Source organism: Thauera mechernichensis (assembly GCF_029588855.1).
Classification (GTDB): Bacteria; Pseudomonadota; Gammaproteobacteria; order Burkholderiales; family Rhodocyclaceae; genus Thauera; species Thauera mechernichensis.
Genome location: NZ_JARQZE010000015.1, coordinates 1 through 57,671 on the forward strand (window position 1 = coordinate 1; position 57,671 = coordinate 57,671).

At 66.7% G+C, this 57,671-nt stretch carries 41 protein-coding genes and 1 CRISPR repeat array (1 of these 42 running past the window's edge); of the genes, 17 read left to right on the forward strand and 24 right to left on the reverse strand.

Annotated features, from left to right (window positions below; all coding sequences use genetic code 11):
* Positions 1-169 precede the first annotated feature (169 nt).
* Positions 170-6,731: direct repeats of the CRISPR family, unit length 29 nt; unit sequence CGGTTCATCCCCACGCCCGTGGGGAACGC.
* A gap of 87 nt (positions 6,732-6,818) precedes the next feature.
* From cas2e to P7F68_RS15940, 15 genes are all read right to left on the reverse strand, one after another.
* Positions 6,819-7,115: a type I-E CRISPR-associated endoribonuclease Cas2e gene (cas2e, locus tag P7F68_RS15870; protein WP_270068210.1), complete on the reverse strand. Its 297-nt coding sequence runs from the start codon at positions 7,113-7,115 to the stop codon at positions 6,819-6,821.
* Entirely contained in the window at positions 7,096-8,022 is a 927-nt protein-coding gene (cas1e, locus tag P7F68_RS15875; protein WP_277834588.1) for a type I-E CRISPR-associated endonuclease Cas1e, read from the reverse strand. The genes cas2e and cas1e overlap by 20 nt, the downstream gene beginning before the upstream one ends.
* A 9-nt stretch (positions 8,023-8,031) precedes the next feature.
* Complete coding sequence (locus P7F68_RS15880; protein ID WP_277834590.1) at positions 8,032-8,532, reverse strand: PIN domain-containing protein; 501 nt, start codon at positions 8,530-8,532, stop codon at positions 8,032-8,034.
* Entirely contained in the window at positions 8,516-8,839 is a 324-nt protein-coding gene (locus P7F68_RS15885) for a type II toxin-antitoxin system prevent-host-death family antitoxin (protein ID WP_277834592.1), read from the reverse strand. The genes P7F68_RS15880 and P7F68_RS15885 overlap by 17 nt, the downstream gene beginning before the upstream one ends.
* A 43-nt stretch (positions 8,840-8,882) precedes the next feature.
* Entirely contained in the window at positions 8,883-9,596 is a 714-nt protein-coding gene (cas6e, locus tag P7F68_RS15890) for a type I-E CRISPR-associated protein Cas6/Cse3/CasE (RefSeq protein ID WP_277834594.1), read from the reverse strand.
* Between the two features lie 2 nt (positions 9,597-9,598).
* Positions 9,599-10,357, reverse strand: a complete 759-nt coding sequence (cas5e, locus tag P7F68_RS15895; protein ID WP_277834596.1) for a type I-E CRISPR-associated protein Cas5/CasD — start codon at positions 10,355-10,357, stop codon at positions 9,599-9,601.
* Positions 10,358-10,361: 4 nt separating this feature from the next.
* Complete coding sequence (gene cas7e, locus P7F68_RS15900; protein ID WP_277834598.1) at positions 10,362-11,426, reverse strand: type I-E CRISPR-associated protein Cas7/Cse4/CasC; 1,065 nt, start codon at positions 11,424-11,426, stop codon at positions 10,362-10,364.
* A gap of 54 nt (positions 11,427-11,480) precedes the next feature.
* Positions 11,481-11,990 carry a type I-E CRISPR-associated protein Cse2/CasB gene (gene casB / locus P7F68_RS15905; protein ID WP_277834599.1) on the reverse strand — a complete coding sequence of 170 codons (510 nt, stop codon included), beginning with the start codon at positions 11,988-11,990 and terminating at the stop codon, positions 11,481-11,483.
* A 9-nt stretch (positions 11,991-11,999) separates the two neighbouring features.
* A complete protein-coding gene (casA, locus tag P7F68_RS15910) occupies positions 12,000-13,625 on the reverse strand; it encodes a type I-E CRISPR-associated protein Cse1/CasA (RefSeq protein ID WP_277834601.1) in 1,626 nt (541 codons plus the stop codon).
* 296 nt (positions 13,626-13,921) lie between these two features.
* Positions 13,922-16,681 carry a CRISPR-associated helicase Cas3' gene (gene cas3, locus P7F68_RS15915; RefSeq protein ID WP_277834603.1) on the reverse strand — a complete coding sequence of 920 codons (2,760 nt, stop codon included), beginning with the start codon at positions 16,679-16,681 and terminating at the stop codon, positions 13,922-13,924.
* Positions 16,681-17,730, reverse strand: coding sequence for a helix-turn-helix transcriptional regulator (locus P7F68_RS15920; protein WP_277834605.1), 1,050 nt, complete (start codon positions 17,728-17,730; stop codon positions 16,681-16,683). The genes cas3 and P7F68_RS15920 overlap by 1 nt, the downstream gene beginning before the upstream one ends.
* Positions 17,731-17,992: 262 nt before the next feature.
* On the reverse strand, positions 17,993-21,220 hold the full coding sequence (locus P7F68_RS15925; protein WP_277834607.1) for an efflux RND transporter permease subunit: 3,228 nt from the start codon (positions 21,218-21,220) through the stop codon (positions 17,993-17,995).
* Complete coding sequence (locus tag P7F68_RS15930) at positions 21,207-22,529, reverse strand: efflux RND transporter periplasmic adaptor subunit (RefSeq protein WP_386039872.1); 1,323 nt, start codon at positions 22,527-22,529, stop codon at positions 21,207-21,209. Before P7F68_RS15930 ends, P7F68_RS15925 begins: the two co-directional genes overlap by 14 nt.
* Positions 22,530-22,798: 269 nt before the next feature.
* Complete coding sequence (locus P7F68_RS15935; protein WP_277834609.1) at positions 22,799-24,061, reverse strand: TolC family protein; 1,263 nt, start codon at positions 24,059-24,061, stop codon at positions 22,799-22,801.
* Between the two features lie 22 nt (positions 24,062-24,083).
* Positions 24,084-24,491, reverse strand: coding sequence for a copper-binding protein (locus P7F68_RS15940; RefSeq protein ID WP_277834611.1), 408 nt, complete (start codon positions 24,489-24,491; stop codon positions 24,084-24,086).
* 160 nt (positions 24,492-24,651) lie between these two features.
* Between P7F68_RS15940 and P7F68_RS15945 the strand changes: the two genes are divergently transcribed.
* The 3 genes from P7F68_RS15945 to P7F68_RS15955 are packed head-to-tail and all read left to right on the forward strand — an operon-like array spanning position 24,652 to position 27,289.
* Entirely contained in the window at positions 24,652-25,332 is a 681-nt protein-coding gene (locus tag P7F68_RS15945; RefSeq protein WP_277834613.1) for a heavy metal response regulator transcription factor, read from the forward strand.
* On the forward strand, positions 25,329-26,816 hold the full coding sequence (locus tag P7F68_RS15950; protein ID WP_277834615.1) for a heavy metal sensor histidine kinase: 1,488 nt from the start codon (positions 25,329-25,331) through the stop codon (positions 26,814-26,816). The genes P7F68_RS15945 and P7F68_RS15950 overlap by 4 nt, the downstream gene beginning before the upstream one ends.
* Positions 26,813-27,289, forward strand: a complete 477-nt coding sequence (locus P7F68_RS15955) for a DUF411 domain-containing protein (protein ID WP_277834617.1) — start codon at positions 26,813-26,815, stop codon at positions 27,287-27,289. The genes P7F68_RS15950 and P7F68_RS15955 overlap by 4 nt, the downstream gene beginning before the upstream one ends.
* A 254-nt stretch (positions 27,290-27,543) precedes the next feature.
* Here the strand turns inward: P7F68_RS15955 and P7F68_RS15960 are convergent, their stop codons facing one another.
* Positions 27,544-28,593: an RNA methyltransferase gene (locus tag P7F68_RS15960; protein WP_277834619.1), complete on the reverse strand. Its 1,050-nt coding sequence runs from the start codon at positions 28,591-28,593 to the stop codon at positions 27,544-27,546.
* A 115-nt stretch (positions 28,594-28,708) separates the two neighbouring features.
* Here P7F68_RS15960 and P7F68_RS15965 point away from each other — a divergent pair, with 115 nt between their 5' ends.
* Genes P7F68_RS15965 through P7F68_RS15975 form a run of 3 tightly spaced genes read left to right on the forward strand, consistent with a single transcriptional unit; the run spans position 28,709 to position 32,144 of the window.
* A complete protein-coding gene (locus P7F68_RS15965) occupies positions 28,709-29,560 on the forward strand; it encodes an AAA family ATPase (protein ID WP_002941945.1) in 852 nt (283 codons plus the stop codon).
* An 11-nt stretch (positions 29,561-29,571) separates the two neighbouring features.
* A complete protein-coding gene (locus P7F68_RS15970) occupies positions 29,572-30,942 on the forward strand; it encodes an EAL and HDOD domain-containing protein (protein ID WP_277834621.1) in 1,371 nt (456 codons plus the stop codon).
* Between the two features lie 23 nt (positions 30,943-30,965).
* Positions 30,966-32,144, forward strand: a complete 1,179-nt coding sequence (locus P7F68_RS15975) for a vWA domain-containing protein (protein WP_277834623.1) — start codon at positions 30,966-30,968, stop codon at positions 32,142-32,144.
* A gap of 157 nt (positions 32,145-32,301) precedes the next feature.
* Here the strand turns inward: P7F68_RS15975 and P7F68_RS15980 are convergent, their stop codons facing one another.
* Entirely contained in the window at positions 32,302-32,763 is a 462-nt protein-coding gene (locus P7F68_RS15980) for a MarR family winged helix-turn-helix transcriptional regulator (protein WP_002941926.1), read from the reverse strand.
* Positions 32,764-32,964: 201 nt separating this feature from the next.
* On the opposite strand from P7F68_RS15980, the gene P7F68_RS15985 reads away from it, so the two are divergent.
* Positions 32,965-34,515 carry a chloride channel protein gene (locus P7F68_RS15985; RefSeq protein ID WP_002941920.1) on the forward strand — a complete coding sequence of 517 codons (1,551 nt, stop codon included), beginning with the start codon at positions 32,965-32,967 and terminating at the stop codon, positions 34,513-34,515.
* A 58-nt stretch (positions 34,516-34,573) separates the two neighbouring features.
* On the opposite strand, the gene htpG is transcribed toward P7F68_RS15985, so the two are convergent.
* The 3 genes from htpG to greB all read right to left on the reverse strand — a co-directional run bounded on the left by htpG (position 34,574) and on the right by greB (position 38,973).
* Entirely contained in the window at positions 34,574-36,517 is a 1,944-nt protein-coding gene (htpG, locus tag P7F68_RS15990; RefSeq protein WP_002941918.1) for a molecular chaperone HtpG, read from the reverse strand.
* Positions 36,518-36,612: 95 nt separating this feature from the next.
* Positions 36,613-38,244 (reverse strand): methyl-accepting chemotaxis protein, encoded by a 1,632-nt coding sequence (locus P7F68_RS15995; protein ID WP_277834626.1) that lies wholly within the window; start codon positions 38,242-38,244, stop codon positions 36,613-36,615.
* Positions 38,245-38,415: 171 nt separating this feature from the next.
* Positions 38,416-38,973, reverse strand: a complete 558-nt coding sequence (greB, locus tag P7F68_RS16000; protein WP_277834628.1) for a transcription elongation factor GreB — start codon at positions 38,971-38,973, stop codon at positions 38,416-38,418.
* Positions 38,974-39,139: 166 nt separating this feature from the next.
* Between greB and P7F68_RS16005 the strand changes: the two genes are divergently transcribed.
* From P7F68_RS16005 to P7F68_RS16030, 6 genes are all read left to right on the forward strand, one after another.
* Positions 39,140-41,161, forward strand: a complete 2,022-nt coding sequence (locus P7F68_RS16005; RefSeq protein WP_002941906.1) for a methyl-accepting chemotaxis protein — start codon at positions 39,140-39,142, stop codon at positions 41,159-41,161.
* Positions 41,162-41,474: 313 nt separating this feature from the next.
* Complete coding sequence (locus P7F68_RS16010; RefSeq protein WP_277834630.1) at positions 41,475-42,194, forward strand: hypothetical protein; 720 nt, start codon at positions 41,475-41,477, stop codon at positions 42,192-42,194.
* Position 42,195: 1 nt separating this feature from the next.
* Positions 42,196-43,197, forward strand: coding sequence for a DUF6976 family protein (locus tag P7F68_RS16015; protein ID WP_277834632.1), 1,002 nt, complete (start codon positions 42,196-42,198; stop codon positions 43,195-43,197).
* Between the two features lie 140 nt (positions 43,198-43,337).
* Positions 43,338-44,972, forward strand: a complete 1,635-nt coding sequence (locus P7F68_RS16020; protein ID WP_002941903.1) for a methyl-accepting chemotaxis protein — start codon at positions 43,338-43,340, stop codon at positions 44,970-44,972.
* 149 nt (positions 44,973-45,121) lie between these two features.
* Positions 45,122-45,337, forward strand: a complete 216-nt coding sequence (locus P7F68_RS16025) for a YdcH family protein (RefSeq protein WP_002930158.1) — start codon at positions 45,122-45,124, stop codon at positions 45,335-45,337.
* 125 nt (positions 45,338-45,462) lie between these two features.
* Positions 45,463-46,245, forward strand: a complete 783-nt coding sequence (locus tag P7F68_RS16030) for an alpha/beta fold hydrolase (RefSeq protein WP_277834634.1) — start codon at positions 45,463-45,465, stop codon at positions 46,243-46,245.
* Here P7F68_RS16030 and P7F68_RS16035 read toward each other — a convergent pair.
* Complete coding sequence (locus P7F68_RS16035) at positions 46,224-47,108, reverse strand: endonuclease/exonuclease/phosphatase family protein (RefSeq protein ID WP_002941901.1); 885 nt, start codon at positions 47,106-47,108, stop codon at positions 46,224-46,226. The genes P7F68_RS16030 and P7F68_RS16035 overlap by 22 nt on opposite strands.
* 125 nt (positions 47,109-47,233) lie before the next feature.
* Here P7F68_RS16035 and P7F68_RS16040 point away from each other — a divergent pair, with 125 nt between their 5' ends.
* Entirely contained in the window at positions 47,234-48,997 is a 1,764-nt protein-coding gene (locus P7F68_RS16040; protein WP_002930163.1) for a sensor histidine kinase, read from the forward strand.
* Positions 48,994-49,623: a response regulator transcription factor gene (locus P7F68_RS16045; RefSeq protein ID WP_002941897.1), complete on the forward strand. Its 630-nt coding sequence runs from the start codon at positions 48,994-48,996 to the stop codon at positions 49,621-49,623. Before P7F68_RS16040 ends, P7F68_RS16045 begins: the two co-directional genes overlap by 4 nt.
* A gap of 106 nt (positions 49,624-49,729) precedes the next feature.
* Here P7F68_RS16045 and P7F68_RS16050 read toward each other — a convergent pair whose 3' ends face one another.
* From P7F68_RS16050 to dsrO, 3 genes are read right to left on the reverse strand one after another with little or no spacing between them, the layout of a single operon-like run.
* Positions 49,730-52,825 (reverse strand): molybdopterin dinucleotide binding domain-containing protein, encoded by a 3,096-nt coding sequence (locus P7F68_RS16050; RefSeq protein WP_277834638.1) that lies wholly within the window; start codon positions 52,823-52,825, stop codon positions 49,730-49,732.
* A gap of 25 nt (positions 52,826-52,850) precedes the next feature.
* Positions 52,851-53,948 (reverse strand): NrfD/PsrC family molybdoenzyme membrane anchor subunit, encoded by a 1,098-nt coding sequence (nrfD, locus tag P7F68_RS16055; RefSeq protein ID WP_277834640.1) that lies wholly within the window; start codon positions 53,946-53,948, stop codon positions 52,851-52,853.
* A gap of 22 nt (positions 53,949-53,970) precedes the next feature.
* Positions 53,971-54,729, reverse strand: a complete 759-nt coding sequence (gene dsrO, locus P7F68_RS16060; protein ID WP_002941889.1) for a sulfate reduction electron transfer complex DsrMKJOP subunit DsrO — start codon at positions 54,727-54,729, stop codon at positions 53,971-53,973.
* Positions 54,730-55,227: 498 nt separating this feature from the next.
* Here dsrO and P7F68_RS16065 point away from each other — a divergent pair, with 498 nt between their 5' ends.
* Both P7F68_RS16065 and P7F68_RS16070 read left to right on the forward strand, forming a co-directional pair.
* On the forward strand, positions 55,228-56,079 hold the full coding sequence (locus P7F68_RS16065; RefSeq protein WP_002930170.1) for an HDOD domain-containing protein: 852 nt from the start codon (positions 55,228-55,230) through the stop codon (positions 56,077-56,079).
* Between the two features lie 215 nt (positions 56,080-56,294).
* On the forward strand, positions 56,295-57,671 hold the 5' end (the start) of the coding sequence (locus P7F68_RS16070) for an adenosylcobalamin-dependent ribonucleoside-diphosphate reductase (RefSeq protein ID WP_002930173.1). Its footprint extends 1,509 nt past the window's final position; the window shows 1,377 of its 2,886 coding nt (coding positions 1-1,377); it begins with the start codon at positions 56,295-56,297; its stop codon lies beyond the right edge, outside the window.

The window sequence follows — 57,671 nt, forward strand, 5'->3', positions numbered from 1 at the left end:
GAAAAACGCCCTTGCCAGCACCCCGAAAAACATCGATTCTTGACCCCCCAACGACGTCCGTCAGAGCCCGGTTCGAGTGGCTTCTATATGCCGATCATCGGTGGCTCTATTGTGGCGGTCAGTGACATGGGGAACGCTCGATGTCGCGCAGCGCGGGCTCGAGCTCGGTCGGTTCATCCCCACGCCCGTGGGGAACGCATGTGTCGGGCGTCGTGCGCATGCCTGCCGACCGGTTCATCCCCACGCCCGTGGGGAACGCCATCGGGCAGGTGCGCGGGGTGTCCGAGTTCGCGGTTCATCCCCACGCCCGTGGGGAACGCCGTTGTGCGAGTACGTCACGCATGCTTGCCCTCTGGTTCATCCCCACGCCCGTGGGGAACGCCCCTGCCGCAGGACGATGCGCTCGGCTACACACGGTTCATCCCCACGCCCGTGGGGAACGCGAGGCGGACGCCTTCTCCATCCCCCCCTCGATCGGTTCATCCCCACGCCCGTGGGGAACGCGATGGGGGCGTGCATGACGCCCTGCTCGCTATCGGTTCATCCCCACGCCCGTGGGGAACGCAGTGGCGGAGATGTTTTCCCAACTCGAAATTGCGGTTCATCCCCACGCCCGTGGGGAACGCCGGATGGCCTGCTCGGCGCCGAAGGCCTCGAACGGTTCATCCCCACGCCCGTGGGGAACGCAGAAGTCCAACGCATGGCGGGTTTGTCGGTTACGGTTCATCCCCACGCCCGTGGGGAACGCGGGCAGCAGCCGGCGAACTGTCACGCGGCACCACGGTTCATCCCCACGCCCGTGGGGAACGCTAGCCAACCCGGACACCCTGGCGCGACGCCCACGGTTCATCCCCACGCCCGTGGGGAACGCTCGAACCCCAGGTCGCCGAGGACACGCGCCCACGGTTCATCCCCACGCCCGTGGGGAACGCTCGAGGCCGGCCGCAAGGCTGAGAACGCCGCTCGGTTCATCCCCACGCCCGTGGGGAACGCGTCGTCGAGCATTTCCCGAATGATGCGCAGTTCGGTTCATCCCCACGCCCGTGGGGAACGCGAAAGAGAGCCAAAATGAGGCGATAGCCCCCCCGGTTCATCCCCACGCCCGTGGGGAACGCGGCGATTTCGGCTTCGCTAAGCCGTTGTTGAGCGGTTCATCCCCACGCCCGTGGGGAACGCAGCCATGTTTCTACGACGCGCCAGCCAGCACGCGGTTCATCCCCACGCCCGTGGGGAACGCTGGCTCGACGCCATAGCCCGCTGTGCGTAGCTCGGTTCATCCCCACGCCCGTGGGGAACGCTGCCGTGAGTTCGAAAGGGAAACGCATGATGTCGGTTCATCCCCACGCCCGTGGGGAACGCGCGCGGAAGTCTGCGTCTGCCATGTTGTCGTTCGGTTCATCCCCACGCCCGTGGGGAACGCGCCGCTGGCTACTGATCCGACGACGTGGCCGACGGTTCATCCCCACGCCCGTGGGGAACGCGACCGCGCCCGCCCAGCAGATAACCACCCTCGCGGTTCATCCCCACGCCCGTGGGGAACGCGGCGGCAGTGGCCCGAAGTACCTGTTCAGCGGCGGTTCATCCCCACGCCCGTGGGGAACGCGGGGAATGTGCGCTTCGCTTTCTTTCCCCGGGCGGTTCATCCCCACGCCCGTGGGGAACGCATAAGGGACAAGCCCCGCGCCGCTTCGCGGCGCGGTTCATCCCCACGCCCGTGGGGAACGCTCGGCCCTGACCTGCGCAAGCGCGCACTCCGTCGGTTCATCCCCACGCCCGTGGGGAACGCGCCGTGCTCGACCCGGGCGACCTCGACACCGGCGGTTCATCCCCACGCCCGTGGGGAACGCTCCGCCACGATGCCGACGACCACAGGAACGAACGGGTCATCCCCACGCCCGTGGGGAACGCTTCCGAACATTGGTGAGAAACAATGCAATGTGCGGTTCATCCCCACGCCCGTGGGGAACGCAGCCTCTTCCCTGGTACGAGTGCTTTCTATCTCGGTTCATCCCCACGCCCGTGGGGAACGCAAGACGACGCCATCGCGGATGCAGACCGTCTGCGGTTCATCCCCACGCCCGTGGGGAACGCGACCGCCGCGCGCAGCTGGTCATCACGGATGCCGGTTCATCCCCACGCCCGTGGGGAACGCAGCGACGCAAACTCACGGGTTTTGCGGCGACTCGGTTCATCCCCACGCCCGTGGGGAACGCCCAGCCGATTGGGCGCAAGTCGAGATCGACATCGGTTCATCCCCACGCCCGTGGGGAACGCCAGCTCGCGCAGATCGTGCCGGCCGCCGTGCGCGGTTCATCCCCACGCCCGTGGGGAACGCTTCGACTTGACCTGCTCTGCAGGGATCAGCGTCGGTTCATCCCCACGCCCGTGGGGAACGCCAGGTTAAGGGAATCAGGAATCAGCCCGGCTGCGGTTCATCCCCACGCCCGTGGGGAACGCCAACTGAACCCCTGGACGAAGGAAATTTACGCCGATTCATCCCCACGCCCGTGGGGAACGCTCGGCCCGTGGCAGTCGCACCCGCGCCGAATGCGGTTCATCCCCACGCCCGTGGGGAACGCCAGGAACATAAGACGCGCCTCCGGGATGCCGTCGGTTCATCCCCACGCCCGTGGGGAACGCGCGCTGGGGCGGCTCGTCGGCGAGCCGCCGGGCGGTTCATCCCCACGCCCGTGGGGAACGCCGCGGGGCGATGTGCCCACGCAGTCGGCGCGAGACGGTTCATCCCCACGCCCGTGGGGAACGCCGCGCGCCTGCGACGTCGAGCACGAGAGAGGCCGGTTCATCCCCACGCCCGTGGGGAACGCTTACCGCTGGCCTCGGCGCCCACCAGTCGCCCCGGTTCATCCCCACGCCCGTGGGGAACGCATTCGGTGCGATGGCGGGAAGGCTCACGCGGACGGTTCATCCCCACGCCCGTGGGGAACGCAATTGCGGTTCGACGGTAACGCCGGGGGCGGGCGGTTCATCCCCACGCCCGTGGGGAACGCCTGCGTTGTGAAAAGCCGCGGGCCCATAAGCCCGGTTCATCCCCACGCCCGTGGGGAACGCGGTCGGCGCCCACGTCGCATCGATATCAAGTTCGGTTCATCCCCACGCCCGTGGGGAACGCTCCTCTTTTTTAACGTCCGTGGTTTCGCCGGTCGGTTCATCCCCACGCCCGTGGGGAACGCATCAAATAATACTCACGCTCTCGGAGCGCCGACGGTTCATCCCCACGCCCGTGGGGAACGCAACCCATCTTGAGAAACATCATGTCGAATCTCCGGTTCATCCCCACGCCCGTGGGGAACGCCAGAACAAGGCGAGGATCGGCCCGGCGATCATCGGTTCATCCCCACGCCCGTGGGGAACGCTGCCGGGAGGCACTCAGCGCGTAGCGCTCTGACGGTTCATCCCCACGCCCGTGGGGAACGCTCGGGATGCTGTTCGGCATCGATGAGACGAACCGGTTCATCCCCACGCCCGTGGGGAACGCGGCCGGAACTGGCCTCAAACCCCGCGCCAGTGCGGTTCATCCCCACGCCCGTGGGGAACGCCCCTGCGCCCGGTCGAGATGGCCGTCACCCGGCGGTTCATCCCCACGCCCGTGGGGAACGCAACCGGGCCAGCCCGAGGGCCGTGAACCGGGCCGGTTCATCCCCACGCCCGTGGGGAACGCGCGCGATGAGAGCCGCGCCCCGTTCGTGGGTCCGGTTCATCCCCACGCCCGTGGGGAACGCGACGGTGGAAAACCTCGAGGCGATCGCGCGGGCGGTTCATCCCCACGCCCGTGGGGAACGCACAGTGATGGCGCGTGGGCATATACGGAGTGTCGGTTCATCCCCACGCCCGTGGGGAACGCGTAGAGCTGGCCGCCGGCGAAGTCCTTGAACTCGGTTCATCCCCACGCCCGTGGGGAACGCCGCAACAGTGCCTATGACCGCGCTATCGATACCGGTTCATCCCCACGCCCGTGGGGAACGCGCTCCGACCTTGCGATGCTCGGTCGCCAGATGCGGTTCATCCCCACGCCCGTGGGGAACGCCGCGCCGAGCTACTGAAGCGCATGGATGATGACGGTTCATCCCCACGCCCGTGGGGAACGCTCGAAGGCTGCCTTGAATGCATCGGGCGTGGCCGGTTCATCCCCACGCCCGTGGGGAACGCCGAGCCGTCGGCTGCAGCCCGGCCAGCCGCCTCGGTTCATCCCCACGCCCGTGGGGAACGCCCGATCTGGTTGTCGGCGATGATGTACGCGCGCGGTTCATCCCCACGCCCGTGGGGAACGCCCACCGTCGGGCTGAACGGCGACCTCACTGACCGGTTCATCCCCACGCCCGTGGGGAACGCCGCAGGCGGTCAAGGACTACGTGCGCAAGTCGCGGTTCATCCCCACGCCCGTGGGGAACGCGAATTGAACTGCTAACAGGGGTTCAAGGCGCGCGGTTCATCCCCACGCCCGTGGGGAACGCGACGACGCGCCCAAGTCCGCCGAGGTCTATATCGGTTCATCCCCACGCCCGTGGGGAACGCTCGATGTAGTCGCCAGCCACGTTGCGCACGGTCGGTTCATCCCCACGCCCGTGGGGAACGCCTGGCGTTGATGCGGTCGAGCGCCGCCATGGCCGGTTCATCCCCACGCCCGTGGGGAACGCGAGCGCGCATCTAAATAAATACACACAAAACGCGGTTCATCCCCACGCCCGTGGGGAACGCAGCAACCCACCCCTCTGGGATGCCTTCGTGGCCGGTTCATCCCCACGCCCGTGGGGAACGCGTCTCGTCGAGCGTCTGCTGGCTGCGGACCGCCGGTTCATCCCCACGCCCGTGGGGAACGCTTTTTGATCTCGCCGGAGACGGAGACCCGGTGCGGTTCATCCCCACGCCCGTGGGGAACGCTTCTGCTCGGCGGTCATCTCGACGCGCTGCAGCGGTTCATCCCCACGCCCGTGGGGAACGCCCGGTTGATGAGCGCGGTGATCATAGGCGCCTCGGTTCATCCCCACGCCCGTGGGGAACGCGCGGGGGCTGCTGCGGCTTGGTCGGCCTTGGGCGGTTCATCCCCACGCCCGTGGGGAACGCGGCGGAACCGGCGGTGTTGTTGGCCAGATCGACGGTTCATCCCCACGCCCGTGGGGAACGCAGGCAAACGTCATCGCCCGCCCCATGCGCAATCGGTTCATCCCCACGCCCGTGGGGAACGCCTCTCCGAAGAAGAGACCGCCATCCCTGGCGCCGGTTCATCCCCACGCCCGTGGGGAACGCTTGCTCAAGTGCAGCGAGTGCGGCGGGGCGTACGGTTCATCCCCACGCCCGTGGGGAACGCGAACAGGTACTTCGGGCCACTGCCGCCTGGGCCGGTTCATCCCCACGCCCGTGGGGAACGCGTGGCGCGATGTCGTTTGGGCGCCCGCGTTGGGCGGTTCATCCCCACGCCCGTGGGGAACGCCGTGCGCGAGGGGGCGTGATGACCCACTACCCCGGTTCATCCCCACGCCCGTGGGGAACGCAAGGTCACCACTCTGCCAACCGGCTCCTGATTCGGTTCATCCCCACACCCGTGGGGAACGCTACCGCCTGGTGGCAGCGTGAACGGGATCTATCGGTTCATCCCCACGCCCGTGGGGAACGCAGCACAACCGCCCCGGCCGCCCGGTGCTCGCCCGGTTCATCCCCACGCCCGTGGGGAACGCTCGCCGGCTGCAACGTATAACGCCGGCACGCACGGTTCATCCCCACGCCCGTGGGGAACGCGCCGGCTTCTACCTCAACGAGCTCATGTCGACCGGTTCATCCCCACGCCCGTGGGGAACGCGCGGCGCAGGACGCGGACAGGGCCGCAAGGCCCGGTTCATCCCCACGCCCGTGGGGAACGCGCGCGCGCCTTCGGGCTGCACGCATGGCAGATGCGGTTCATCCCCACGCCCGTGGGGAACGCCAACCGCCGCGCCGGCAACCCGGCGCGCAACCCGGTTCATCCCCACGCCCGTGGGGAACGCCCAGCAAACCGCTGCGTGCGGCGTCACTCCGTCGGTTCATCCCCACGCCCGTGGGGAACGCACGACGGGGACTGAAATGGCTGTGGTAATAGACGGTTCATCCCCACGCCCGTGGGGAACGCGTTCTCGTCGGTCATTGCGCGCAGCGCGTAGTCGGTTCATCCCCACGCCCGTGGGGAACGCTCGAGCGCCTGGCCCATCAGGCCGCGGTGGGTCGGTTCATCCCCACGCCCGTGGGGAACGCAACATCAAGGACGTGACGCGCGGCCTCGGCGATGGTTCATCCCCACGCCCGTGGGGAACGCGCGGAAGGTTTGGCCCATCGCGCTGATGTCGACGGTTCATCCCCACGCCCGTGGGGAACGCCACGTCGAGGCGATGCTTATAGCCGTTCCAACCGGTTCATCCCCACGCCCGTGGGGAACGCACAAGGCCGATACCATCCACGTCGAGGCGATGCGGTTCATCCCCACGCCCGTGGGGAACGCGTGGTATTCAAAGCCCCGTGCCCACCACATTTCGGTTCATCCCCACGCCCGTGGGGAACGCTCCATATAAGGATTGTCGGCGCCAGCCAGACCCGGTTCATCCCCAGGCCCGTGGGGAACGCGACGGGCCCGGGTTTATGCGAGAGTTAGAACGCGGTTCATCCCCACGCCCGTGGGGAACGCGTTTCGCGCAGTTGCGTGCACCAAGGCGGCGGCGGTTCATCCCCACGCCCGTGGGGAACGCACTTCCTCTATCCCCATGAAAAATCATGGAAATTCAAGCCCACCAAATTCTACCGACCAAAACCAATGCCAAGAGAATTTCAGATTATTAAAGATCTTCCGAGCGCGCCTCAGGGTGGAAGCTCACCAGACGCACGCCGTCCCAATCCGCAGGAAGACGCCTGTTTGCTCCGAGCGTCTCGAACTCGAAGCCAGCCTCGTTGTTCATCTGCCACGCGATAACCGCATTCCCATCCTCGATCCCCTCCTGCACCTGTGCCCATATATGCTCGCGAACGCGGCGGGAATACTGGCCAACATACACGCCAGCACGAACCTCCAGCAGCCACACCGCGAGTCGTCCCCGCAGCCTCGGCGGCGCATTCTCAAGAACGATGACCAGCATCGCCAAGATGTTCCCCATCGGAAAAGGCGGGTCCCACCGAATCGGCAGGAGCCTCAGGTCGAGCGATCTCCCCTGCGGCGAGGACGTCCTCTATATCGGGGATGATGCGCTCCAGAAGGCGTGTTTGCCGGAACATGTCTCGACAAGCAAGTCGAACAGCACGTTCGGGATTCGGCGGGCTGCTCGCCGCGATCTTGAAAGCAGCCGGGACCACGGTCTCAAACTTGTAGATGTCTGCGACATCGTAGACAAACGAAAGCGGCTTGCCGGTGTGGATGAATCCGACCGCCGGCGCATAGCCCGCAGCGAGGACAGCGGCCTCGGTAACGCCGTAGAGCGCGGCCGTTGCGGCGGACAGACAGCGATTGGGCAAGTCGGATACATCCCAGGCTTCGGGGTTGTAATTGCGCCCCGACCATGTCACACCGAACTTCTGTGCAAGCAGTTGATAGGTCTTCCGAACCCGTACGCCCTCGATGCCACGCAACTGCTCGACACTTCGGGGCGCAGGAGGCTCCTCGCCGAAGCGCATCGCGTACATCTTCCGCACCACCTTGAGCCGCAGGCCTTCATCGAGTGCCAGCCGAGCCTGATAAAGCAATCGGTCGGCGCGAGCCCCGCCCGGTTGACCGGCCGAGTACAGGCGAACACCCGCCTCGCCCACCCACACCAGCAAGGTACCCACGCGCGCTGCGAGCGCCGCCGCCATGTGGGATACCCGCGTCCCGGGCTCCAGCATGATGCACGCGACACCGCCGACGGGGATGTGGGTGAGCACCGGCCGCACCCGGAAACCCTGCTGATCGACCACTACAAAGGCCCCGTCGACGACATCGATCTCGCCTTTCTCGACGAAGACGATGGACATGCGCTCCTTGATCGGGATGGGTTTCAGGGGTGGAAGCATGTGAGTACGTCAGACCTCGTCGGCAGCACTCAACGCCGCATGCACAGCCGCATCGCTCAGGTAATGTCCGGTGCTGCGCATCTGCGCTATCAAAGGACGGATCTCCCGCAACTGCCCTCTGCGCTTGGCAAGGACGAGCACGCCGAGCGTGCCAATGACCTTGAGTCCAAGCGCACGCGCGTGCGTCACCGCTGCCCGATCGTCCATCAGTAAGCCGGCGCCGATCTCCCGCGCCCGGGCAATCGCACTCGACTCACCCGGATCCAGCGGGCCGTCATCCGCAGCCGCGGCGTCCGGGCAGCGCCGGATGAAGCCGGACGAAAGTGCATCCGCTATCCTCTGGGCGTCCGGGAGGTCCGGGTGGGCAAGGCATTCATCCAGCACCGTCGCAGTAACCTGAACGTTGGCAAACAGAAACGGCAGTAGATCCAGACGATGCAAACGCCCCAGCGCAATCAGCGGCCCGGCATCGGCAACGACCACCGACAAACGTTCAGCCGAAATCTGCAAGCTCCTTCTCCAGTTCGTCCGCTGTCGTCCGGATGACCGGGATGCCGTACCGGCCGAGCAGGTCCACCATCTCGCTCACCGAGCGGCCTGCCATGCGAGCCGCTCGGCTCAGCGAGATACGCTCTTCGTCAAACAAGTGGATGGCCAGCGCGACGCCCACGCCTTCCTTCAGCAAGGCGTCGTCGAAGGGCACGGCAACGAAGACCGGCGTGCCGTGCTTGGTGACGACCGACAGCTTGCCGGCCTCCGCGCCCCGGATCAGCTCACCGGTGCGCTCGCGAAGGTCTCGTACGGTAAAGGTTTCCATGGCGGTGCTCGGGTTGATTTGTGCTATCAAATGATAGAACAAATCACATCACAGGACGAACGAGCAACAAGCCACAACCAAACGCCTTGGCGCGCCCGATGCCGTTTGCAAGCGCGCTTGCGAACCGCTCCGCGTCGGTCACGGCCAGCTCGCCCGACAGGTCGACCGTGCTGAAACGCAGCTGGCCACGCTTGCCGCCATGTTGCTCATAGGCTGCGACCGAGACGCTCGATTCGTCGAGTGCGAACCCGTATTGTTCGGCGCGGCTAGTGAGCCATTCGGTGCATGCGGCGTGAGTCAGTTCGCAGAGCGACGGAGGCGGGTCTGGCTGTCCATCGGCTGTTGTCCGGTCCGAGCTCCACGCCTTCCAGTTGGGCAGGTCACGAGCCGCGAGCAGGCGCTTCTTCGCATCCATGACTACATCGTGACGCTTCAGGCCTTTCTCGCCTGTACGCGAAACAACCGGGTTGGCACGTAACTCGAACCTCAGCCGTGTGCCGCTTGGTACTTGCGGCCGGTACTCGCGGCACTGAATCTGCCAGGCGTCTGAATCGGGCTCGGGCTTGCGTCGCGATACGACGTAGAAACGGGGCAAGCCGTCGGCATCCCGCCGACGAAACAGGAAGTCCCGTTCCGCCCCCGCCGGCGCGGGGAAGAAGCGCCACAGCCATTGGTGTTCGCCATAGGCGCCACCCAACCATTCGTGCGCGGCGCGGCGCTCGAATCCGGGGCGAGGGGTGATCAAGCTGAAGTACACGTTCAGGCCTCCTTGCGGATCAGTGCGACATGCTCGCTGCGGTCGCCGAACTGCCACCCCTTGCGACGAAGCGGGCGATCCTTGCGGGTCACAGTAAGGTCGGGCGAAAGGTCGACGGTAATGCCTTCTCCCCAGGCGATGCGCTCGACCGGGGGCGGCAGTTCGAGTGTTCCGCTGCGAGCGTTGCCATTTAGCTTGGTGATTGCATCGGTCAGGCGCCCCCGGTAGATGTCGAAAGCCTGGTCAGCGCTGTCCGCCTCGATGATCTGCGGATGCAGCGGGGCGCCGGGTGGGCATGCCTTGCGCCCGAGGTAAAGGACAAAGCGTGGCGTGCGCAGTGCGTCGGCGAGCGTTTCCAGCGGATAGGGGCTAGCCTCGGTTGCCTGAATGGCGACCAGAAAGCCAGCATCCTGCCGATAGTCGCGGGTCGACAGAATTGTGTTGAGGTCGTGCCGGGGAATGGCCAGTTCATCCCGCCGCGATGCATGCGGCCGCTTCTTAAGGCTGGCCTGACTGGGCACCTGGGCGGTGTGATAGTCGCGCAGCAGCTTGCCCGAAGATTGCACCCCTACCGCGTAGCCGTAGGCATCCCGCAGCGTGACGTGGGCGGCCTCATCCTCGCGCCGCAGGCCGAGCGCAGCGCCCAGCAAGCCGACCAGGGCGGAGATGCCGGGGTAATCGTGGCTCGGCCGGTACTCTCCAACCGCGGTGTCACCCCACGCCGATAGCGGCGCCTGGAGTTGAAAGACGAGTAGTGGCATGGCTTCACTCCTGGGTGAAGCGGATCAGCTCATCTAGACTACCCTCGCCGGTTTCCGCGTTGATCGCGTAGCGTACATCCGCGCAGGCACCGTACACCTTGTCGAAGTTGGCGCGACGCGTCTCGATGGCTTTCACCGCCTTCTCCAGCATCTCCTCGCCCTCGAAGGGTTTGACCGGCTTGAGAAAGGCCTGGGCGAGCGAGCGCGGTTGCTGGTCGCCCTTCTCGGCGAGCACGTAGCTGGCGTAGGCGCGCGACGCGTGGCTGTTCTGCATGCCGGTGGGGCTGACCTTGGTGACGGCATGGACGAAGGCCTGGAGCGCTTTGTCCGCCAGCGTCTTGTCGCCGCCGAGGTTGTCCACGAGCAAGGCGCGGTCGATGCAGATGTAGAGATAGAACAGACCGGCACCGTAGCTGCGCTCGCCAATGTGTGCGGCACCCTTGTCGGTGAGACCATTGTTGAGATCGTCGACCGCGCTGAAGTAATCGTCTTCGACCGCACTCTTGTGCACGGTGATGGCGTGTGCGACCTGAATGGCCGCTTCCATGTTGAAGGCCGGGCTGTCAGCGAGCATGCGACCGAACATGGCAATGTCTGCCGCTTTGCGGGGGGTACGCAGCAGCTTGAGTTCTTCCTCGGTCGGCCCGGCGTTACGGGTCGCGCAAGTCTGCGCCAGCTGCTCGACGGCCTCGACTTCTTCGGGGCTGAAGTGAGCGAGTTGTTCGATTTGCAGGTCTTCGTCCTTTTCCGTCTTCTTGTCGGACTTCAGCTTGCCGAACTTGCCGACGATCTGGCGCGCCCACTCACGGGCGTTCTTATCGGACACGCCCGCCGCGATCAGCACATCGTGCACGCGCTTGCCCATATCCTTGGTGCGCGTACCGATATGGCCGGCCAAGGCGGTTTCGAAGATGTCCGACGTCCGCCATGCGCGCTTCTGGCTTTGCGAGGAGATCCGCAGCCGCAGCGCGTCACCCATCAAGGCCGTCTTGGGGCGGCCAGTGTCATCGCGGTTGAGGTTGGAGGGCGGGTAGCTGGTCAGCACGTGCAGTTGAACGAAGCGGGACATGGGGTGTTCTCCTTGGGCGGAAAGGGTGAGGGAGTCGTGACGGAATCGGGGGAGTCAGTCGGCGCTGCGAGCGGGCCAGTCATAGGCGTAGGCCCACCGCTTCTTGCGGTCGTCGCCCCAGAACAGGATGTCGTCGGCCAGTGCAATCACGTCCACGCGGTGCTCCATGATCGGCAGCACGCGCCGCAAACCCGCGAACAGGCTGTCGACATCGGGTGACTCCAGCAGACGCGTAAAGCGCAACTCGCTGACCAGCGGCCTGTCCTCGCCGGGCGCCTTGTGGCTCATTGCCTTGGCGGGTGACCCCGGTTGATCCTGGGTGACATGCGCGAGCAGGCCGACAATGGCGGCGAGGCGGTCGTCGTGCGCGGAGACGCTGTTCGCGTTCCATCCGGCTGCCTGAAAGCGACGGTACAGGCGCTGATAAGGCGCACTCAGGGCGACGGCGGTAACGGTGGATGCGCGGCGCAGGATTGCGCGGCTAGCGCGGTCGTCTTCGAGCTTCTGCCACCAGTTGAGCAGAATCGTGCCGTAGGCGTTGTCGCGTGAGAATCGGTCGGACATGGGATCTCCTCAGACGTCTGCCGTCGCGGGTTTGCCGCGGCTGGCTGCGGGTTTGTCGGCGGCAGGCAGGCGCAGCACTTCGCGCATCTTCTTGCCGTTCAGGCTGTTCACCAGTTGCCGGTGGGCTTCGGCCACGCGCCGTGGCTTCTGTCGCTCGATGGGGCCAGCGCCGACGAAGGTGGTGTCGAACAAGTCCAGGGCGGCGCTGCGCAGGGCGTGGTGCCAGGCTTGCCGGCTTTCCAGCATATCGGGGTCGGCACTTTCGTTCTGCCGGACTGTCTCGATGCACTGCCGGAGTTGTGTGTAGAACGCCGTTTCCGTTCGCTGCCAGAATTCGGCGTCGATGGCGCTGAAGTCACCGCGCGCATCGCCGCCGAACCACGCGGCCTTGACCGCACTGCGCAGATAGAACACTGCCTGCTGCGCACCCGCGAGCCACGTTTCCACGGTGGCTGACACGGACTTCAACGCTTCCTTGCCGGCGCATTCGCCCAATCCGTACAGGGGCAGACTAGATTCATACCAGCAACGCGCCTTCATGTTGTCCATGTCGTAGCCAAAGGCCCACAGACGCAATGCGCCGCCGAGTTGGCGGCGGCGCCACTCCAGCGCGTGGGTGACAATGCGGGCCGGCCGTTGCTTGCTCTTGGCGTCCGCCTGGCCCAGCACCCACGCAAGCCAGTGTCGGTATCCCATCCCACCTGGTTGCGGGTGCAGCGGCAGCCACTCGCCCTTGACCTCGTAGTAGGGAGAAAGCGGGTGATCCCAGGCGCCCTTGTAATTGAGGCCGTAGTTCTTGGCGGTGAACTGACGAATCAACCTGTCGGACTCACTTCCGCACAGATCGCAGGCGCCGTGCGCAACGTTGTCGAAGTCGAGGCGAATCCGGCGCGGTGTCGCCCAAAAGATGTGGTCCGGGTGCACCTGCGCCGGGGCGAGTTCGCCGCCCGGTTGCAGGCTCGCGACATCGGTCAGCCAAGGAAAACGGAACTGCACGCCATTTCGATTCGCGTCGCCGCAACGTTCGAGATGCTGGGGGCGTTCGGTCACGTTGAGCCACACGTCTTGCCACAGGCTGGCGGGGGACTGGTGCAGCAGCAGGGTCGTCAGCGGCCCGCCGCCACGCAGCCCGGTGCGGTAGCCAACGCCGCCAGCGGGCGCATTGGTCTGCAGGGTAAAGAGCGCGGTGGCGGCGCAGCCCGGGCATATGCCATCGAGCCTTCCCCGCTTCACGAAGTGGTCGCTGTTGTTGCGTAGCGCGTTCTCGCCCGGCGATTCGATCAATAGCGCAGAAACCGGGTTGATCGCCGACGCTTCCGAGGCCAAAGTCGCGTCCTGCATGAAGCGCGGACCGTCACCGTCCAGTTCGAACGCTTCGGCAACGGGGGCAAACCAGTCGCGCAAAGTCTGTGTATCGGGTGGTGCGGTGAGAAACCGCTTCCAATCAGTTCGGCTCTCGATCGGCGCCGTCGTCTGCAGCAGGCCGATGGCGAACTGCATCAGCGCACCGTTGAAATCCGCGCGGTCGGCGTCGAATGCGACGATGCCGGGGTCCGAAAGCTGCGTTGGTGCAATCCAGTCGCGGCGGCCATTCCTGCGGCGAGCGGGAATCCAAGAGTCTTCAAGCAGATGCATGCTGTCTCCCAGTGAGTAGGTGACGGGGCGATTTTGGAGGTCGCCCATGCTTTCAAGTGGCGTCAATCCCGCTTGTTGGACGAACGAGATTCGGCTCCGAAGCCTTCGTCACAGAGCGGATCGTAGGGCGGCCTCTGGGGCTTGTCAATAAATTGAAGTATTCTGCTTCACATATGACACTGCGCCTGGTTTCTGTTCGTGCGAGAATCTTGACCGTTCTCCGTAGCAACGGAGATCAACCGTATTCGGCTTCCCGAGAAGCATTGGAATGCGTATGTTCCTCGCCCACGCGGGGCTCAAGGCTGAGTACCACTTTCGGCCATAGACAAACCACGTCGCTTGTCGTAAAGCCAGCGCCGCCTCTCGCCGGGTCTTCCGTCGGCAGGTGGCGCCTCGGCTTCACCCATCCACTCCCCGTCAACGTTGTGCAGCGCCAGCACGACCGACCATTTCCCCTTGTCCGGCAGCAGCGCTTCTGCGTCCTTTACCAACTGCTCTTTGGCGCCATCTGCTTCCGGCACGCGCTGCGCAATCAGCCGTTCGGCCACTTTCACACTGCTGTAGGCCCAGGCGTGGCGCGGGTTCTCATGTTCAGCCCAGGGCCGCACCCGGGCGCCATCCCAGCGGGCCAGCAAGACGGTCATGCTCGCCTCGCCGAGGCGGGTGGGTGTCTTGGCTTCACTCCACCAGTCGATGCCGCCGCGTATGTATCCATCAGCGCGCTTGATGGTGTTCTGCTGCGCGACGCTGAGGTCGCTGAAGTAGGCGCCGTCTGCTTGGTTCGCGTTGGCCTGCAGGCCGGGCGGCAGTTCGACGTCTTCGCCAAACACGCCTTCGATGAGCGCGCGGGCATCCTGTGGCATGGCGATTCGGCCTTGCTGAAGTGCTCGGGCGGTCAGCCACAGGTGACCGTGATGGGGATAGACAGCTGCGGCCTTGGGGAAGGCTTGCTTGTACCAGTTTGCGGCGGGGGATTCGCTCCAGGCCGGGCCAAGTACCCACAGGCAGGGCTGGCCGCGCTGGTCGGCTGCCTGTGGGTCGGTAAGCCGGGCGCCATCTGTGCGGCGCGGGTGGCGTTGCAATCGGCCAGCGCGTTGGATGAGGCGATCGATGGGAGCGAGATCGGAGATCACCATGTCCCAATCCGCATCCAGCGATTGTTCGGCGACTTGCGACGCAATCACCAGCCGGCCGGCACGCTGGGCGGGTGTGCTCGATTTTCCGAAGTGCGTGAGAATTCGCTCCTCGGTGTCGAGCCGGTCCTGCAGGACGAAGCGCGCGTGGAACACGATGAGGTGATCCGCGTCGAGTTCGTTCTCAAAGTGCGCGTGGGCTGCGAGGACGTCGGAGACCGTGTTGCGCATCCAGCACACGCATTTGCCTTGGGCGAGCGCCTGGCGGATGGCGCTCAGCACTTCGTGCTCGTCGGCGACGTAGCGAACCGCGACATCCCTGCAAACCGCCTCGCGCGCAACGATGGGCCTGAGTACGGTATTCTCTTGCCCCTCGTGCCAGGACGTCACCAACGGAAAGTCTGGCGAAGAGGCTCGGGGCAAAGGGTCGGCGGCGCGCCCGCGCGCAAAGGCATCGAACAAGCCCTGCTTCATGTGCTCAGGCAGAGTTGCCGACAGGAGAATGACGCTGCCACCGGCCATGGCGTGGAAGGTCAGTACGGCTTCGAGCACGCGCTGCATGTAGGCATCGCAGGCGTGCACCTCGTCGACGACCAGCACCTTGCGGAACAGGCCCAGCAGACGCAGGGACTGGTGCTTGCTGTAAAGGGTGGCGAGCAAGACTTGATCGATGGTGCCGACGCCGGCCGGTGCAAGCAGCGCACGCTTGGCATGATCGGCAAGCCAGGCGTTACAGCGTGCGGTGGCCGTGTCGTCCTGCTGTGCCGCGTCGCGTTCGTCCTGCCCGACAGGCAGGACGGAATCGGCGAAGGCCTCGACCAGTGCGCGTTGCCCGTGTGCCAGCACAAGGCTGGGATTGCCTTCGAACAGTTTGCTATAGACCTCCGCGATACGCCCGTACATCGCGTTTGCCGTAGCCATGGTCGGCAGCGCGATGAAGAAGCCGTCGGCGCAACCGCTAGTCATCAGCCTGTGCGCAAGCACGACGGCCGCTTCGGTTTTGCCGGCACCGGTAACATCCTCCAGCAGATGGATCTGTGGTGCGGATGTGAGGGGCGTGTCGATCGCCCACGCCTGCAGGGGAGAAGGCCGAGCGATCTCGGCGAACAGCTCAGCGAAGCTGCGCTCGCGACATGGCACCGGCAACACGCCGACGGCTTCGAGTGCGGTTTCCGCCTGCTCTTGCGCTCCCTGCCAGTATTCCCGGAGTGGAATCGCCTCCGCACGGTAGGGGAAGAACAAGGTGTTCGAACCAATCCAGTCCGCGAGCACGGTGACTCCCGCGAACCACCACGCAAGATCGCGACTCCGCGCTTCAAACCCTTCAGTCCCGAGTGCTGCATGCGCGCTCTTGATTCCATCCAGCGGGAAGAGAGTGCGAAGCTCCTCCAGGAAGTCCTCGACTGATGAGGTGTCCTCCGGGCAAAAATGGTGTCGCCAGTATCCCCGAGAGTCAGGGGGTAAACCATGGTGCCCTGTGCTGGCCCGCACCCACCAACCGATACCGTCAAGCACATCTTCGCTATCGGGCCCAAACCAACATTGATCGATCGCGCGGTCTTTGAGGTGCTGATCCCAGATCAGCCAGCCCAGCGCGTCATGGCGGACGCCATACGGCTTGCCGGGGTCCGCCTCGCGCGACCGTAGAGACTTGACCAGATCAGCGCGCTGCCCCTGAAACGATTCAGCGAACTTGCCAAGGTCGTGCATGGCGAGAATGAATGCGAACCACGAGTAAAGCGGTTGATCCGCAGCCAAGCCGACCGCCCTGGCGAAGAGGGCGCGCAACGCAGGCGAGCGTTTTAGAAACGCGATGCCCACGGCAGCCACATCGAGACAGTGATAGGGCAAAAGGTGATACCCGTCACTGTCCGTTCCCGACGGCTGCGCTTTGCCCCAATAGCCGAAATGTCGAGCTGACATCAAATCTCATCCTGACTGTTTGCTTCACGCATTCTGGATGAGCCAAGGCTCACAGGATGAGCCTGCACTGCAAGCTCCGAAAAACTCCTCACCATGCAGACAACCTCCTCCGCCACCCGCTGCCGCAACCCCTCGGGCCCCAGCACCTCGCAATGCCGTCCATGCTTGAGCACGTCCATCATCAGCTCCCGGTGATCCGAGAACGGGACCTCGAGTATGTAGCTGCCGTCGGGCTCGAACGCGCCGCGCTGGTCCGGGTGCCAATGCTCACTGGCGACCCAGCGCGCACGCTCTGGGGAGAAGCGCAGCCTTGCGGTTTGCACCGCACCGCCTGCAAAGATGCCGTAGCCCGGGCCGAGGACGCTGTCGAGCGTCTTGTTGGGCACATCCTTTGCGGCGCGTTCCAGCAATTCGACACGACGTACGCTATCCACTGCAAAGTTGCGCAGGCCACCGCGCAGGTGGCACCAGGCGTCCAGGTACCAGTTCTCGCGGTAGTGAACCAGCCGCTGCGGGGATATCTCGCGCTCGCTCTCCTCGTCCCTGCCACGAGCGTAGTAGCGGATACGCAGGCGTTTGCGGCCGAGCAAGGCAGCGCCGATGTTTTCGAAGTGGGTGAGCTTCATCGCACGCTTGCCGATCCCGACGATGAGCACGCGGCGGCGGATCTCGTCTGCTGGGTTGTCGGCTGCGCCAAGGAGCTTGTTGAGCCGCTGGATCAAAGGTTCGACATGCGGCGCGAGCAATCCGCCTGGGTCGAGGTTTGCGAGGAGGTGCTGCATGGTGAGCAGCGCGTGAATCTCTTTGTCGGAGAACCACATACCGGGCAGTTCGATCTGGGCCCCCGTCGTTTGCGACGGGTCGATGCGATAGCCCGCCGCATCCCGATCCCAGACGATCGGGGTATTCATGCTGTCGCGCAGGAAGGCAAGATCCCTCTTGAGCGTCGCGGGCGAGACGCCCAGCTCATCGAGCAACGTGAAGCGCGAAACGATCTTCGAACGGGAGAAGAGGCTTCGAATCCTTACAAGGCGATCAGCGGGACCCATGGGCGACTCCACGAAGCATGACACGGCATATTCCGTTGGAGTCTATCGGCTATTGATGAAGCATGCACTTGGCAGGAATCGCCGAGGCCTTTGGCATGAAAGGCTCGCGGCTGGCGCCGCTTCTACGGCGGGTGACGCGCGTGGTGGTTTTCGGTAGGAGCGGCGCCAGCCGCGAGCTTTTCAGGGCATGCGACGAGCCCCATCGCCTTCAAACCCTCGCGGCTGGCGCCGCTGCTACGGCGGGTGATACGCTCGCCGCGAATCAGGCCGTCGTACCTTGTTCCCGCCGCAGCTCCCACTGCTTGACCAGCGCATACAGCACCGGGATCACGGCCAGCGTCAGCACCGTGGAGGACACCATACCGCCGACCATCGGCGCGGCGATGCGGCTCATGACCTCGCTGCCGGTGCCGGTGCCGAGCATGACCGGCAGCAGGCCGAGGATGATGGTGATCACGGTCATCATCTTGGGGCGCACGCGCTCGACGGCGCCTTCCATGACTGCGGCGTAGAGGTCGGCGATGCTGGGTATTTCACCGCGCGCGGCACGCTCGGCGCGGATGCGCTGCCAGGCGTGGTCGAGGTAGATGAGCATGATCACGCCGGTCTCGGCGGCGACGCCGGCAAGCGCGATGAAGCCCACCGCCACCGCCACGCTCATCTGGTAGCCCAGCCACCACATCAGCCACACGCCGCCGATGAGCGCGAAGGGCACCGACAGCATGACGATGAAGGTCTCGGCCAGGCGGCGGAAGTTGAGGTAGAGCAGCACGAAGATCAGCGCCAGCGTGAGCGGAACCACAACGGTGAGCTTTTCCTTGGCGCGTTCCATGTACTCGAACTGGCCGCTCCAGGCGGCGTAGTAGCCGGGCGGGAAGCGCACCTCGGCGGCCACGGCCTGCTGCGCGCGCTGGACGAAACGGCCGAGGTCGGCTTCGCGGGTGTCCACATATACATAGGCGACCAGCGCGGCGTTCTCGGTGCGGATGGCGGGCGCGCCGCGGCTCAGCTTGACCTCGGCGAGTTGGCCGAGGGGGACCGGGCCGCTGGCAGTGGGCACCAGCACCTGGGCGGCGATGCGCGCCGGGTCCTCGCGCAACGCGCGCGGGTAGCGCACGCTGACGTTGTAGCGCTCCAGGCCTTCGACGGTGGTGGTCACCGTCTCGCCCCCGAGCGCGGTCGCCACCGCCATCTGCACCGTGTCGATGGTGAGCCCGTAACGCGCGAGCTGGTCGCGGCGCGGCTCGATGTCGACGTAGTAGCCGCCGGCGACGCGCTCGGCATAGGCGCTGGCGGTGCCGGGCACGGCACGCACCACGGCCTCGACCTCCTTCGCCAGCCGCTCCAGGGTATCCAGGTCCTGACCGAACACCTTGACCCCCACCGGCGTGCGGATGCCGGTGCTGAGCATGTCGATGCGCGCCTTGATCGGCATGGTCCAGGAGTTGGCCAGGCCAGGGAATTTCACCGCCGCATCCATCTCTGCGATCAGCGCATCCACCGTCATGCCCGGCCGCCACGCCGAGCGCGGCTTGAGGTTGATGACGGTCTCGAACATCTCCAGCGGCGCCGGGTCGGTGGCGGTGTTGGCGCGGCCAGCCTTGCCATACACCGACTCGACCTCGGGGAAGCTCTTGAGGATGCGGTTGGTGGTGGCGAGCAAGCGCCCGGCCTCGGTCACCGACATGCCGGGCAGGCCCGCCGGCATGTAGAAGATCGCGCCTTCGTCGAGCGTGGGCATGAACTCGCTGCCGATCTGGCGCGCCGGGATCAGCGTCACCGCCATCGCCACCAGGGCGAGCAGCAGGGTGGTGAGCTTGAAGCGCATCGCCAGCGCGATCACCGGGCGGTACAGCCACACCAGCAGGCGGTTGATCGGGTTGCGCTGCTCGGGGACGATCTTGCCGCGCACGAAGAACAGCATCAGCACCGGCACCAGGGTCACCGACAGGAAGGCAGCGCCCGCCATGGCCAGCGTCTTGGTCCATGCCAGCGGCGAGAACAGCCGCCCCTCCTGGCCTTCGAGCGCAAACACCGGCAGGAAGGACACGGTGATGATCAGTAGCGAGAAGAACAGCGCAGGCCCCACCTCGCGGCAGGCGCCGATCAGCACCTCGGCGCGCTCGGCGGCGGTGGCCTCGGCGCGCAGGGTCTCGAGCCGCTTGTGCGCGTTCTCGATCATCACGATCGAGGCATCGACCATGGCGCCGATGGCGATGGCGATGCCGCCCAGGCTCATGATGTTGGAGCCGATGCCCAGCGCCTGCATGCCGATGAAGGCGACCAGGATACCCAGCGGCAAGGTCACGATCGCCACCAGCGCGCTGCGCACATGGAGCAGGAAGACGATGCACACCGCGGCGACGATCAGGCTCTCCGCCAGCAGGGTCGACTTGAGGTTGTCGATCGCGCGCTCGATCAGCGTCGAGCGGTCATACACCGGCACGATCTCGGCGCCTGCGGGCAGGCCGGGCGCGATCTCGGCCAGCTTCTCGCGCACGTTCCTGATCACCTCGAGCGCGTTCTCGCCGAAGCGCGCCATGACGATGCCCGAGGCCACCTCGCCCTCGCCGTTGAGTTCGGCAATGCCGCGGCGTTCGGCCGGCACCAGTTCGACGCGGCCGATGTCGGCCACCCGCACCGGCGTGCCGCGGCCCGCACCATCGACCTTGAGCACGATGTCCTCGATGTCGGCCACGCTGCGCAGGTAGCCGCGGCCGCGCACCATGAACTCGCGCTCGGCCAGCTCGATGACGCGGCCGCCGACGTCGCGATTGGATTCGCGGATCGCGCGCCCCACCTCGTCCAGGCCGATGCCGAAGCCGGCCAGGCGATAGGGGTCGACGGTGACCTGGTACTCGCGTACGAAGCCGCCCACGCTGGCCACCTCGGCCACGCCGCGGGCCTGGGTAAGCGGATAGCGCACGTACCAGTCCTGCAGGCTGCGCGTCTCGGCCAGCGACAGGTCCTTGCCGGTGATCGCGTACTGGTACACCCAGCCCACGCCTGTGGCGTCCGGCCCGATCTGCGGTGCCACGCCGGCGGGCAGGCGGGCGGCGGCGGTGCTCAGGTACTCGAGCACCCGCGAGCGCGCCCAGTAGATGTCGGTGCCGTCCTCGAAGATCACATACACATAGGACGCACCGAACATCGAGAAGCCGCGCACCACCCGCGCCTGCGGCACGGCCAGCATCGCCGTGGTGAGCGGATAGGTGACCTGGTCCTCCACCACCTGCGGCGCCTGGCCGGGGTAGTCGGTGTAGATGATGACCTGCACGTCCGACAGGTCGGGCAGCGCATCGAGCGGCGTGTGCTTGACGGCGTAAAGGCCGGCGCCGATGAGGAGTACGGTGCCGAGCAGCACCAGGAAGACGTTGCGTGCCGACCACTCGATCAGGCGACTGAGCCAGCCACCCGCAGGCGCCACGTCAATATCCCGCTCCCCCTGCGCTGGCGCGCGCTGCGCATCCGTCATGTCAATGTCCGGCATGCTCGCCTTCCACCCGCTCGATGCGAGTCACCACGTACTCGCCCGGGCCACGATCCTCGAAGCTGAAGCGGATCGGCGTCCCTGGCGCCAGACCCTCGACCAGCGCCGGCTCGGCCAGACTGAAGTCCATCGTCATCTCCGGCCAGCCCAGCGCCGGGATGGCGTCGTGGCTGAGGCTGACGCCGCCGTCGAAAGCCTCCTCGAACACGCCGCGGGTGTCGTGGCTCGGGTAGTCCTGTGGTGGCGCATCGCCCATGCCGGCGAGCGCGGCGCGCAGCTGGCTCTCCGAGTCGATCAGGAAGTTGGCCGAGACGACGACGCGATCGCCCTCGGCGATGCCGTCGAGCACCTCGACCTGCTCGCGGCCGCGCTCGCCGATGCGCACCGGCTGCGGCTGGAAGCGGCCTTCGCCGAGCGCGCGCAAAACCACCTGGCGCTCGCCATCCTCGATCAGCGCCGAAGCCGGCAGCAGCAGGCGCTCGCGCGCGGCGCCGGGCGCGAAGTCCACGGTGGCAAACATGCCCGGGCGCAGCTGGCCCGCGCGGTTGTCGAGTTCGATGCGCACCGGCGTGCTGCGGGTGCCGGCATCCAGGGTCGGATAAACGTAGCCGATCCGGCCCTCCAGGCGCTGGCCGGGCAGCGCATCCACGCTCACTGCCACCCGGTCACCCACCTGCACGCGGCCGAGGTCACGCTCGAACACATCCGCGATCACCCACACCCGCGACAGGTCGGCGATGCGGAACAGCGCCTCGCCCGCCATGAAGCGCGCGCCCTGGGTCGCCATGCGCTCGAGCACGATGCCGTCGGCCGGCGCATGCAGGGTCTGGCGCGGTGCCGCCTGGCCGGCAACCTGCAGGCTGGCCAGGCGCGCACGGGCGGCCTCGGCCAGGCGCGCGGCGGCGGCGCGGGCCTCGGGGTCGGCAGCGCTGGCGGTCACCAGGCGCTCGGCGATGCGGACCTCCTCGCCCGCCGACTGCAGCGCGGGGCTCCAGGCCGTGAGCAGCGGCTGGCCGCGGCGCACGACGTCACCCACCGCGCTCACATGCAGGCGCTCGATCCAGCCCTCGAAGCGCGGCGCCACCACCACCTGCGCGCGCTCGTCGATCTCCACCCGGCCGCTGGCACGCAGCACCGCATCGAGCGTGCCGCGCGCCACCGTTGCCGTGCGCACGCCCAGGGTCTGCATGCGCGCCGGGCTCACCCGCACGGTGCCGGCGTCGTCGCTGGCCTCGTCGGCATAAACCGGGATGTAGTCCATGCCCATGGAGTCCTTCTTGGGTACCGGCGAGGTGTCGGGCAGGCCCATCGGGTTGCGGTAGTAGAGGATCTGGCGCTCGCCGCTGGCAGGGGCGCCGGTATTCGTCGCCGCAGCGACTGCGCCGCGGCCCGCTTCCGTCCCGACCTGCGCAGCGCTGCCATGGACCGGACCCGCAGCGCGGCTGCCCGCCCAGTAGCCGGCGGCCCCCACTGCCGCCACCAGCGCCAACAGGGCGAGTACGCGCAGCGCGCCACGCCCTGCCTTGGCCTCGCCTGCCTCCGCCGCAGATTGCCCTGCAGCGGGTTTCATGTGATCAGTCACTCAAGCTCTCCGGACAGTCGCTGCAGCTCGATCAGCGCCATGCGCGCCTCGACCTCCGTCTGCAGCAGGGCCAGCCGGGTGTCGAGCACCTGGGCTTCGGCCATCAATACCTCGCCAATACCGACCTGGCTGCCGGCCAGGCCCGCGCGCGCTGCGTCGCGCCCGGCCTCTGCCTGGGGCAGCAAGGTGGAGCGCAGCAGCTGCAGGCTGTCACTGGCTGCCCGCCACGACGCCCACGCCGCACCCAACTCACCGGCGATGCGCGTCTCGGCCGCGCGCCGGCGGGCCTCCGCGGCCAGGCCGAGCGCCGCGGTCTCGCGCTGACGCGCGTCGCGCACCCCCTGCTGCAGCGGGATCATCATCTCGAACATCAGGTCCCAGGACTCGCGGCCCTCGCGCGGGCGGTTGTAGGTGACACCGACCGCGTAGTCGGGCTGGCGCTCGCGGCGCGCGCGTTCGCGCTCGATGCGCGCAGCGTCTACGCCGATGGCCTCGGCGCGCACTTCGGGGTGGGCCGTGCGTGCGCGCTCGACCAGGGTGGCGAACGCGAGCCCGGCGGGTAGCGGCGCGGGCGGCTGTGGCGCGGCGAGCGGCGCATCGGGCGCACGCCCGAGCAGGGCATTGAGCGCGGCGACCGCGGCCTGGCGGCGCTGCTCGATGGCGAGCACGCCCAGGCGCTGGGCGCTCGCCTCGCGCTGGGCCTGCAGCACATCCTGCTGGCTGCCCTCGCCGCTGCGGTAGCGCGCGAGCGCCGCCGCCTCGATGCCGCTCAGCAAGCCCTGCTGCTCACGGCTGAACTGCAGTTCGCGCTCGGCCTGGTAGTAGCGCAGCCAGGCCGAGCGCACGGCGGCTTCCAGCGTGCGCCAGGCGCCATCGCGTGCAGCTTCGGCCTGCGCGGCGCTGGCCACGGCGGCCTCGGTCTCGAGCGCGCGCTTGCCCCACCCCGGCAGGGGCTGGACGATGCGGTAGCGGGTCTCGCCGACCTGGCCCGGCAGCACCGAAGTCGAGCCCCCGCTCATGGTGTTGGTGACGTCCATCAGCTCGAGCGTGAAGCGCGGGTCGGGCAGCGCCCCCGCCGCGCCCACCCGCTCGCGCGCCGCATCGGTCTCGAAACCCTCGGCGGCAAAGGCCGGGTTGTCCTGGCGGGCGAGCGCGAGCAGGCTGTCGACGTCCGCACCCGGCGCAATCGACTGGGCAAGCGCGACGCCGCTGGTGGCGAGGCAGGCAAATACGCTCGCCAGGCGCATGAAGACGCTCATTGGATCTTCCTGTGCCGTGTGCTTACTGCACGACCTCGACGTCGCGCGCGGTGTAGCGGCGCCCTTCCTTGCCAGCGATGAAGCGGATGCGATCGCCGACCTTGAGCGCATCGACCACCGCAGCGTCCTCGACCTCGAAGGCCATGGTCATCGGCGGCATGCCGAGGTTCTCGAGCGGGCCATGGGCGATCGTCACTCTTTTGCCGGCCTTGTCGAGGCGCTTGACCTCGCCTTCGGAGGGCGCGAACTGGGCTGCATCCGCATCTTTCGCCGCTGCCGGGGCGCCGTGGCCATGGTGGGCGTCATGCCCTTGCTGGGCCTGTACCGGTGCTGACGCGAGCCACAGCGCAATGATGGCGCCCGCAGCCAGGGTCGCGATGGAGGTTCGGGTGAGTGTTGTGGTGTGAATCGTTGCCGGCTTGGTCTGCATCGTCGCTCTCCTTGTCGTGTCGTACCGGCACACGCCGGCGCGCCCGCCACTGCGGGGCTTCGGTGCAGTATGGGTAGCGCCAGCCGACACCAGGCTGACGGGAGCATTACATTCCTGTCAGCTTTCCCCTGTCGCGATCGCGCGAGGCACAATGCCCGCCATGAAGATCCTCATCGTCGAAGACGAACCGAAGACCGGCGACTACCTGCGCCAGGGCCTGGCCGAGGCCGGCTTCGTCGTCGATCTCGCCCGCGACGGGCTGGACGGCCTGCACCTGGGGCTGAATGGCGACTACGACCTGGTCGTGCTCGACGTCATGCTGCCCACGCTGGACGGCTGGGGCGTGCTGCAGACCCTGCGCCGCAGCGGGCGCGAGATGCCGGTGCTGTTCCTGACCGCACGCGACCAGGTGGAAGACCGCGTGCGCGGGCTCGAACTCGGCGCCGACGACTACCTGGTGAAGCCTTTCGCGTTCTCCGAGCTGCTCGCGCGTGTGCGCACCCTGCTGCGCCGCAGCCGCAACAAGGAGCCCGAGTTGCTGCGCGCCGCCGACCTCGAGCTCGACCTGCTGCGTCGCCGCGTCAGCCGGGCCGGCCAGCGCATCGAGCTCACCGCCAAGGAGTTCGCCCTGCTCGAGCTGCTGCTGCGCCGCCAGGGCGAGGTGCTGCCGCGCTCGCTGATCGCCTCCCAGGTGTGGGACATGAACTTCGACAGCGACACCAACGTCATCGAGGTCGCGGTACGCCGGCTGCGTGCCAAGGTGGACGAGCCCTTCGAGCCCAAGCTCATCCGCACCGTGCGCGGTATGGGTTACGTGCTGGAGGCGGCGGAGGAAGCATGAGGCTGCCACCCGGCCTGTCGCTGACCGCCCGCCTCGCGCTGCTGTTCGCGGCGCTGACGGCGTGCCTGCTGATCACGGTCGGTGTCGTCATCGGCCGTGCGGTAGAGCACCACTTTCAGGAACTGGACGACCATGAGCTGGTGGGAAAGCTCACCCTGGTCGCCAACCTGCTGCAGGGCGCAGATGCCCTGCTACCGCTGGCCGAACGCCTGTCGCGCCTTGACGACGCCTTCGCCGGACACGACATGGTGGCGGTGCTGTTGCTCGACGCGGAGGGTCGCGTATTGCATGCAATCCAGCCAGACTTCTTCACGCCCGCCCAGCTTGCCGGCAAGGACTTGCCTGCCGGCAGTGTCCCGTGGACACAAGGGGCCCACCAGGTCATCGGCCGCGCCGAACGCATCACGCTGCAGGCGGGCCTGGAAGGACACGCCGGCAGCAGCGACGGTGCTGCGGACATGACGGCGCTGGTGGCACTCGACGTCTCGCACCACATCCACTTCCTCGACGAATTGCGCCGCGGCCTGTGGCTGGGCATCTCGCTCGCCGCCATCACCGCCGCCCTGCTCGGCTGGCTTGCAGCTCACCGCGGCCTGGCGCCGCTGCGCCGAGTCAGCGCCACCGCCCGCCAGCTGTCGGCCCAGCGTCTAGACGAGCGCCTGATCGAGGAGGACGCCCCCGCCGAAGTGCGCGAGCTGGTCGAAGCCTTCAACGGCATGCTGGCGCGCCTGGAAGCGTCCTTCCGCCGCCTGTCGGACTTCTCCGCCGACATCGCCCACGAGCTGCGCACGCCGGTGTCGAACCTGATGACGCAGACCCAGGTCGCGCTGACACGCAGCCGCAGCACAGACGAATACCGCGAGGTGCTGGCCTCCAACATGGAAGAGTTCGAGCGCATCGCACGCATGGTCGCCGACATGCTCTTCCTCGCTCAGGCCGAGGATGGCCGCCTGCCAGGTGCAAGCGAAGCCGTCGCACTCGCCGACGAGGCCACGGCGCTGATCGAGTTCTACGACGCACTCGCCGAGGCACAGGGGGTGCGCATCGTAGTCGAGGGTACGGCGAGCGTGCGCGGCGACCGCCTGATGCTGCGCCGGGCGCTCTCCAACCTGCTGTCGAACGCGCTGCGCCATACGCCGGCGGGCGGCACCATCCGCATCGGACTGCGGCACGACGGCGGCGAGGCGGAGGTCCGCATCGACAACGACGGCGAACCGATCCCCCCCGAACAGATCGAGCGCATCTTCGACCGCTTCCACCGCGGCAGCGCCGACCGCCGCAGCCATGGCGAAGGCGCCGGTCTCGGCCTCGCGATCACGCGTTCGATCGTGCACGCGCACGGCGGCCGCATCTGGGCGGGCAGCGCAATGGCAGCAGGCACGGCGCGCGGCACCACCACCTTCACCCTGCGCCTGCCGGCCGACCTCAGCACAGCGCGGCATACCGCCGCGCCCCATGGATCCACACTGGAGTCTGCACCATGAAACCATCCACCCCATCGACCCCATCGCACGTACCGGGCCTGCGCAGCCTCATCGCCGCCGGCCTGCTCAGCCTCGCCACTGTCGTCCCGGCCTTCGCAGCCGGGGACGAAGTCGTCATGTTCAAGGACCCCAACTGCGGCTGCTGCGGCAAGTGGGCCGAGCACATGCGCGAGCACGGCTTCAGGGTCAAGGAAGTGGCCACCAGCCAGATGGGCCAGATCAAGCACGAGGCCGGCGTGCCGCAGGCGCTGGGTTCCTGCCACACGGCCACGGTGGGCGGCTATGTGGTCGAGGGCCACGTGCCTGCAGCCGACGTGCGCCGCATGCTCACCGACAAGCCTGCCATCGCCGGCCTCTCGGCACCCGGCATGCCGCTCGGCTCGCCCGGCATGGAAGGCCCCTACCCGGCCGAGCGCTACGACGTGGTCAGTTTCGACGCCGAAGGCAGGACAGCGGTGTTCGCCAGCCACTGAGCCCAACCACCGGTGGCGCCCACACGCCGCGCTTCAGGGTAGGAGCGGGGCCAACCGCGAGCTTGTCACCCCGCACCCACCCCGATCGCCTTCAACCCCTCGCGGCTGGCGCCGCTCCTACGGGAAACCGTCACGCACGTCGCCCACTGTAGGAGCGGCGCCAGCCGCGAGCTTTTCGGAGCTTGCGACACACCTCGCCGCCTTCAACCCCTCGCGGCTGGCGCCGCTCCCACGGGGGGCGGCGCGAGCGCGCGTCAACCGGGCAGCTGCCCTCGAACGGCGCGCTTCTCTTCCCTGCGCACGAATGCCAGCTTGCTTTCGCGCGCGCGCAGCTGACCGCAACCGGCATCGACGTCCTGCCCGGCGGACTGGCGCAGCTTGGTGAGGATGCCGCGGCGGTGCAGGCTGCGTGCGATGGCAGCGGCACGCTCGGCATCCGGGCGACGATAGGCGAGGCCGTCGACGGTGTTGAAGGGGATCATGTTCATCACCGCGTACTTGCCGGCAAGCAGGCGTGCGATGCCTTCGATCTCGTCCTCGCCGTCATTGACACCTTCGATCAGCGTCCATTGGTACTGGATGGGGTAGCCGGTGGCGCGCGCCCAGGCTTCGCCGAGCTCGACCAGTTCGCCAGGGTCGATGCGCGGTGCGCGCGGCAGCAGCTGCGCGCGCAACGCCGCCTTGGTGGTGTGCAGCGACAGCGCGAGTGCAGGCTTGACCTGCATCTGCGGCAAGCGCTCGAACACACGCATGTCGCCGACGGTCGACAGCACCAGGTTCTTGTGCGGGATGGCACCCTCGGTGCCGAGCAGTTCGATCGCCTCAGCCACCGCGTCCAGGTTGTGCGCCGGCTCGCCCATGCCCATGAACACCACCTTGTGCACCCGGCGCTGGCGGCGCGCCAGTGCCACCTGGGCGACGATCTCGGCGCTGCCGAGCTGGCGCAGCAGGCCATCCTTGCCGGTCATGCAGAACACACAGCCTACTGCGCAGCCGAGCTGGGTGGACACGCACAGGCCGTCGCGCGGCAGCAGCACGCTCTCCACCGTCTGACCGTCGGCAAGTTCGACCAGCAGGCGGGTGCCGTCCTCGCCGGGGTGCTCGGAGCGCACGCGGGCGAGCGCGTTCAGCTCCGCTTCGAGCGCGGGCAAGGCGGCCTGCAAGGCCTTGGGAAAGCGGTTCGAGTCGGTATGCGGGCCGGCATCGAGCGCGCGCCCCTGCAGCCAGGCGCGCAGCAGGCGGCCTTCGTGACTGGGGCGCGCACCGAGCGTACGCAGGCGCAGGCGGATGGCGTCGATGTTCATGGCGCGCGATGCTAGCACTGCAGCGGCGGCTCTGCCTGCACGCGGGCGGATTCGCGAGGCCAGTGCCCCGCACTCCGGCCGTATAATCAATGCCATTCGACACGAGGAATCATGCATGTCCGATCTGCGCTTCGAAGGCACCCGCGACTACGTCGCCACGCCCGACCTCATGCTCGCGGTCAACGCCGCCATCCGCCTGCAACGCCCACTGCTGATCAAGGGCGAGCCCGGCACTGGCAAGACCATGCTCGCAGAAGAGGTCGCCGATGCCCTTGGCCTGCCCTTGCTGCAGTGGCACATCAAGTCCACCACCAAGGCCCAGCAAGGCCTCTATGAGTATGACGCGGTGTCGCGCCTGCGTGACTCGCAGCTCGGTGACGACCGCGTCCGCGACATCTCCAACTACATCGTCAAGGGTGTGCTGTGGCAGGCCTTCGAGGCCGAGCGCCCGACCGTGGTGCTGATCGACGAGATCGACAAGGCCGACATCGAATTCCCGAACGACCTGCTGCGCGAACTCGACCGCATGGAGTTCCATGTCTACGAGACGCGCCAGACCATCCAGGCCCGCCACCGGCCGATCGTGTTCATCACCTCGAACAATGAGAAGGAACTGCCCGACGCCTTCCTGCGCCGCTGCTTCTTCCACTACATCCGCTTCCCCGATCGCGACACCATGCAGCGCATCGTCGATGTGCATTTCCCGGCAATCCGCAAGGAGCTGCTCACCGAGGCGCTCGAAGTCTTCTTCGGCCTGCGCGACGTCCCCGGGCTGAAGAAGAAGCCCTCCACGTCCGAACTGATCGACTGGCTCAAGCTGCTGGTCGCCGAGGACATCCCGCCCGAGGCCCTGCGCAGCACGGACAACAAGGCGGTCATCCCGCCCCTGCACGGCGCCCTGCTCAAGAACGAACAGGACATGCACCTGTTCGAGCGCCTGGTATTCATGGCACGCCACAACCGCTGAGCGAACCCACCATGTTCAAGGCACTGCTCGCCTGGCTGTTCGGCCGCGGCAAACCGTCGGCGGCCCCGCTACGCACGGCGACGGACGGGTTCGACAAGCTCAACCGCGACGCCCCGCTGCGCGCGACAACCCCCGACCTGAGCGCCGACGGCATCGTCACCTTCCTGTGCCGCGAAGCCGTCCTCGGGCGCAACCAGCGCATCGCCGGCTACCAGTTCATGCTGCAGGAGGGCACGCGGGCGCGCATCCGCCACAGCAACCGGCGGGTGCACCACGTCTATGCCGAAGTGCTGGTGCGCAACCTGATCAACGCCGATATCGGCGAACTCCTCGGGCACCGCATCGCCTTCATCGACGTACCGGACTCCTTCCTCACCGCCCCCTGCCTCGCGCACCTGCCGGCGGCGAACGTGGTCCTCATTCCCACCGCACTGCCCGACGCAGGCGCCCCGGATTTCGACAGCCTGCGGCGCACGGTCGAGGACCTGCGCAAACGCGGCTTCAGGCTTGGCTTGCACGACCCCAACGTCGTCACCGAATTCAACGGCCTGCTGCCCTGGGCCGACTTCATCATCGCCCATGCGCAGGGCCTGGATGCCCGCCGTGGCCTGCAGCTGAGCAACATCGCCCTCGAGGTTGCGCCCAACGCACGCCTGCTGGTGCGCGAACTGCCCTCGATCGAGGAGTTCCGGTTCAGCTTCAAGCTCGGCGCGAGCCTGTTCCAGGGCCCCTTCATCACCCGCCGCGAGGACTGGACCGAGCGCGAACTCGGCCCCAGCACACTGCGCATCGGCACCCTGATCGCCCGCCTGCGCGCCGACGCCGATACCCACGAGCTGGCCGAGCTGCTCAAGCAGGACGCTGCCCTGTCGCTGCGCCTGCTGCGCTACATCAACTCGGCTGCCAATGCGCTGCCGCAAAGCGTGTCCTCGATCGAGAACGCGCTCGCGCTGCTCGGCCGCGAAAAGCTCTACCGCTGGCTGATCCTGCTCGTCTGCAGCACGGCAACCGAAAGCGAGCGCGGCGGCGCGGCGCTGGAGACGGCGCTCGTCCGCGGCCGCATGATGGAACTGCTCGCCGCCACGCACCCGAGCGCCGAGCGTGACACCCTGTTCCTCGTCGGCCTGCTGTCGCTCATCGACGTGATCCTGCAGGTTCCGCTCGACAAGGCGCTGGCGCCGCTGGCCCTCAGCGCCGACATCGATGCTGCCGTCCGCGGCAAGGGGGGCCCTCTTCACGACCTGCTCCAGCTCGCCATCGCCTGCGAGCGAACCCAGGGCGACGGCCTGGCCGAAGCCGCCGAGCGCTGCGGCATCTCGCCCGAGCAGGCCACGGAGTGCCACATGCAGGCCCTGTCCTGGGCGATGCAGATACAGGACTGAGGCCCACGCCAGCGGAGCTGCCGATGCTGATCGATTTTTTCCTGCACCTGAAGGCACGCAAGCTGCCGGTGTCGACGCGCGAGTTCCTGACCGTGCTCGAGGGGATGAAGGCGCACGTGTGCGGCCCCTCCATCGACGACTTCTACCACTTTGCACGCACCTGCCTGGTGAAGGACGAAGCGCTCTACGACCGCTTCGACCAAGCCTTTGGCGAGTACTTCAAGGGGGTCACCGAGCTCCCCGGCCTCGATGCGGACCTGCCTGAGGAGTGGCTGCGGGCAATGGCACGCAAGCACCTCAGCCCCGAGGAGCGCGCACAGCTGGAAAAGCTCGGCTGGGACAAGCTGATGGACGAGTTCCGCAAGCGTCTGCAGGAGCAAAAGGGACGCCACCAGGGCGGCAACAAATGGATCGGCACCGGCGGCAGTTCGCCCTTCGGCAACAACGGCACCCACCCGGAAGGCATTCGCGTCGGAGGCGAATCGGCGGGTAACCGCACGGCGGTCAAGGTGTGGGACAAGCGCGAGTTCCGCAACCTGGACGACTCGGTGGAACTGGGCACCCGCAACATCAAGGTTGCCCTGCGCCGGCTGCGCCGCTTCGCCCGCCAGGGCGCGTCCGAGGAGCTCGACCTCGACGGCACGATCGCCGCCACCGCACGCAACGCCGGCTGGCTGGACCTGATGATGCGGCCAGAGCGCCACAACGCGGTCAAGGTGCTGCTCTTCCTCGACGTTGGCGGCTCGATGGACGACCACGTCAAGATCTGCGAGGAGCTGTTCTCGGCCTGCCGGCTCGAGTTCAAGCACCTCGAGTACTTCTACTTCCACAACTGCGTCTACGAGGGTGTCTGGCGCGACAACCGCCGCCGGCACGCCGAGCGCACACCGCTACTCGACGTCATCCACAAGTACGGGCCGGACTACAAGCTCATCTTCGTCGGTGATGCCACCATGAGCCCCTACGAGATCCTGCATCCGCATGGCTCGGTCGAGCACATGAACGCCGAGCCGGGCGCCACCTGGCTGCGGCGGCTGCTCGACGCCTACCCGGCAGCGGCCTGGCTCAACCCGGAACCGGAACGCCTGTGGCCCTACCGCAAGTCGATCGAGCTGATCCACCAGATCGTTGGCGGACGCATGCACCCGATGACGCTCGATGGCCTGGCGCGCGCCATGCAGGGGCTGTCAAGAAAGCACTAGGGGCATCCGGATGCGGTGCCCTGGCACGCCACAATGCCGGGCGGCCGAAAAAAAAGAGCGGCCTGTCGGCCGCTCAAGCTGCTGTCCGCACAAGTGCAAGAAACACTGTGTGTAAGACACGGTCGGGACGTTCCGACCGTGCCAGGCGGAACATCGCTCATTCGGTGAAGGGCAAGGGCTGCATGCCAAAGCCTTCGTCAAGATTCTTGATCTGGCGCAGCAGCTTGTCGAGCTCGCTTTGAAGGCTCTCCAGGCCCGCCTCATCCATCAGCCGCAAGGCCTCGGGCAAAACCCCGCGCGCCGGAGATGGCGCCCGCGCCAGCAGTGCCTGGCCCTCGTCGGTAAGGTAGAGACGGACGACGCGCTGGTCGACAGTGGTGCGCTCCTTGCGAAGCAAGCCCGCAGTCTCGAGCCGATCGACCATGTTGGACGTGGTCGATTGATGCAGCGCCATGCGGTTGGCGAGTTCGCCCACCCGCAGGCCAGCTGACTCCTTGAGTTCCTGCAGAGCCCATAGCTGCGCCCCTGTCACTCCGCTCTGGCGCTCGATCCACTGGGAGTGGCGCTGCGCCGTGCGGATCAGGATCCTGAAACGCTGCAGCACCGAAAGCGGGGTCACCGGCGCGGCCGGCTTGCTTGCTCTTGCTTGGTTTTCCACTGTCTGAATCTCGCTCGGACTATATTTGCTCAAAGCTTCATTGTCAAAAAAACATCATTGCCTGCCACGGCGTCTATGGTAACGGTATCGTTCACCTTTCGCATGTGCAGCATGCACGCAACGAGCCCGGTTCAGTCGTCAGCGCCCCTCCGGAACGGCGCCATGCTGTACCGCAACAGAGCCCTCATGAGCCCCGACCCGAAACTCGATACGCCGACCCGAACTCGCTGGAGCCTGAGCCGGCTGTTACGCGGCGGTCGCCGCTACGCCCTGCCCTGGCTCTCGCTGCGCCGCTGGCGTGTCCGCCTGCTGCTGGTTGGCGCCGCCTTGTTCGCGGGGCTGCTCGCAATCGCCTTCGCGATCGGTGCCGAGCTTGCCATCGAGGCCCACGCCGGCGTGATGCGCGAGCGCCCCTGGCTGAGCCTGATCGTCGCGCCAGCAGGCTTTGCTGCGCTCGCCTGGGTATCACGGCGTTTCTTTCCCGGGACGGAAGGCAGCGGCATCCCACAGGCCATCGCCGCCTCCCTCTCCGACGACGGGCGGGTACGCAAGCAGCTGCTGTCGCTGCGCATCGCGATCGCAAAGGTGTTCCTGACGCTGGGCGGCCTGCTTTCGGGCGCTTCGATCGGGCGCGAAGGCCCCTCGATCCAGATCGGTGCCTCGATCATGCACATGCTGGCGAGCCGAAAGCGGCACCGGCGCATCGCGTCGAGCCGCGACCTCATCGTCGCCGGCAGCGGCGCAGGCGTGGCCGCGGCCTTCAACACCCCGCTCGGCGGCATCATGTTCGCAATCGAGGAGATGTGCCGCTACCGTGCCTTCCGCGCCAACAGCACCACGCTCACCGCGGTCATCTTCGCCGGTCTGATGTCACTGGCCGTGCTTGGCAACTACACCTACTTCGGCCGCACCCTGGCCACGATCGGCTGGCCCGACGGCATCTGGCCGGTGCTGCTGTGCGGCGTGGTCGGCGGCCTGCTCGGCGGCGGCTTCTCACGCGTGCTGATCGCCTCGGCGCGCGGCCTGCCCGGGCGAGTGGGCGTCATCGCGCAGACGCAGCCGGTGCGCTTTGCCGCGTTCTGCGGCCTGCTCACCGGCCTGATCGGCGTCGCCAGCGGCGGCCTGACCTACGGCACGGGCTATGCCGAATCCAAGGCTGCGCTCGAAGGCAGCGCCGCGCTGCCGATGGCCTTCATGCTGATGAAGATGGCGGTGATCTGGCTGGCTTTCGTGTCGCGCATCCCGGGCGGCGTATTCGCACCCGCGCTCGCCGTGGGCGCCGGACTGGGATCGGACATCGCCATGCTGCTGCCCGGCGAACCCGACCCGGCCATCCTGGTCCTGGGCATGGTGGCCTTTCTTGCTGCCATGACACAGACGCCGATCACCTCCTTCGTGATCGTCATGGAGATGACGGCCAACCACCAGATGCTGCTGCCGCTGATGGCGACGGCGGTGGTGGCGCATGGCGTATCGCGCTCGGTCGCCCCGGTCCCGCTCTACCATGCACTCGCCTACCCCTGGCTGCGGCGGGCGGAAGGACGGGTCCAGCCCCCCGTACCAGACACCGCTGCGCCCTCGACAGCCGAGTCCCCAGCGGCCCCGGCTACGCAGGAGGCGCCCACCTCTCCCTTGGGCGCAGCCAATGCCGAGACTGCGGGCAACATGCAGGACATGCCCTCGACCGCCAGGAACAAGGAGGGGGCGCCCTGACGGACACCCCCTCCCGTAAAGCCGGCGGCCTGACCCGCAGCGCCGGTATGGGCCCGCTTTAGCTGCCGCTCATCGCCATCATCAGCTGGTTGATGCGCTTGACGAAGGTCGCCGGGTCGTCGAGCGTGCCGCCCTCGGCCAGCAGAGCCTGGTCGAACAGCACCGCTGCCCAGTCGTCGAAGTGCTTGTCCTCGTACTTCAGGCGCAGCACCGCCGGATGGCTCGGGTTGATCTCGAGGATGGGCTTGGAGACCGGCGCATTCTGGCCCGCGGCCTTGAGGATGCGGGCGAGGTTCATGCCCAGATCGTGCTCGTCGGCCACCAGGCAGGCGGGCGAATCGGTCAGGCGCAGGGTCACCTTCACGTCCTTCACGCGTTCGCCCAGGCTCGCCTTCATCTTGTCGAGCAGTTCCTTGTACTCGTCGGCGGCCTTCTCGGCTTCCTTCTTCTCGGCCTCGTCCTCCAGCGCACCCAGGTCCAGGCCGCCCTTGGCGACAGAGACCAGCGGCTTGCCGTCGAACTCGGTGAGGTTGCCGGTCACCCACTCATCGACGCGGTCCGACAGCAGCAGCACCTCGATGCCCTTCTTGCGGAAGACCTCGAGATGCGGGCTGTTCTTCGCGGCGTTGAAGGTCTCGGCAGTGACGAAGTAGATCTTGTCCTGGCCTTCCTTCATGCGGCCGATGTAGTCGGCCAGCGAGACGACCTCGTCCGCCGTGTCGAGCTGGGTCGAGGCGAAGCGCAGCAGCCCGGCGATCTTCTCCTTGTTGGCGAAGTCCTCGCCCACCCCTTCCTTCAGCACCTTGCCGAAGGCCTTCCAGAAGTCGGCGTACTTCTCCTTGTCGGCAGCCTCCTCGCTGTTGGCCAGACCTTCCAGCATCGACAGCACCTTCTTCGTGCAGCCCGAGCGGATGGTGTCGATGTCCTTCGACTCCTGCAGGATCTCGCGCGACACGTTGAGCGGCAGGTCGGCCGAATCGACCACGCCGCGCACGAAGCGCAGGTAGGTCGGCATCAGCTTCTCGGCGTCGTCCATGATGAAGACGCGCTTCACGTACAGCTTGATGCCGTGCTTGGCGTTGCGGTCCCACAGGTCGAAGGGCGCGTTCTTCGGGATGTAGAGCAGGTTGGTGTATTCATGGCGGCCCTCGACGCGCGAGTGGGTCCACGCCAGCGGCTCGTCGAAGTCGTGCGCAACGTGCTTGTAGAAGGCCTTGTACTCGTCGTCCGTGATGTCGTTCTTGGCCCGGGCCCACAGGGCGTTGGCCTGGTTGACGGTCTCGTCCTCGTCCGTGAGCACCTGTTTCTTCTGCTCGTCGTTCCACTCCTCCTTCTTCATCACGATCGGCTGCACGATGTGATCGGAGTACTTGCGGACCAGGCTCTTGAGCTTCCACGACGACAGCAGGTCTTCCTGGCCTTCGCGCAGATGCAGGGTGATCTCGGTGCCGCGGCCGGCCTTGTCGACCTGCGCCACGGTGTAGGCGCCAGCTTCATCGCCGGCCATCGAGCATTCCCACCTCACACCCTCGCCGGCAGCCAGGCCGGCGCGACGGGTGAGCACGGTGACGCGATCGGCGACGAGGAAGGCGGAGTAGAAGCCGACGCCGAACTGGCCAATGAGGTTGGCGTCCTTCTTCTGGTCGCCGGTGAGCTGGCCGAAGAACTCGCGCGTACCGGACTTGGCGATGGTGCCCAGGTGGGCAATGGCTTCGTCGCGGCTCATGCCGATGCCGTTGTCGGCGATGGTGATGGTCCTGGCCTCGGCATCGAAGCCGATGCGGATCTTCAGCTCGGCGTCGTTTTCGTACAGGCTACCGTTGTCGAGGGCTTCGAAACGCAGCTTGTCGCAGGCATCGGATGCGTTCGAGACCAGCTCACGCAGGAAGATCTCGCGATTGGAATACAGCGAGTGGATCATCAGGTGAAGCAGCTGCTTCACCTCGGCCTGGAAGTTCAGGGTCTGGGACGACGCGTTGTTCGGGTTCTGTACTTCGGACATGTGACTGCGGCTCCGTCTGTTTGATCAGGACGGAGCCGCAGATGGGGGCGGTGCTCCCACTTTCAAGGGCCTGCCCGCGCATGCGGGGCGGGCGCTCAGCAGCGGAAGCGGCCGACGAGCTGGTTGAGGTCGCCTGCCAGTTGCTCCATGCGCTCCGCCAGCTGAGCCATCGAGGCCATCTCGGCCGTGGTGTCCTGCGCCATCGAGGTGATCCGCTCGACCTGCTGGGCGATCTCGGTTGCTGCGGCGCGCTGCTCGCGGGTGGCGAAGGCCACACCGCGGATCTTCTCCAGCGCCTCGCCGGCGCCGGACCTGATCTGATGCAGGGACTCGGACGTCTCATCGACGAGCACCACGCCGCCCTCGACCTGCGCCGTCACCTCGGCCATGGCATCGACCGTGCCCTTGGTCTCGGTCTGGATGCCCTCGATGACCTGCTCGATCTGGACCGTCGCCGCGGCCGTGCGCTCGGCCAGGCCGCGCACCTCGTCGGCAACGACCGCAAAGCCGCGCCCCTGCTCGCCGGCCCTGGCGGCCTCGATCGCCGCGTTGAGGGCCAGGAGGTTGGTTTGCCCGGCGATCTCCTTGATCACGTTGGCGATCGACCCCACTTCGTCCGCACGCAGGACCAGGTTCTGCAGCTTGTCGGCGGCGGCTCCGACCTTGGCGGCGATCGAGTTCATCTCCGTGACCACACGCTCGGCCCGCGCCGCGCCCTCATGGGCCAGCTCGGACGTCGCCGCCGAGTTCTCCTCGGCATGGCGGGCGCCATCCGAGATGTGCTCCACGCTCACCGTCATCTCCTCGACCGCGGCTGCGATGGCGGCGGTCGAGTCGGTCTGCACGGCCGACGCCTTGGACACCACCCGCGCGACCTCAGAGATGTCCCGCACGGTATCGGTCAGCCGCCCCGAACCCTGGCCGATCTCGCCCACCATGGCGCGCAACTGGCCAAGCATGGTCGACAGCGTACCAAGCAGGCTGTCTGCGCCCGCGCGATTGGCGACCCTGACATCGAGCTGACCCGCAGCGGCCTGGCGCATGACCTCGTTGGCATAGGCCGGCTCGCCGCCGAGCGCACGGACCACGCCCCTCACCACCCACCACGAGATCAGGCCGAGGACGACGAGCACCGCCAGCACGAAGATACCGAAGCCGGTCGCCGCGCCACGCATGGCGGTATCGATATCATCGACATACACGCCCGTACCGACGATCCAGTCCCACTCCGCGAACATCTTGACGTAGGACAGCTTGGGCTGGGGCGTCTCCGACCCCGGGCGCGGCCACAGGTAATCCACGAAACCGGCGCCATCGGCACGCGCCACGCGCACGAACTCGCGGAACAGGTACTTGCCCTGCGGATCGCGGTTCTGGGAAAGATCCGTGCCTTCGAGATCGGGACGGATCGGGTGCATCAGCATCACCGGACCGCTGTCATTGACCCAGAAGTACTCGTTGCCTTGATAGCGCAGGCCGCGCAACGCCGCCTTGGCGGCCTCCTGCGCATTGGCCCGGCTCATTGCGCCGCTGCGCTCCAGGGCGTGGAAATGCGCGATCAGACCGTGGGCGACCTCGACCTGACTCTTGACGTTGCGCTCATAGCCTTCGGTCATGTGGCGGTGCGCATCACGCAATGCCACTGCAGTAAGCAATGCCAGGCCAGCCATCGCCACCACGACCAGCAGCGAGACACGCTGCACGACGGTCAATGATCCAAGGCGCATATCCCTTCCCTCCCTCTCTATGATTTCTTCGGTCTGTCAGCCCCCCTGCACGGCCAGCGGCTGCAACCTGTGCGTTTGCTATCGGCCAAATACACCTCCGACTTTAGCTGCATCGCGCCCACACCACCGCAGATACTCCAATGAAATACAAAGAGATAACGTTGACTTGCCTCAAACGTAGACCACGCCGACGATCTCCAGCTCACGCAGCCCGGCCGGGCTCTGGAAGCGCACCACGTCGCCGACCCGCGCCTTCAGCACGGCACGTGCAAGCGGCGATATCCAGCTGATCCGGCCCTGGGTCGCATCAGCCTCATCCACTCCCACGATCTGCAGGGTCTGCTCCTCGCCGGTGTCCAGGTCGCAGAAACTCACCGTAGCGCCGAAGAACACCTGCTCCAGCTCGCGCTGGCGCTCGGGGTCCACCACCTCGGCGTTCTCGATGCGCTTGATCAGGAAACGGATGCGCCGATCGATCTCGCGCAGCCGCTTCTTGCCGTAGATGTAGTCTCCGTTCTCCGAACGGTCGCCATTGCCTGCCGCCCACGCCACCGTCTCGACGAGCTTCGGACGCTCGAAGCGCACGAGCTGGTCGAGCTCCGCACGCAAGGCGTCGTAACCACGCCGGGTCATGTAGTTCTTGCTGCCGGCCGGCAGACGCAGGCCCGGCGCCAGATCCTCGTCGCCATCGCCGTCGCCGTCACTTTCCTTCACAAAGGCTTTGTTCATCCTCAAGCGGTCCGCAAAAAGTGCCGATGTTACGGACTGGTCCAGATTTGCGCCAAGCCGGACGGCAGGCCCATTTCGTGCTTTGCCTGGCCCGAGTGCTTACAAACGAGCGCGGCGCGGATGCTCGGACAACAACGAACCCGAATGAACGGAGGTCGAGGAGATCATGGGACTGTTCTTGCGCAAACAAGCCGCCGATGCGGCAGGGGTGGTGACCTTGCAGGCATCCTCGGCGACGCTGGGGGCGGAGCTTGACGCCTTGCGCATCAAGCCCACATTCGTGGTCGCTTTCGTGTCGCCACACGTCGACATCGACCGCAGCGCGGCCGAAGTGCGCAGGCGCTTTCCCGATGCGGCGCTGGCCATGTGCACGACCGCAGGCGAGCTCTGCTCCGAACAGGGCCAGCTCTACTGCACGACCGGCGGAAGCTGGGATCGCATCGTCCTCCAGTGCTTCGACGCCTCACTGGTGGCCCGCGCCGAAGTGGTGGCGATCCCCCTCGGCAGCGAGGACTTGCGCCGCGGCTCGGTTGCCGTGCCGATGAAAGAGCGCGTGGCGCGACTGGCAAGGAACATCGAGAACGCCGGCATCGCCCTCGACATCGATCACCGCGACACCTTCGCCTACGTGCTGTTCGACGGCCTGTCGGCATCCGAGTCGTTCTTCATGGAGGCCCTGTACGAGAGCGGCCGCTTCCCCTGTCTGTTCGTGGGCGGCTCCGCCGGCGGCACGCTCGACTTCAAGGTGTCCTGGCTGCACGACGGCAAGCGGCGCCTGGACAACCACGCCCTCGTCACTTTCGTCAGAACGGCGCCGGGCGTGCGTTTCGGCGTGTTCAAGAGCCAGAACTTCGAGCCCACGGATGTCGTGTTCAACGTCTTGTCCGCCTCGCTGGAGCAACGCTACGTCAGCCAGGTGTTCGACCAGCAGGGCCGCATCGGCACCCTGGTCGACGCCTTGTGCGACCGACTCAAATGCGATCGCAGCTCGCTAGAGGCCAAGCTGGCCGAGTACTCCTTCGCCATTCGCGTCGGCAAGGAAATCTACGTGCGCTCGATCGCACGCATGGACCTGGATAGCGGGCGCGTGCACTTCTACTGCGACGTCGCCCCGGGCGAGGAACTGGTCATGGTCCGCCGCACCGGGCTGGCCGAACGCACACGGCAGGACTTCCAGCGCTTCCTGGAAGGCAAGCCGGGACTGCCGGTGGCCGGCATCCTCAACGACTGCATCCTGCGCAGGCTCTACAACGAGCGCGAGCTCGGCGACATGGGCAAGGTCATGGAGGGCGTGCCGCTCGCCGGCTTCTCCACCTTTGGCGAGATTCTCGGCTTGAATCTGAACCAGACCCTGACTGCCATCTTCTTCTTCCGTGTGCGCACCGGAGAAGGCTTCCGCGACGGCTTCGTGGACCAGTTCGTGGCCCACTACGGCGAGTTCAAGGCCTTCTTCCTGCGCCGCCAGGTCGCCAAGCTCGCGGGCCTGTCGCGTGTCGTGGTGCAGCAGATCGAGAGTTTCGAGGCCCAGCACTTCGACAGCTCGCTCGACGCCAGCGGGCTGGATGAATCGATGGCGAGGGTCTTCACCGGACTCAACGATCTTGGGCGGGTGCTCCGGGAGGCGAACACGCTGCGCGAGCACACGGCGCGGGAACTGGATGGTTGTGCCGGCGACCTTTACGGGTCGATGGATGCGCTGTCCGCACACATCGTCGAGCAGGACGAGGTCGTCCATCGCGCCGGCAGTACGGTCGTCGAACTTGCCGCGCGTGCGGGCGAGGTCGCCGCCAGCGCGCGCGGCCTGGCCGAAGCCAGTGCCCGCATCAAGAGCGTCGCAGGCGTGATCCAGCAGATCTCCGACCAGACCAACCTGCTCGCGCTCAACGCCGCGATCGAGGCGGCACGGGCCGGAGAACAGGGGCGCGGGTTCGCCGTGGTCGCAGACGAGGTGCGCAAGCTCGCGGAGAAATCGCGTACCAGTGCGACCGAGATCGGTGGCGACATTTCCCGGCTGGCGGATGCAATCAGCAATGTGGCGCGCGAGATCGAAGGCCAATCGTCCGGCGTGGCCGACCTCACCAAGCTGCTCGAGAGCATCGAGCAGTCGAGCCGCCGCACCGCGGACACGGCGGTGCACACCAAGGCGGTGGCCGATAGCCTGAGGGCACTCACCAAGGGCAGCGCCTAAGACAGCCCCCGCAAATTGGGGAGCAGCATTCATGAGCAGCGCGCATCGTTTCGGAACACGCGTGGAGCAGGCGCACCTGGCACAGGCCACTGCGTGAAACAGTTGCACCGCGGCATCGTACAGGGCCGGCGGGCGCCCGAAGCGCTCGCCGGCCCTCAGCTGCAGGGGTTTCAGCGCGCCCGGCACTTTTCATAACGCATATATCTGCACAACAATGGCATGATTGTTGCCTGAGCGCTCTCCAGCGCACGTGGCGCAGCCGTCACGGCGGCGCACTTGATCACTCGATCCGATGGCTGGAGACCCGCCGACAATGAATAACGAGCGACACCTGTGGCAAACACTGCTGGATGTCGAGGCGCCGTGGACGGTTACCGACTGCAAGGAGAATGGTGGCCGTCGCCACGACATCTGGATCGGACTGGAAACCCCTCGCCCCTGGTTGGGCATCGTACGCGCGCGGCCTGTGCCGGGTACGCGGACACTGTCCTGGCGGCACGCCAACTTCGGCGCCTGGCAGATCCATATCCACGTCCAGGCGCCAGGCACGGCCGACCTGTCGCGCCAACCGTGGGCCGGCGAACCAGACCTGCCATTCACGCGCGCGCTCAACGAGCGGATCTTCACTTTTCTGCGCGAGGGCTGCACCCTGCAGAGCATCTGCACCCTGCTCGACCTGCCGATCACCGAACTCTGGCGATTGCGCTATGCGATGGACAGCGGCCGCTGGGGCTTCGATCGCACCCCGGCCAAGCGTATCGCAGCGCATGGCAGCGAAACTGACGCAGGCGCGGCGGCGGACCCGGACGTGCCCGACGTGGCGGACCCGGTGTGGGTCGCGCTGCTGGAAGGCGGACGACAACTCGACATCCGCGTCCTCGGCCTGAAGCTGCTGCTGTCACGGCTGCGCGCGCAGTTCGAGATGATCTCCGACGTCGAGGTGCGCACGCTCAAGTTGCAGGAACTGCACCGGTACTTCCTCAAGAACAAGCGCCTGCTCGCGCATGAACTCAGCCAGATCAGGAGCGAATGACGTGGCCGGGACTCCTCTTGAGCAAAGCGCCTCCGCAAACGGTTCGTTACTCGGCCTTGTCGAGGCAGCACGGCGCATCGAACGTGGCGCCTTCCTGACCATTGCCGGCGACGAGGACTTGCTGCGCCAGCTGCCGCGCGGCAACTGGATCGGCGGCACGATTCCGTACTTCATGGCGCAGGACGGCGGCGAGATGAGCCGCAATCGCGTATTCGTGAGCGAGATCGCACACGTCTCGCCAGCACCGCGGATCCGCTTCCATGACGTGACCTCGCTCGACCGGATATGTGTGGAAGCCCCGGACAACGGCTACTCCATACTGATCATTCCGGCGTTCTCTGCGGTGCACTCGCATTACGCGCGCAACGCGCCGGGGTTCGACGACATGTTCGTGAAACCCCTCGTCGGCTGGGTATCGGGCTGCCACCTCGACGATATCGAACGCGCCACCCCCATGGTGATCAACGGGCAAACGGGAGAGTTCGACTCCGAGCGCGCGGTGGTGATGCATGTCACTCTCCCGGACGACTGCTACGCACGGGTGGAGATCATCAATCTGTTGGAGCAAGGCCGGGGCGACAACATCCGCTTTCCGGAAACGGGCTTCTCGGCGCACGAATGCCTCGTCAATGGCGCTCCGGCGCTCCTTGCGGACTACCTCGAAGCACATGGCGGCGATCTGCGCCTGCCCTTGGTCGCCGACTATTGCGGGGCGATGGTCAACGTGTCCTTCAAGAGCATCGATGCCAGCACCGGGCGCGTCGACTTCTACGCCCCCGTATTCAAGGACACCACCTATCGCCTGGCCCGCCGGCTGCCGCCGACGCACTCGAGCGCAGAGGGCGGACACGCCGCGTTCTCGTGCAACTGCATTCTCAACTACGTGCATGACGGCCTGGAGGGGCGCCGAACAGGCGCCTTCACCGGACCGATGACCTTCGGCGAGATCGCCTATCTGCTGCTCAACCAGACCTTGGTCTACCTCGTGATCGATCGCATGTGACCAAAGGCTCGCAAAAGCTCGCCCCCCCGCCGCCTCGGTCGTGGCGGAGCGAGCCGTAGCATTTCGCAATAAACTGCTAAAGTCTCCAGGCTTATCGCCGATACCGGCGTTGAGTACATCAACGGTGCCTGGGGACAGCCATGCTCGACAACCTGAAGTTCAGAACCAAGATCATCCTGCTGATCGCCGCCACCTTCCTGGGCCTGGCTACCGTCATGGTCCTGGATGCGATCCAGCTCAAGGCCGAGCTCACCGAAACGCGCAAGCTCCAGGTCCGCTCCATCGTCGAGAGCGCCGTGCAGGTCTCGGCTGCCTTTCACGCCCGCAGTGGCGAGCTGGGCGCTCCGGAAGCCCAGTCGAGGGCCATCCAGGCCATTCAGGCAATGCGCTACGGCGGCGACGACGGCAAGACCGAATACCTCTACATCTACGACCTGTCGGCGACGACGGTGATGCACCCCTTCCGCCCGGAGTGGAAGGGGCGCGATGTGAGCAACGAGGTCCGCGACGGCAAGGGGCGTTACACGATCAAGGACGTGGTCGGCACAGCCAGCCGCAACGGCTCCGGCTACGTCGATACCGCCTTCCCCCGTCCGGGCAGCACCGACCCGGTCGACAAGCTGCAGTACGTCGCCACCTTCGCGCCCTGGGGCTGGGTCATCGGTACCGGGGTGTACATGGATGACGTCGAGACCCAGTTCTGGAACAGCGTGCTGGTCGATATGCTTGTCAGCCTGGTGATCATGCTGGTCGTGGTGGCGCTCGGTGTTCAGATCGGCCGCTCGGTGCTGCGCCAGATCGGCGGCGAGCCAACCGAAGCAATGCGCCTGATGGACCTCGCCGCCTCGGGAGACCTCACCGTTGCCATTCCCAACGCGCAACGCGGAAGCCTGCTCTCCGAGCTGTCGCGCATGCTGAGCGCGATTCGCCAGATGGTGGGCGAGATCTCGGCAAAGTCCGGCGTCGTGCGGCACACCGCCGAGAACATCTCGACCTCGTCGGGCCAGGTCGCCCAAGCCTCGCTCCGCCAGTCCGACTCCACGGCAGCCATGGCTGCCGCGATCGAGGAACTGACCGTCTCCATCAACCACATCTCCGACCTTGCCCGCGACACTGAGCAGTACTCCTCTTCGGCAGCGCAGCTGGCCCAGGGCGGCGAGGCCCAGGTTGCCGAGGCGGCGCGCGAGATGACCGTGATCTCCGAACAGACCTCCGCCGCTGCGGGAATGATCCGCTCGCTCGAGACGCGTGCCAACGAGATCTCCAAGATCACCGAGGTAATCAAGGAAATCGCAGCACAGACCAACCTGCTTGCGCTCAACGCTGCCATCGAGGCCGCTCGCGCAGGCGAGCAAGGCCGCGGCTTCGCGGTGGTCGCGGACGAAGTCCGCAAGCTTGCCGAACGGACCTCGTCCGCGACCGAAGAGATCAGTGCGATGACGGGCGCCATCCAGAGCGACACGGGCAGCGCCGTCGAATCCATGGACAAGGCGCTGCCCCAGGTCGAGCGCGGCGTGGAGCTTGCCCGCGAGGCCGAACAGTCGCTGCGCAAGATCCGCGAAGGCGCGCACACGACGCTCGACCGCATCCGCGAGGTGGCGCTTGCCACCCGGGAACAAAGCGCCGCCAGCACGGCCATCGCGCAGCAGGTCGAGAGCATTGCCCAGATGGTGGAGGAAACCAGCGCATCCACCGAACAGACCGCCTCGTCGGCAACGTCCCTGGACACCATCGCCAGAGAGCTCGGAGAGCTGGTGTCACGCTTCCGTCACTGAGCGGACGGTTGAGGCGCCGTCATCGGCGCCCACCCTCCTGCGCTTCATTGCGCATTGTCAGGCCCGCCTGCCCCGCATACCATTGGCAAACAATGGCGGGGCAGACGTGCGCTTGAGCGCATGCAGATCCAGATCGGGGGAGCGTATTCATGACGGACGAGCAATTCGACGAGGTCACCAGCCTGCGCGGGCGCCTCGAGGAGCTGCGCAGCGAGCATCGGGACCTGGACGATGCGATCACGCGCCTTGCGCAGCAGCCATCGGAAGACGAGCTGATGCTGCGCCGGCTCAAGAAACGCAAACTCGCGCTCAAGGATCGCATCACCGCCATCGAGCACATGCTGGACCCTGACGAATACGCCTGACGCATCGGGCCTTGCACTTCGAGCCGCAGCCCGGCTACCTTCCGCACCCCACTCACCGTGCATCAAGCCCTGCCGCACAAGCTGCCGGGCGCATTGATGCAAGCTGCAAGTCACCAGAGACATCCATGCCTACGATTCCTCTCCGCGGCCATCTGGCCGCCTATGACGATTTTGGCCCGACGACGGCCCACCCCCTGCTCCTTGTCCACGGTGCCGGACACGACCGCGGCATCTGGCAAGCTGTTGCCGAAGGCCTGGCTCAAGCCGGCAGGCGCACGATCGCCGTCGACCTTCCCGGACATGGCAGTTCAAGCGGCGACGCGTGTCTCGACATCGATGCCATGGCGGACTGGGTGCTCGCATTCGCGGACGCCGCTGGCCTGGGTCGCTTCGACCTCGGCGGTCACAGCATGGGCTCGCTGGTCGCACTCGCCGCAGCGGACTCGGCCCCTACACGGGTGGGCCGCCTGGTGTTGATCGGCAGCCTGGCGCCCATGCCGGTCGCCCCCTTCGTGCTCGATGCTGCGCGTAACGACCCTCAACAGGCGCACGCCCTGATCAACAAATTCTCCTTCGCTCCGGCGGAGTTGATCGGCGAAGCCCGGCGACAGGCGCTGGAGGAAGCCAATACCGCGCGCATGCAACGCAATGGCGCAGCAGTACTGGCCTCCGATCTGGCGGCCTGCGACGCCTGGCAGAACGGCCTGGCCGCCGCCGCCAGACGCCGCGGCCCAAGCCTGTTGCTGTGCGGCGAGGTCGACCGCATGACCCCGCTCAAGGCCGTGACCCCGCTCGCCGACGCCCTCCAGGCAGAGGGCAATGCGCGCCTGGTCGTGCTTGCAGCCTGCGGCCACGGCATGCTCGACGAGAACCCCGCTGCCGTGGTTCAGGCCCTGCTCGAAGACTGAGCCTCGAAGGTGAGAACCACCGGCTGGTGGTCCGACGCCGCCGTGTCCGCCACGACCTCCAGCTCGCGCACGCGGGCTGCAAGGTCGGTGGTGACGAAGAAGTAGTCGCAGCAATAGGCGCGATCGGGCCACTCGGCGCCATGCAGGCCGACTGTGGGCGCATGAGGCTGTGCGCCATGAACGAGCTGCCACGCGTCTACCCAGTGCGCACGCGCATCGCCCCAGGGTGCCGCCGGTAGCGGCTGCAGCATGGCAAGATGCTCGGCCGAACCGGGCTCGCAGTTGAAATCCCCGCACAACACGGCCGCTGCCGGGCGCTGCGGCGCGGCAAACGACGGATTCGCCTCCTTGAGTGCGGGCGGGCGCGCGGCCAGATCGGCTGCCTCGGCCTGCAGACCGCGCAGCGCCTCGACCTGGGCGCGACGCTGGACCGCCGAGTAGTACTCCAGGTGCGTGGTCATCACCCGCAGCGCGCCCCACGGCGCCTGCACCACGGCCTCCACGCACACACGCTGCATCGCCGGGTACGCCGGGTCCGCGGGCGAAGGCAGCAGGTGCCTGAACACCTGTCCGACAGGCAGGCGCGACAGCAGCAGGTTGCCGAAGCGGGCACGCCCGCCCTCGCCGTCCGGCAGATCGACGGCCGCCGCATAGACAGCCTCATACCCCGGAAAGGCCGCGCCCAGCGCAGCGGCTTCATCCTCCCGCGCCCCGCCTGCCAGCCCGGGGAAATTGCACGCAACCTCCTGCAGGCAAATGACGTCGAAGTCTCCCGCCGCCCGGATCGCCGCCGCGCTGCGGGCGAGGTCCACCCGCCCATCAGCCCCACGCCCCCACTGGATGTTCCAACTCAGCAGCTTCATGCCCTGCTCCTCCCCTGCTCCGAGATCCATGCGCCAGCGGGCTTGACGCCTCTGCCGCAAACAGCGATTTTGCACCCATGTCCAGGCCTCTTTACGTTTCTCGCCTCTGCGCCGCCCTGGGGTACATGCTGCTTGCCCTCCTGCCCCTAGCACCCGCCTGTGCAGCCCAGCCCCTGCGCATTGGCGTGCTCGCCTTCCTAGGCTCGGAAGCCGCAGTCGAAGAATGGTCACCCGTCCTACGCCGGCTGCAGGCCAGCCTGCCTGGACACACCCCCGCACTCGTCCATCTCGACCATGATGGCTTGCGCCTTGCTGCGAGCCAAGGCGAACTCGACTTCATCATCACCAACCCGGGACACTACGTCGAGCTCGAAGCTGAACTCGGCGCTAGTCGAATCCTCACGCTCGACGCCGGCGGGGGACGATCACCCGAGCGTGCATTGGGCTCTGCGGTGATCGTACCGGCAGACAGCCCGCTTCATAGCCTCGCCGAGTTGCGGGGCAAGCGCCTGGCCATCGTCGGCCGTGAAGGCTTCGGCGGCTTCCAGATGTTGTGGGGAGAGCTCGACGCACTCGGCCTGTCGCCCGAGCGGCATCTCGCCGCCCTGCACGAAGTCGGCTTCCCGATGAGCGGCGTAGTCGCAGCGCTTGACGCCGGCTTGGCCGATGCGGGCGTGCTGCGCAGCTGCCTGCTCGAGAACCGGGCGGACTGGCAGGAGCGTTTTCGCGTACTGTCGCCGCGCAACGAGCCTGGCTTCGCCTGCGCCAGCTCCACCCCGCTCTACCCCGACTGGCCACTCGCCGCCCTGCGCCACACGTCACCCGAGCTTTCACGTATGGTCGCGATCGCGCTGCTCGGCATGCGTACCGAGCGTGACGGCCTGGCATGGGCGGTACCGGCGGACTACCAGGCGGTCCACGAGTTGTTCCGGCGCCTCGAGATCGGTCCCTACGCTTACCTGCGTGCCCCCACGCTGATGGCGCTGGCCGAACGCTACTGGCCATGGGTAGCAGGCTTTGCGTTGCTGCTCCTGGGCTGGATCATCTATACCGTCCGTGTCGAACACTTGGTGCAGCGCCGCACCGCCGAACTACGCCATGCTCTCGCCGAGCGGGAGGCTTTGACGCAACACATGCATGCCGCACAGGAGCAGGCGGAGCACCTTTCGCGCCTGTCGGTACTGGGCGAGTTGTCGGGCACCCTCGCCCACGAACTCAACCAGCCGCTGGCCGCCATCGCAAACTACGCCAACAGCCTGGTGCGCCGAGCCGACAACCAGCGCCTGACGGAAGCTGCAGTGCGCGAGGCAGGTGGCGAGATTGCCGGCCAGGCCGAACGCGCCGCGGGCATCCTGGGCCAAATCCGCGTCTTCGCACGCAAGCGTGCCGCGAGCCGCGAACGCCAGCCCGTACGCGACGTCGTCGATGAGACTGTCGCCCTCTTTCGCGGCATGCTGGCGCACGCACCCGAGGTTCGGATCGCGGACGAGCTACCGGCCGATGCATGCACCGAGTTCGACCGCCTGCAGATCCAGCAAGTGATACTCAACCTGCTCAAGAATGCCTGGGACGCCAGCCACGGGCTGCCCGTCGCACGCCAGCGCATCCTGCTGACGCTCGACACCGACGCCGACAGCCTGCACATCCGCGTACGCGACTACGGCGTCGGAATCGACGCAGCCACGCGTAACCGACTCTTCGAGGCCTTCTTTACCACCAAGGCCGACGGCATGGGACTCGGCCTGTCGATCTGCCGCGGCATCGCCGAAGCCCACGGCGGTCGGCTGAGCGCGGATATTCCGGACGACGGACCGGGCGCCATCTTCGTGCTCACCCTGCCGCAAGCCAAGCGGTACATTCAATCCACAGCGAAACCCACCGACGCATGAGCCCGAACGAAGAACCTCTGATCCACGTCATCGACGACGACGCCGCCTTTCGCCGCTCGACCGTCTTCCTGCTCGAATCTATGGGCTGGCAGGTCGCTGCCCACGCTTCTGCCGAGGATTTCCTCTCCGCCGTAGCCGCCCCCACCCAGGCGGCCTGCCTGGTGCTCGACATCCGCATGCCCATGATGAGCGGACTGGAGCTGCAGCAGGTGCTGCACCAGCGCGGCTTCGAGGCGCCGATCGTGTTCATCACCGGACATGGTGACGTGGAGTTGGCGGTCCAAGCGATGAAGCACGGCGCCTGCGACTTTCTCGAAAAGCCGTTCAAGGACCAGGCCCTGATCGATGCTGTCGGCCGTGCGGTGAAGCTCGGCTGTGAGGCCCGCGCCCGCAGCGCGCGCTGCGAGGAGGCCAGGCTGGTTCTCGAGCGCCTGTCGCCACGCGAGCGCGAGGTCGCCCGCCTGGTGGCCCTGGGGCTACCCAACAAGCTGGTCGGGCGAGAGCTCGACATCAGCGAGAAGACGGTGCATGTACACCGCCACCATGTCATGGAAAAGACCGGAGTCGGCAGCGCCGCCGAGCTCGCGCGCCTGATGCTGCGCGCGGACCCCACCGGCCTGGACTGAGACGCTACCGCCCAATCACACCTCTGCCGGCGCGCCTGCGTTTGCATCGATCCCATGGCACGGCGGCAGCCGCGAATCGAACCGGTCGAGTCGCGGACTTCTGGCCTCACACCCGCTCAAGCCGGGCCGGAATACCCTGGCGCACCGAGGTGCCCGACACCGCATCCACCCAGATGCCCTTGCCACCACGCGTCGGGTCGGACAGGCCGAGGTCATTGAGGTTGATGCCCGCCCGCAGGTCGGGGCGGTCCGGCTGCACCCGGTCGCCGATCCGATGCGCCCGTGCGCCCAGTTCGAGGTGGCCGTAACCGTGCTCGATCGCCATCACCCCGGGCACCACACCCTCATGCACGATCACCGTGCATGCCGCCGCGCCGCCCGGGGTGCGGATGCGCGCGGCGTCGCCGGTCTTCAGGCCCAGCTTTTCGGCATCGACCGGATGCACGACCACCGGATTGTCCGGGTGCAGGCCGGTGATGCGGGTAGCGATGCTGTACGAGTTCTGTAGCGCCGACTTGTAGCTGATGATCTGCAGCGGCCAGTCCGCCTCCGTATGCACCTCGCGCATCGGCGTGCCGTCATAGAAGGCCGGTGGCGTCCATTGCGCGCAGCCGAGGAAGCGCGCGCCGGAGAGCGTGTTGCGCGCGCTGCCGATCATCTCGTTCCACAGCCACAGCGGCTTCGTGAAGCGGTTGGCCTGCCACTCGGGCTGCTCCGCGTCCTGCGCCTCGGTGGCCGGCTGGTAGCGCCCGCCACGGGTGAACAGGAAGGCCACCTTGCGCCACTCCTCGGGCTTGAGCACGCCCTCCAGCTGCGGGCGCAGGCGATCGACACCGGAGAGCTGCAGATCCTCGTCGGAGGCGTCGGCCACCGGCGCCTTGCCAGCGAAAGCGATGTTGGCGCCGCCGCGCAGGTACCAGTCCTCGGGCGTCTCAAGCGGATGGCGCTTGCCGTCCATGTCGGCGATCGCCTCGCCGCCAAAGCCGGGCAGCTTCATCGCCTTTGCGAGCGCGATGTAGAAGGTCTCCATGCCGATCGGCGTACCGTCGGGGGTCTTGTCCGCCTTGGGTTCGACCACCGGCCAGCGCGCGGTCGTGGCCTTGGTGGGCACGCCATTCCAGGGCGCGGCCCAGCCCCAACTCTCGTACATGATGGAGTCGGGCACGATGTAGTCGGCAAAGGCGTTGCTCTCGTTGATCAACGGGTCGACCGAGATGATCAGCGGCAGCTTCTTCGGGTCGGCGAGGTCGCGCTCGATCAGCGGGCGCACACCGGTGATGCCGTACAGCGGGTTGCAGCTCCACAGCACCAAAGCCTTGAGGCTGTAGGGATAGCCGCGCAGTGCACCGGTGAACCATTCGGTGCCCAAGCCCGGCGCGTTGGGGAACCAGGCGTCGCTGGCCGGATAGGGCTTGCCCTCGGCCTGGCGGCGCTTGAACTCGGCCGAGCGCTCATAGGCCACGTTGCGCCCAAGCGGGGTGCCGGACGGCTTCAGCTCGCCCGGGAAGGTCTCGAGATCGTAGCGTGGGCCGGCACCATTGTCCTTGAAGCCGCCGCCGTTCATCACGAAGCCGCCCTTGCAGTTCAGGTTGCCGATCAGCGCGTTCAACGTGACCACGGCGTAGGCGTTGTAGAAGCCGTTGCCGGCCATCATGCCGCCGTGGGCAATCGCGCTCGCCTTGCGGCCGTGACGGGTGAACTCGTCAGCCAGGCCGACGATCACGTCCTCCGGGATGCCGCAGACGGCCGAGTATTCGGCGATCGACAGCGCACGCGCCGATTCTCGCAGCAGCTCGAAGGGCGTCTTCACCGTCACCGGCTTGCCGCCGAGCTCGATCACCCGCGTGGCCTCCAGCACCGCCGCCACGGTCGCGGTTTCGGCCGCAACCAGCTCACCGCCGGCGGTGGCGATGACGTAGGGGTCGGCGTCCTTGTATTTCTCCTCCGCCGCGACTTCCATGCCGATGTCGGAGCCGCGCAGGAAGCGGCCCTGGCGCGGGTGGCCGTCCTCGGCGATCACCAGCCAGCCGGCGTTGGTAAAGGACGGCTCGCCCGCGGCCTGAGCGGCCTTGAGGTTGGGCCAGCCAAGGTAGGCGGTGTTCACGCGCTCGTTGTCGAACATCCAGCGCATCATGCCCATCACCAGCGCACCGTCGGTGCCCGGACGGATCGGCACCCAGCGCCCGTGCTCGGCGGCGGCAAGGTTGTGCGAGTTGTTCAGCACAGGGTCGACCACCACGTAATCCAGCCGGCCTTCGGCACGTCCCTTGGCGAGCATGCCGCCGGTGCGCTTGAAGGGGTTGCCGGCGTTGCCCGGCGCGGTGCCGATGAAGAGCACGAATTCGGCGTTGGCCAGGTCGGGCTTGGCGTGCGGCATGCGCTTGACGTCGCCGAACAACGCACCCGAGCCGGAGCGGTAGGCGCCGCCGCAGTAGGAGCCGTGGCCGACGTGGTTGAGCGTGCCGTAGGCCTGGTTCCAGAAGCGGCGGCTGAAGTTCTCGCGGCCGTCATTGACGCTGGTCAGCACCGCGACCTGATTCACCCGCTTGCCTAGCTCGGGGGCCTCGGCATCGATCGGCTTTTCCAGGTCGCGCAGTGCGGCCAGGCCATCGACATGGCCCTCGCCGAACAGGTCGCCGCCTTCCACCACTTCCTTCACCAGCTGCTCGAAGGAGATCGGCTGCCATTGACCGGAGTTGCGCGCACCGACGCGCTTCAGCGGGGTGAGCACGCGGAAGGGCGAGTTCATCTGGTCCATCGCCGCGTTACCGCGACCACAGGCGGTCGAGCGCCCGGCCAGGCCCTTGTCCTGGAAGCGCGACATCGCCACCAGACTCTCCTTGACCGACGCCTTCATCGGCAGGTGGGGCTCGGTCGACAGCGGGCTGTAGGGGTTGCCGACGACGCGGATGACCTGGCCGCTGGCCTTGTCGATGCGCACGCGCACGCCGCACTGGGTGGTGCAGCCCAGGCAGGCGGTGTAGCTGACCTGCTGGTTGGGGTTGGGGGTGAACTCGCCGCTCACCGGATCGACGGTGAATTCCGGTTCGGCCGAGCGGCCGTGGATGTGCCGGCCTTCGGCGATCTTCTTCTCTTCGGGGCCGGTGAAGTTGGCCACCATGCGGCCCAGGGTCTGCGAGAAGCCTGCGGCAAAGGCGGCGAGGCCACCGGCGGCGATGATTTCACGACGTTCGATTTTCATGATGTATCTCCTTGGTCGCCCGCGCTCAGGCGGCAGCCTTGTCGGTGTTGCCGGCCGCGAGGCGGTCGAGCGGCAGCAAGGTGGTGATGAGGACGAAGAGGAAGACCCACAGCCCGGCGGTGCCGACGATGCCCATCAGGCCCTCGGGGCCGAGCGGTAGCGAATAGGTGTAGTAGCCGGCGCCGGTCTTGGGCACCTCCTGGCCACCGATGAAGATGGACCAGCGCATCATCCACGCCGAGTGCAGAGCCAGCAGGCCGATCAGCAGGCCGGACCCGGGCCACTTCCACGCCAGCAACAGGGTGAGCACGGTGGCCGTCACCGCCCAGGCCGCCGAGAGCTGCCAGTTGGCCGAGGGACCGACTTCGGCCAGGGCCTGGGCATGGACCGGCGACACGCCGGAGAGCCCGAGCGCCAGCCACAATGCTCCCACCGCCAGGGCCACCACCTGGGTCGCGGCCAGCACCCCGGCCATGCGGCGATTGGCAGCCTGGTCACGCACGCTGAAGCGGTTGAACAGCAGTGCCAGGCCGACCGCGCCGGCGAAGGCGGTGACGAAGAACTGCAGTGGCAGCAGCGGCGTGTTCCACAGCGGACGAGCCTGTACGACCGCAACCTCGGCGCCGGTGTAAAGCGCCACCAGCGCTGCGCCGACGAAGGCGAGCAGCGCCGCCGCCTTGAGCGCGCCACGGCTGTCGTGGCCGCCGTAGGCGAGTACGTTGGCCAAGCCGGAGAGCTTGCCACCGCTTTGCGCATGGCGCGCCAGATCGGGGCGGAAGGCCAGCCAAGCGTAGGTGAGCAGCCCGCCCAGATACACCGGGATGAAGAAGGCGCCCCACGACATCCACGACGTCGGCGTGAAATAAGCATAGAAATGCCAGAAGCGGCCGGGCTGGTGCAGGTCCGCCAGCAGCGCCACCGGTGCGGCCAGGCCGCACACCAGTGCGCCGAGCAGGGCCAGACGCGAGATACCAGCCCAGCCCGGGCGGCGGAAGACGACGCCCGGCAGCGACAGCAGATACGCGCCGTAGGACAGGCCGATGAGGAAAAAGTACTGCACCGCCCACGGCAGCCACGCAACTTCGCGCGCAACGTTGATGGTTTCGACGATGTTCGGGTTCATGTTGGATCTCCTCGCGTGCGGTTCAGGCGTGCGGCAGACTGCGGGGCTTCCACAGCGAGCCCTGGCCCTCGACCTTGCCTGTGAAGCGCTCGTCGAGGCCGATGTAGAACACCCGCGGCGCCGTATCGAGCTCGGGCTTGAGCACCTTCAGCTGCGGCTGCGCCTCCTTCAGGCGGCGGGCGAGTTCGCCCTCAGGGTCGTTGATGTCACCGAAGATGCGCGCGCCGCCGACGCAGGTCTCGACACAAGCGGGCAACAGGCCGGCATCCACGCGGTGGGCGCAGAAGGTGCATTTGTCGGCCTTGCCGGTGTCGTGGTTGATGAAGCGCGCGTCGTAGGGGCAGGCCTGCACGCAGTAGGCGCAGCCCACGCAGCGGTCGCCGTCGACGGCGACGATGCCGTCCTCGCGCTTGTAGGTGGCGCTCACCGGGCATACCGGGATGCAGGGCGGGTTGTCGCAGTGGTTGCACAGTCGCGGCAGCACGTAGGTGCCGGCGGGCTGGGCGCTGTCGGTGAGCTTGACGCTGTAGGTCGACACCACGGTGCGGAAGCTGCCCTCGGGCACCGCGTTCTCCTGGATGCAGGACACCGTGCAGGCCTGGCAGCCGATGCACTTGCGGACGTCGATCAGCATCGCCCACTGGTGCTTGGCTGTGCTGGCGATCGCTGGGGTGGGCACCGCTACCGCCGCCGCAGTCACTACCGGCACGCCGCGCAGGAAGTTGCGGCGTGAAGCCGAGGCTGGCGCTGCGCATGGCGGGGTTTCCAAAGCCTCTTTCATTTCAGTACTCCACGGGCCGTTGACGTGGATGACACTTTAGGCTTCCGATACCCATACAAAAATTGGGGAAATAAGGCAGAACGCTAGATGGTTCTACCTATTGCGTTCCGCTGCCCCCACGGCGATCAGGGACAGGCGCTGCACGCTACATGCGTCAATTCATCAGCCGCCTGCCCTGCTCATGTGAGCGGCCTCGAAAAAATCCTCAAGGCAACCATGACCCCGTCGATACTCCTTTGTTCGTATGGGTCTCCTCATGGGCTCATGCACCAGTTGCGGCAGACGGCCGAGGGTTGCCAGCGCGGGAATGACCTCCATCGCCTCGTACGACTGCCCTGGCTGGCGTCCTCGGGCATAATCGGACCCGCCTCCAGGGAGGAAAGCTCCGATTGCCGAGACGTACGCCGACGCGCACCGACAGGCACGGACACCACGCGACCATGTGCAGCGCAAGCGCCCGGCGCCGCCGATGCTGCCACTGCCGTAAAGGACTGAGCCATGCACTCCGCACAGGAACTCGTCAGCCAGGTCGAGGCGCTGACCGCCCTGCCCGACGTCTACGAACGCGTTCGCCAGCAACTCGACTCGCCCGCCGGCTCGATCGGCGAGGTGGCACGACTGGTGGCGGCCGATCCCGCGCTCACGGCACGCCTGCTACGGCTGGTCAACAGTGCCATGTACGGCTACCGCGGACGTATTGCCGACGTCGATCGCGCCGTCCAGCTGCTTGGCCTGCAGCAGGTACATGACCTCGTGCTGGCGATGTCGCTGCATGCAATCTTTGCAGGCGTGCGCCCTGCCCGCCTCGACATGCGCCGTTTCTGGCGCGACAGCATGCTCAACGGGCTGGCGGCACGGGCGGCCGCCCGCCGCCGCGGCCTGCCCGGCAGCGAACGTCTGTTCGTGATCGGACTCCTGGCCGACATCGGCCACCTGGTGATGTACCAGACGGTTCCCGAACTCGCCGCAACCGCACGCGAATCCGCCGAGCGCGACGGAAAGGCCCTGGACGTGAGCGAGCGCGAAGTCGTCGGCTGCGACTTCAGCGAGATCGGGGCTGCGCTGGCCGACCTGTGGCAGCTGCCGCCAAGCTTTGCTGGGGCCATCGGTACCCAGCTCTGCCCCCGCTTGGGTGGCGAGTACGGCAATGAAGCGGCCCTCCTCAGCCTGGCCCGCTGCGTGGTCGAGGCCGAACGCCGCAATCAGTCGAGCGCGGATGCGGCGGCGAGCCTCGAGGCGGACATCTGGCCACTGCTCGAGCTCGAGCCAGAGCAACTCGCCGACATTCGCGAGGAAGCCGAACTGCACCTGGCGGCCTATGTGAACCTGTTCTTCTCCTCTGCACACTAGCTGGCGCACGGCAGCCGAAAACCCGCGTAAACACTGGCTTTCGTGCCTAAAAAAGAGAATATAGAGCTACTACATGTAGTGCATTCGTAAAATTTGAAACACAAACTAAAAATATAACTACATGTTTTAAAAGGATTTTATTTTTTTGCGAAATCCCGCTTTCCGCGCTATTCTTCAGTCCGTTCCAAGACCCACCACGGATGAAGAAAAAAGCCATGAGCGAGACCACCAGCGCGTCCACGAGTGCACACAACCAAGGCACCATCAAACCCTCTGCCGCCAACCTGCCGATGCAGGAGATCTCCGGCGAGGTTCTGGTCGAAAAGTACGCCAAGGGTGACGAGCAGACCGTTGCCGAGGTGCGCCGCCGGGTTGCCCGTGCGCTTGCCGCGATCGAGTCCGAAGACAAGCGCGCCCACTGGGAAGCGAAGTTCCTCGAAGCGCAGGAGAAAGGTTTCGTTCCCGCTGGCCGCATCAACAGCGCCGCAGGCACCACGCTGGCCGCCACGCTGATCAACTGCTTCGTGCAGCCGGTCGGCGACTCGGTCACTGAGGCCGTCGATGGCCGCCCCGGCATCTACACCGCGCTGGCCCAGGCTGCCGAGACCATGCGTCGCGGTGGCGGTGTCGGCTACGACTTCTCGTCGATTCGCCCCAAGGGCGCGCTGGTGAAGGGCACGGCATCGAACGCCTCCGGCCCGGTGTCCTACATGCGCGTGTTCGACCGCTCTTGCGAAACCGTCGAATCCGCCGGTGCACGCCGCGGCGCGCAAATGGGCGTGCTGCGCTGCGATCATCCGGACATCGAGGAGTTCATCCACGCCAAGGACCACGGCGACCTCACCAACTTCAACATCTCGGTCGGCGTCACCGACCCCTTCATGCAGGCCGTCGAGGCCAACGGCGATGTCGAGCTGGTGCACAAGGCCGAGCCCACCGATGAGTTGAAGGAAGCCGGCGCCTACCAGCGCGACGACGGCCTGTGGGTGTACCGCAAGGTGCGTGCACGCGACCTGTGGGACCAGGTCATGCGCTCGACCTACGATCACGCCGAGCCGGGCATCCTGTTCCTCGACCGCATGAACCAGGACAACAACCTGTACTACTGCGAGACCATCGAGGCCACCAACCCCTGCGCCGAACAGCCGCTGCCGCCCTATGGCTGCTGCTGCCTGGGCTCGATCAACCTGACGCCCTTCGTCAAGAACCCGTTCAGCGACAAGGCCGAGTTCGACTATGCAGGGTTCGGCAAGGTGGTCGACGTCTCCATCCGCATGCTCGACAACGTGCTCGAAGCCACCCACTGGCCGCTCGAACAACAGCATGCCGAGGCGCAGTCCAAGCGCCGCGTGGGCCTGGGCTTCACCGGCCTGGGTGACGCGCTGATCATGCTCGGCAAGCGCTACGACACGCCCGAAGCACGCGAGGAAGCGCGCAAGATCTCCGAGTTCATGCGCAACCGCGCCTATCTGGCCTCGTCCGACTTGGCCAAGGAACGCGGCGCCTTCCCGCTGTTCAACGCCGACCTGTACCTGTCGGGCGGCAACTTCGCCTCGCGCCTGCCGGCCGAGGTCAAGGACAAGATTCGCAAG

What these genes read in the sequence shown, in the direction of transcription:
- cas2e (WP_270068210.1), bottom strand. Translation starts at nt 7,115, where the DNA reads ATGCTGGTCATCGTTCTTGAGAATGCGCCGCCGAGGCTGCGGGGACGA.
- cas1e (WP_277834588.1), bottom strand. Translation starts at nt 8,022, where the DNA reads ATGCTTCCACCCCTGAAACCCATCCCGATCAAGGAGCGCATGTCCATC.
- P7F68_RS15885 (WP_277834592.1), bottom strand. Translation starts at nt 8,839, where the DNA reads ATGGAAACCTTTACCGTACGAGACCTTCGCGAGCGCACCGGTGAGCTG.
- cas5e (WP_277834596.1), bottom strand. Translation starts at nt 10,357, where the DNA reads ATGCCACTACTCGTCTTTCAACTCCAGGCGCCGCTATCGGCGTGGGGT.
- cas7e (WP_277834598.1), bottom strand. Translation starts at nt 11,426, where the DNA reads ATGTCCCGCTTCGTTCAACTGCACGTGCTGACCAGCTACCCGCCCTCC.
- casB (WP_277834599.1), bottom strand. Translation starts at nt 11,990, where the DNA reads ATGTCCGACCGATTCTCACGCGACAACGCCTACGGCACGATTCTGCTC.
- casA (WP_277834601.1), bottom strand. Translation starts at nt 13,625, where the DNA reads ATGCATCTGCTTGAAGACTCTTGGATTCCCGCTCGCCGCAGGAATGGC.
- cas3 (WP_277834603.1), bottom strand. Translation starts at nt 16,681, where the DNA reads ATGTCAGCTCGACATTTCGGCTATTGGGGCAAAGCGCAGCCGTCGGGA.
- P7F68_RS15920 (WP_277834605.1), bottom strand. Translation starts at nt 17,730, where the DNA reads ATGGGTCCCGCTGATCGCCTTGTAAGGATTCGAAGCCTCTTCTCCCGT.
- P7F68_RS15925 (WP_277834607.1), bottom strand. Translation starts at nt 21,220, where the DNA reads ATGCCGGACATTGACATGACGGATGCGCAGCGCGCGCCAGCGCAGGGG.
- P7F68_RS15930 (WP_386039872.1), bottom strand. Translation starts at nt 22,529, where the DNA reads ATGGGCCTGCCCGACACCTCGCCGGTACCCAAGAAGGACTCCATGGGC.
- P7F68_RS15935 (WP_277834609.1), bottom strand. Translation starts at nt 24,061, where the DNA reads ATGAGCGTCTTCATGCGCCTGGCGAGCGTATTTGCCTGCCTCGCCACC.
- P7F68_RS15940 (WP_277834611.1), bottom strand. Translation starts at nt 24,491, where the DNA reads ATGCAGACCAAGCCGGCAACGATTCACACCACAACACTCACCCGAACC.
- P7F68_RS15945 (WP_277834613.1), top strand. Translation starts at nt 24,652, where the DNA reads ATGAAGATCCTCATCGTCGAAGACGAACCGAAGACCGGCGACTACCTG.
- P7F68_RS15950 (WP_277834615.1), top strand. Translation starts at nt 25,329, where the DNA reads ATGAGGCTGCCACCCGGCCTGTCGCTGACCGCCCGCCTCGCGCTGCTG.
- P7F68_RS15955 (WP_277834617.1), top strand. Translation starts at nt 26,813, where the DNA reads ATGAAACCATCCACCCCATCGACCCCATCGCACGTACCGGGCCTGCGC.
- P7F68_RS15960 (WP_277834619.1), bottom strand. Translation starts at nt 28,593, where the DNA reads ATGAACATCGACGCCATCCGCCTGCGCCTGCGTACGCTCGGTGCGCGC.
- P7F68_RS15965 (WP_002941945.1), top strand. Translation starts at nt 28,709, where the DNA reads ATGTCCGATCTGCGCTTCGAAGGCACCCGCGACTACGTCGCCACGCCC.
- P7F68_RS15970 (WP_277834621.1), top strand. Translation starts at nt 29,572, where the DNA reads ATGTTCAAGGCACTGCTCGCCTGGCTGTTCGGCCGCGGCAAACCGTCG.
- P7F68_RS15975 (WP_277834623.1), top strand. Translation starts at nt 30,966, where the DNA reads ATGCTGATCGATTTTTTCCTGCACCTGAAGGCACGCAAGCTGCCGGTG.
- P7F68_RS15985 (WP_002941920.1), top strand. Translation starts at nt 32,965, where the DNA reads ATGCTGTACCGCAACAGAGCCCTCATGAGCCCCGACCCGAAACTCGAT.
- htpG (WP_002941918.1), bottom strand. Translation starts at nt 36,517, where the DNA reads ATGTCCGAAGTACAGAACCCGAACAACGCGTCGTCCCAGACCCTGAAC.
- P7F68_RS15995 (WP_277834626.1), bottom strand. Translation starts at nt 38,244, where the DNA reads ATGCGCCTTGGATCATTGACCGTCGTGCAGCGTGTCTCGCTGCTGGTC.
- greB (WP_277834628.1), bottom strand. Translation starts at nt 38,973, where the DNA reads ATGAACAAAGCCTTTGTGAAGGAAAGTGACGGCGACGGCGATGGCGAC.
- P7F68_RS16005 (WP_002941906.1), top strand. Translation starts at nt 39,140, where the DNA reads ATGGGACTGTTCTTGCGCAAACAAGCCGCCGATGCGGCAGGGGTGGTG.
- P7F68_RS16010 (WP_277834630.1), top strand. Translation starts at nt 41,475, where the DNA reads ATGAATAACGAGCGACACCTGTGGCAAACACTGCTGGATGTCGAGGCG.
- P7F68_RS16020 (WP_002941903.1), top strand. Translation starts at nt 43,338, where the DNA reads ATGCTCGACAACCTGAAGTTCAGAACCAAGATCATCCTGCTGATCGCC.
- P7F68_RS16025 (WP_002930158.1), top strand. Translation starts at nt 45,122, where the DNA reads ATGACGGACGAGCAATTCGACGAGGTCACCAGCCTGCGCGGGCGCCTC.
- P7F68_RS16030 (WP_277834634.1), top strand. Translation starts at nt 45,463, where the DNA reads ATGCCTACGATTCCTCTCCGCGGCCATCTGGCCGCCTATGACGATTTT.
- P7F68_RS16035 (WP_002941901.1), bottom strand. Translation starts at nt 47,108, where the DNA reads ATGAAGCTGCTGAGTTGGAACATCCAGTGGGGGCGTGGGGCTGATGGG.
- P7F68_RS16040 (WP_002930163.1), top strand. Translation starts at nt 47,234, where the DNA reads ATGCTGCTTGCCCTCCTGCCCCTAGCACCCGCCTGTGCAGCCCAGCCC.
- P7F68_RS16045 (WP_002941897.1), top strand. Translation starts at nt 48,994, where the DNA reads ATGAGCCCGAACGAAGAACCTCTGATCCACGTCATCGACGACGACGCC.
- P7F68_RS16050 (WP_277834638.1), bottom strand. Translation starts at nt 52,825, where the DNA reads ATGAAAATCGAACGTCGTGAAATCATCGCCGCCGGTGGCCTCGCCGCC.
- nrfD (WP_277834640.1), bottom strand. Translation starts at nt 53,948, where the DNA reads ATGAACCCGAACATCGTCGAAACCATCAACGTTGCGCGCGAAGTTGCG.
- dsrO (WP_002941889.1), bottom strand. Translation starts at nt 54,729, where the DNA reads ATGAAAGAGGCTTTGGAAACCCCGCCATGCGCAGCGCCAGCCTCGGCT.
- P7F68_RS16065 (WP_002930170.1), top strand. Translation starts at nt 55,228, where the DNA reads ATGCACTCCGCACAGGAACTCGTCAGCCAGGTCGAGGCGCTGACCGCC.